We start from the raw sequence: 57671 nt of genomic DNA, 5'->3' as shown, positions 1-57671 counted from the left end.
GCGAGGCCCGGCGGGCGGCGGCCTTCGGCCGGTCGATGCGCTTGCCGTCGTGCCAGTCCGGCACCGTGACCTCGTAGTTGGAATCGGCCAGTCCGGCCGACCTGTCGCGGAAGTACGGGTACGCGAGGTAGAGCTTCCGGCCGTCGCGCGAGGCGACCACGTCCGGGACCGTCTTCGCCCGGATGTAGCGCACCGTCTCGACCAGCAGGTCCGCCCTGCCCCGGGCCACGCAGGCCAGGCGCAGCCGCTCCGGCACCTTGATCAGCCGGGCCACGCCGTCGTCCCAGTACGCGGCCATCAGCGGAGCCGCGAGTTCCATCTTGTGCCGACGGACCTCTTCCGAGTCCTTCAGCACGACGGGGCCGAACTGCTGGAGCATTCCGACCGTGAAGGGCCGGACCATCAGGAAATCCCGCTTCGGACCCGCAGGTTCGAGCCGGTGAATGAGCGCCATCATGGCGCGCATCGAGTCGAAGCGCCATTCGTAGCCGCCGCTCTTGGTGACGTGCTTCCCGTCCTCACGGCCCACCAGGTAATAGCAGACGTAATTGGAGATCACCGAGATGCCGGCGCCGCGCAGATACGCCTCCATCGTGAAGAGGGCGTCCTCACCGGTCCTGAGATTCTCGTCGAATCGCAGGGAGAGACGTTCCAGGAGTTCGCGCCGGAAGAGTTTCTGCGCGCTCAGGGTGTAAATGACCTTGGAGTTGTAGACGTCGACGCGCTCCCTGGTGGCCCGCCACATGGACCGCGGCGCCCCCCTGTTCACACCGACCACCTTGCCGAGCACCACGTCGGTGCCGGCCCGGTCCGCCATGGCCACCATCCGTTCCAGGGCCTCGTCACCGAAGTAGTCGTCCGCGTCCAGGAAGAACACGTACCGGCCGCGGGCCAGACCGAGGCCCACATTGCGCGGACCGCTGGGTCCGCCGGAATTCTTCTGCCGGATCACCCTGGTCGGGACCTTCGACCTCGCCGCGAAATCCTCCAGGTACTCCCCCGTGCCGTCGGTGGAACCGTCGTCGACCGCGACAATTTCGATCCGGTCGGCGCCGATGGTCTGCGCCTCCACCGATTCGAGGCAGCGAATGAGATAGGGCATTGCCTCATATGCACCGACAACGACGGTCACGTCAGGAATTTGCGTCTCGTTCACACAAACAGAAGACAGCCGGTCCGGTCCGTTGGTTGTCCCACGCCACACGACCAAATGGTGATACTCATCACAAAGGCCCGGCACAACCCTTTCAGGGGTATGCCGGGCCTTGCTCGATCATGTAATGGAGATGGTTGGCTTTCAGCCACTCACCGGTTCGCTCAGCCTCTTCTTCACTCCGGCGTTCCGCGCCTCGGACTTGGCCGCCAGCGCCCTCACCGCCGTGTTGAACTGCACGATCGAGGTGGGCTCGTCCGGGCCGAGGAGGTACTGCTTCAGCTCCAGGCGGGCATCGGCCAGCGCGTCCGAGGCCGGATCCGTCACCTCGGCGAGCAGCTCGTCCAGCTCGGCCGCCGAGTTGGAGAGGATCACCGCGGCACGCACCGCGGTGTTCTGCCGACGGAACTCCTCCTCGCCCAGCCCGGCCGAGTCCGTGACCGCGTAGGGCTTGCCGCTCGCGATGAAGTCGGACACCACGCTGGAGATGTCCGAAACCATGGCGTCCGACTCGTTGAAGCAGTCGTACAGCCGCATCTGCGCACCGGTGATGACCCGGTGCTCCCACCAGCCCTGTGCGCGCCAGGACGCCGCGTTCCACTCGTCCTTGAGCCTGGCGGTCTCGGCCTCGCGGGCCGGGTCGGCCAGCGAGTCGCGGGACAGCTCCGCCTCGTCCCGCGCGACGCGCGCGCCGCCGGCGGCCAGCTCGGCCAGGCGCGCCTCGATGCGGGCCATCTCGGCCCTCGCCTCGGCCCGCTTGCCCTGCCCGGCGGCCGTCTGATCGGCCCAGCGGGGGTCGGTGGCGCGCGCGGCGGCGGCCTGCTCGATCATCGCGGTGATGCGCTGGTGCACCGCCTTGGCCTTGGCGCTGCGGGTGCCGGTGAAGGGGTGCGGCTTGTACAGCAGCCGGACCGGACGCTCGGCCTCCAGCAGCCGCCGGACGATGTTCTCGCCGGCCAGCAGCAGGGAGGTGTTGCCCGGGTTGTCGTCCCAGCCCTCCCAGGTGGGGGCGTACAGCACGGTCGGGATCGGGTTCCTCTGCGTGCCGGACCACGACTGGATGGTGGCCAGCTGCGGGCGGCCCACCTCCACGATGTCCTCGTCGCGCACGCCGACGTCGGCCAGCGCGTAGCGGTCGCGACCGGCCCGGCCCGCGGTCCACACCTCGTCGTAGACCTTGCTGTACGGGTTGACGCTGGCGATCTTGTCGCTGTCGCCGTGGCCGATGAAGACGTGCTTCATGGTAGGCACCCGAAGCAGGTGGATGTTCTTGCCGACGTTGGCCGCGTAGAGCGCGACCCGCACCGACGAGAGGTCCAGGTTCATCAGGTGCACGCCACCGGGAACGCAGAGCACCGGCACCGAGGTCTCGGCGAGCTGCGGCAGGATGTTGCGCTCACGCAGCAGGATCATCGGCCGGCCCTCGACCTGAGCCATGGTCTCCAGCCACATGTTGACCTGGTAGGCCGACTCCTTGGACCCCGAGAAGTAGAGGACCACGGTCGGCTTGTACTCGCGCAGCCAGGCGCTCACCTCGCCCAGCACCTTGTCCGCGGACCCCACGAGCCGCTTCGGACGGATGTACGGCAGGAGCAGCAGCAGGTAGACGAGGGCCGAGACGAGCGTCAGGGCGAAGCCCGCGTAGGCGATGCCGTGCACACCGGTCTCGACCGCGATCAGCACGCCCGCGATCGCGAAGACGTCCAGGTGGAGCATCTTCTCCGCGGGGCGGTTCATCAGCAGCAGTGACGGGGCGTCGGGAATCCGCACCCGCTCCAGGTCGACGTTGCGGGTGACCACCGGCAGCTTGCGGCGCAGCCTGATCAGCGTGACGATCGCGCTCTGCGGTGCCTGGAGCCCGTAGAACGCCAGCAGGCAGGCGACCGTCACGTAGAAGAGCGTCTGCTCGCCGTATCCCATGCGGGAGAGCAACAGGATGAGCAGCAGCTGACGGACCAGGAAGCGGATGGAAAGCCCGGCCCGGACCGCGGTGAGCCGGTTGATCAGGTAGCTGCCGCAATGGTGCAGATACCGGTCCGCGAGATAGGTGATCGCGGCGGACCCGGCGAAGAACCAGAGATTGGGGAGTATTGCCGCGAGCATTATGCACGGGAACCCCAGAGCCATCAGGAGCGCGGCGACCAGCTCCGAACCGCTGCTCACCCGGGCCAAGCGCATGGCTTTCGAAATCACGAAGTACCGCTCCCGAGGGTGCCGACTTGTTTACCTTACGAGGAGATTGTGAAGACAGAGCTTCACGAATTCGGACCCCTGCGGTCGCGTTTGGCGACTGCAGGGGTCCGAATAGTCGATTGTCAAGCAGTATTACACATCGGCCTGTCGGTCCAGGACAGCGGCAAGGGCCTGCTCGAAACCGGACGCCTCGGAAGCACCACGGGTCGGGTCCTGCTGGCGCACGTCGATGACGTGACCGGTCATTTCGGAGAGCAGGACGTCGAGCGAGGTCCTGGCGACCGCCTCGGAGGAGAGCAGCGTGCCCGCGGGCTCCTCGCCGAAGGCCTTGGTGCGCATCGGGGTGGCGGTGCGCTCGGGGTTGACGCAGTTCACCCGCACCCCGTCGGCCGCCCACTCGTCCGCGAGCGCCTGGGTGAGGTTGACCATGGCGGCCTTGGTCGACGAGTAGAGGCTGTACTCCGCGCGGCCCCGGGTGTAGCTGCTGGAGGTGTAGAGCAGCAACTGGCCCTTGGTCTCGGCGAGGTACTTGTACGCGGCGCGGGCGATCTGGACGGGCGCCAGGTAGTTGACGTTGAGCGCTTCCTGGATGGTCGTGTTGTCCGTCTCGGCGAGCTTGCCGATGCGGAGCACGCCCGCGGTGTTGATCACGTAGTCGACGCGGCCGGTGTCCGCGTACGCCTTGGAGAGCGCGTCGTCGATGTGCTCCGGATTCTCCACGTGCGTACCCGTGGTGGAGCGGCCCAGGGCGTAGACGGTGGCGCCGTAGGACTCGGCGAGCGACGCGATGTCCGCGCCGATGCCGTACGAACCGCCGAAGACCACAAGGGTCTTGCCGGTGAGCAGCTCGCGGTAGGCGGCGTCGTCGGTCGGCTGCGGGACGGCCGTGGAGGCCAGCTGGAACAGCTTGTCCGCGATGAAGACGTCGACCGGCTGAGTGACCTTCATGTTGTACTCGTCGCCCGCCACGACGTAGATCGGCACGTCGGGCAGGTACTTCAGCACGACCGAGCAGTCGTCGGTGGCCTGGAAGTTCGGGTCGCCGGCGGCGACCTCGTAGGCCCGGCGGATCGTGGAGAGCTTGAAGGCCTGCGGCGTCTGGCCGCGGCGCAGCCGGGAGCGGTCGGGCACGTCGGTGATGAACTCGCCGTCGCCGCCGTGGGTGCGGGTCACGATGATCGTGTCCGCGGACGGGATGGCGACGTCGACCGCCTCGTAGCGGTCGAGGGCGTCGACGCAGTCCTTGATGACGCGCTGCGAGAGCAGGGGGCGCACGGCGTCGTGGAAGAGGACGTTGCGGTCCTCGCCCTCGGCCAGTCCCTCGCCGAGGGCCGCGATGGCGCGCTCGGTGGTCTCGTTGCGCGTGGCTCCGCCCTCGATCACCTTGGTGACCTTGGTCAGTCCGGCCTTCGCGACGATCTTCTCCACGTCGGGCACGTAGCCCGGCGCCATCAGCACGATGACGTCGTCGATGGAGTCGGCCTGCTGGAAGATCGACAGCGTGTGCTCGATGACGGCCTTGCCTGCGATCTTCAGCAGCTGCTTGGGGATGGACAGACCCACGCGCTGGCCGGTACCGCCGGCGAGCACGACTGCTGTGGTTCGGGCTTTGGCTATGTGCTGAGCAGACACAGACGACCTACCTTGCGAGGGCTGGGAGATACAGCGATGGTTGCACTCTCCGTTACCGTCTCGCAAGGCGGACGTCAGCCACCGCACGCCCTGACGAAACCTCGTGTCGCCCTGCGATCAGGGCGAATACCGGAACTGGCGCTTCCTGACCAGGTGACCGATGCCACAGGGCTGAGTGGCATGAATCACTTCTGAGCGGGTTCGGTTCCCTCGGTCGTGTGACATGCGGAACGCGCTCCGGTCGGCCGTACGGGTCCGTACGGCCGACCGGAACCGGGTGGCCGGATCGGAACGGGTCGAATCAGAACGGGTTGAAGTCGTCGAACTCGCGCTGCGCCTCGTCGCGTTCCGCCTCGCGGTCGCGGCGGCGCTGCGCCGCCGGGCGCGGGGCCTCGAGCCGGTGGTCCTCGCCCCGGCGGCCGAGCATCTCCGCGCCCGCGGCCATGGTCGGCTCCCAGTCGAAGACGACGGCGTTGTCCTCGGCGCCGATGGCCACGCCGTCACCCGCACGGGCCCCGGCCTTCATCAACTCGTCCTCGACACCGAGGCGGTTGAGCCGGTCCGCGAGGTAGCCGACGGCCTCGTCGTTGTTGAAGTCGGTCTGGCGCACCCAGCGCTCCGGCTTCTCGCCGCGCACCCGGTAGATGCCGTCCTCCTCCAGCGTGACGGTGAAGCCCGCGTCGTCGACGGCCTTCGGGCGGATGACGATCCGGGTCGCCACCTCCACCGGCTTGGCCGCGCGCGCCTCGGCGACGATGCCCGCGAGCGCGAAGGAGAGCTCCTTCAGACCGGTGTGGGCCACGGCGGACACCTCGAAGACGCGGTAGCCGCGCTCCTCCAGGTCCGGGCGGATCATGTCGGCGAGGTCCTGGCCGTCCGGGATGTCGATCTTGTTGAGGACGACGATGCGGGGCCGGTCCTCCAGGCCGCCGTACTGCTTCAGTTCCTCCTCGATCGTGTCGAGGTCGGAGACCGGGTCGCGGTCCGACTCCAGCGTCGCGGTGTCCAGTACGTGCACGAGCACCGAGCAGCGCTCCACGTGCCGCAGGAACTCCAGGCCGAGGCCGCGTCCCTGGCTGGCGCCCGGGATCAGGCCGGGCACGTCGGCGACGGTGTAGACGGTGCTGCCCGCGGTGACCACGCCGAGGTTCGGAACGAGGGTCGTGAAGGGGTAGTCGGCGATCTTCGGCTTGGCCGCGGACAGGACGGAGATGAGCGAGGACTTCCCGGCGCTCGGGTAGCCGACCAGCGCGACGTCGGCGACGGTCTTGAGCTCCAGGACGATGTCCCGGGCCTCGCCGGGCTCGCCGAGCAGCGCGAAGCCGGGGGCCTTGCGCCGGGCGGAGGCCAGCGCGGCGTTGCCCAGGCCGCCGCGACCGCCCTGGCCCGCGACGAAGGTGGTGCCCTGGCCGACCAGGTCGGCGAGCACCTCGCCGTTCCGGTCGAGCACGACCGTGCCGTCGGGCACCGGCAGGACGAGGTCCTGGCCGTCCTTGCCGGAGCGGTGGTCACCGGCGCCGGGCTGGCCGTTGGTGGCCTTGCGGTGGGGGTGGTGGTGGTAGTCGAGGAGCGTGGTGACGGCCTGGTCGACGACCAGGGTCACATCGCCGCCGCGTCCGCCGTTGCCGCCGTCCGGACCGCCGAGCGGCTTGAACTTCTCACGGTGTACGGAGGCGCAGCCGTGGCCTCCGTTACCCGCGGCGACATGCAGCTCGACGCGGTCCACGAAGGTGGTCATGGTGGGAACCTCCAGTTACATGCATGCAGAAATGTCTCACTCGCGCTGCCCGCCAGCCCGTGCCGTACTGCTGGGAGGAAGCCGTTCCTCATGGGAGAAACACGCGAAAGGCGGACCCGCTTCCCGTACGGGAAGTGAGGTCCGCCTCCGCAGAAAACCGCTCGACGAGCGCCGAATCAGCCGGCGATCGGAACGATGTTCACGACCTTGCGACCACGGTGCGTGCCGAACTCGACCGCACCGGCGGCGAGCGCGAACAGCGTGTCGTCGCCGCCACGGCCGACGCCCGTGCCCGGGTGGAAGTGGGTGCCGCGCTGGCGGACCAGGATCTCACCGGCGTTGACGGCCTGACCGCCGAAGCGCTTCACGCCGAGCCGCTGAGCGTTGGAATCGCGCCCGTTCCGGGTGGACGATGCGCCCTTCTTGTGTGCCATGTCTCCTCAGTCCCTTACTTCGCAGCCGCGGGGATGCCGGTGACCTTGATCGCCGTGTACTGCTGGCGGTGACCCTGGCGACGGCGGTAGCCGGTCTTGTTCTTGTAGCGAAGGATGTCGATCTTCGCGCCCTTGTGGTGGTCCACGACCTCGGCCTGGACCTTGATGCCGGCCAGAACCCACGGGTCGCTGGTCACGGCGTCGCCGTCGACCACGAGCAGGGTCGAGAGCTCGACCGTGTCGCCAACCTTGGCAGTGGAAATCTTGTCAACCTCAACGATGTCACCGACAGCAACCTTGTGCTGGCGGCCACCGCTGCGCACGATGGCGTACACGCGGATCTCTCTCTCGCTCGGAACGGAGCCCCTGATGCCAGCCGCCCGCGCAGGCCGGGGCCCGCGACGATCCGGAAGGACGAGCGGCCTCTCCCGACGGACGGATCCATCGGAAGGAATGTGCTCAGGGGAAGGCGCGCATGGGAAACACGCCGATGGACAAGATTACGGGGCCGCCCCCGGGTGGTCAAACCGGGCCTCCGTGAACCGATCCACCACCTCCGGGCGGCCGGACCGGGCCCCGTGAACCGGTCCCTCGCCCCCCCTCGCCGTCACTCTCCGTACATCACGAGGAGGGGTCGGCGTCCCGTCCGACACCCCGTCCCGCCCGATGCCCGGCGCCCCGTCCCGCACGGCATCCGGCGTCCCCTCCCGCCCGGTGTCCGGCGCCCGGATCCCGGCCCCGCCGTCCGGGCCGGGAGACCGGCCCGCGGGGGCGCCCGCGCGGGTGGTGACCCTGCGAAGTCCCTTGACCACAAAAGTCGTTCGGACTTTCCCCCCGCCCCCGTTTGACCGTACGGTCCGAGGTCTGCCGAGACAGTGGAGCCGAACCGTGCCGAAACCGCAGATCCCCGATGAACTCCTGGCCCAGGTCGCCCGCCGCGCGGTCGCCCGGCTGGCCCGCACCGACCGGCCCTTCGTCGCCGAGCGGGTCCTGGGGGTCTGCGCGCAGCGCGTCCGGGACCGTCGACTCAAGGCGGATCTGCTGAGCGAGGCGGCAGCCGCCCAGCTCGGCCGGGGTCTCGTCCCCCGCCACCTCGTCCAGGCGTACGGCGCCGAGCTGGCCTGCGCGGACGCCCAGCTGAAGGCGGGCCGCAGGAAGGAGGCCGCGGCGGCCCTCACCCGGGCGCTGCTGCTGGCCTTCCACCGGGTCCCGCACATCGACCGGCTCCACTCCCCCCTCTCCGACGACCCGGCCGGCTTCACCGCCCGGCTGCGGTCCAGCACCACCGCCCGCGCGGTGGCCGCGCCCCGTGGCCGGAAGACGCCCCCCGCCGCGCCCCCGGCCGACCGGCCCCTGCGGCTGCTGGTGGTGAACCGGGCCAACGCCAACTTCCTGGGCCTGCTCACCGAGCGCTACGCGAACCACCCCGGTGTCGAGCTGCGCACCCTGGACCTGGCGGCCGACCCCGCGCTCGCGCCGCTGGCCAAGGGGCTCCAGCGGATGACCGAGCTGCCGCTCGGCGGCCAGGCCTCGTACGGGGCCGCGGTGGAGGCGGCGCTCCGCCCCCATCTGGACTGGGCGGACACGGTCTTCGTCGAGTGGTGTTCCACGGCCGCCGCGTTCATGACCCTGGTCGACCCCGGCAGCACCCGGATCGTGGTCCGGCTCCACAAGTACGAGTCGTTCACCTACTGGCCGCACATCATGGACTTCTCCCGGGTCGACGACATCGTCTTCATCGCAGAGCACATGCGGGAGATGACCACCGCCGCCGTGCCCCGGCTGCTCGCCGACGACGCGCCGCGCCTGCGCTTCCTGCACAACGCGCTGGACCTGCGCCGGTTCGACCGGCCCAAGAACGGCGACGACGCGCGGTTCACCGTGGGTCTGGTGGGAATCGGCCAGATCGCCAAGGACCCGCGCTGGGCGCTGGAGGTGCTCCGGCTGCTGCGGGCCCGGGACGAGCGCTACCGCCTGCTGATGGTCGGCGACGGCATCGACCCGGCGCCGAGCGCCGCGGCGGGCGCCTACCACGCGGCCCTGGAGAAGGAACTCGCCGAGCTGGAGCCCTCGGGCGCGGTGCGCAGGCTCGGGCCGAGCGACGACGTGGCCGGGGTGCTCACCGGGGTGGGCGTGATCCTCAGCAGCTCCGTCCGAGAGGGCTGCCACGTCGGCCTGATGGAGGGGGCGGCGTCCGGCGCCGTCCCGGTCGTCCGGGACTGGCCGTTCGTGGCCGGGCGCCCGCACAGCACGCGCACCCTCTTCCCCGAGGACTGGGTCGTCACCACGCCGCAGCAGGCCGCCGACCGCATCCTCGCCCTCACCGCGTCCGAGGAGATCCGGGCCGCCGCCGGGCGCGAGGCGTCCCGCCACGCCCTTTCCACCTGGGACTGGGAGACCGTGCGGGACGACTACGACCGCCTGCTGCTGGGCCCGGACCACGCCGTGACGGCCCCGCCCACGGCCGCCGGGGTCGCCGCCGGGGGCCCCGGGGACCAGGACGCCGCCGACCACTCTCGGCCGAGGTCGTAAGCTCGCCGGTCGAGACCCATTCCGAAAGGCAGATGCGCAGTGAACTACAGAGTCCAGCCCACCGCCCAGGTCGACGAGAGCGCCGTGATCGGCGCCGGCAGCAGCGTCTGGGAGCTCGCCCAGATCCGCGAGCAGGCCCGGCTCGGCGAGGGTTGTGTGGTCGGACGCGGCGCCTACGTCGGCACGGGTGTCCGGATCGGCGACAACGTCAAGATCCAGAACTACGCGCTCGTGTACGAGCCCGCCGAGCTCGCCGACGGGGTCTTCATCGGCCCGTCGGTGGTGCTCACCAACGACCACAACCCGCGCTCCGTCGACCCCGACGGCAAGCAGAAGCGCGGCGGCGACTGGGAGGCCGTGGGCGTGAAGATCGCCGAGGGCGCGTCCCTGGGCGCCCGTTCGGTCGCCGTCGCCCCGGTGCGGATCGGCCGCTGGGCGATGGTCGCGGCCGGTGCCGTGGTCACCAAGGACGTCCCCGACTTCGCGCTGGTCGTCGGGGTCCCGGCCCGGCAGGTCGGCTGGGTCGGCCACGCCGGGGTGAAGCTGGTGGAGAGCGCGGACGAGCCGGGCGTGTGGGAGTGCCCGCAGACCGGTGCGCGCTACCGCGAGGCCGACGGGTCCACGCTCGTCGAGGCCGGGCCCGCGGCGTCGTAGGCAGAACGCGCGAGGGGCCCCGGCCCGGCCACCGAGGTGGACCGGGCCGGGGCCCCTTTCCGCGTACGGGAGCCGGGTCCCTTTTCGCGTACGGGATCAGCCGCCGATGACGACGCGGCGGACGCCCTCCCAGCGGGCCGGGTCCGTCGTGCGGCGGCCGTCGACCAGGACGCGGACGTCCGGGAGGTCGGTGGCGGCCAGCTCGCGGTACTCGGCGTGGTCGGCCTGGAGGATCGCGGCGGTGACGGTCTGGCCCTCGTGCGGGACGAGACCGTGCGCGGCCAGCTCCTCGGCCGTGTACATCGGGTCGGAGACGAACGGCACCGCGCCGCGCGCCTTCAGCGCCTCGACGGTCGGGAAGACGCCGGAGAAGGCCGTCTCCTTCACGCCGCCGCGGTAGGCCGCGCCCAGCACCAGCACGCCCACGCCCTCCAGGTCGCCGTAGGCGGCGGCGAGCAGGTCGACCGCGTACTCGGGCATGGCGGCGTTGGCCTCGCGCGCCGAGCGCACCACGGTCGCCGACGGGTCGTTCCAGAGGTACATCCGCGGGTAGATCGGGATGCAGTGGCCGCCGACGGCGATGCCCGGCTGGTGAATGTGGCTGTAGGGCTGCGAGTTGCACGCCTCGATGACCTTGAGGACGTCGATGTTCTGCTGGTCGGCGAAGCGGGCGAACTGGTTCGCCAGGCCGATGTTGACGTCGCGGTAGGTGGTCTCGGCGAGCTTGGCCAGCTCGGACGCCTCGGAAGTACCCAGGTCCCAGACGCCGTTGGGGCGCGGCAGGTCCGTGCGGTCGTCGAAGTCCAGCACCGACTCGTAGAACGACACACCGTGCTCGGCCGACGCCTCGTCGATCCCGCCGACCAGCTTCGGGTAGCGGCGCAGGTCCGCGAAGACCCGGCCGGTGAGCACCCGCTCCGGGGAGAACACCAGGTGGAAGTCCTCACCGGCCTTGAGCCCGGAGCCCTCTTCGAGCATCGGCGCCCAGCGGGTACGGGTGGTGCCGACCGGCAGCGTGGTCTCGTAGCTGACGAGGGTGCCCGGCTTCAGACCGGCGGCGATCGCCCTGGTCGCGGAGTCCATCCAGCCGAAGTCCGGCGTGCCCTCCGCGTCCACGAAGAGCGGGACGACGACCACGACGGCCTCGGACTGCGCGACCGCGGCCGCGGTGTCCGTCGTCGCGGTGAGCAGGCCCGCCTCGACGGTCTCCTTGAGCTTGACGTCGAGATCGTGTTCGCCGGGGAACGGCTCGACACCGGCGTTGACCAGCTCGACGACCTTCTCGTTGACGTCGGCGCCGATCACCCGGTGGCCCTTGGCGGCGAACTGCACGGCCAGCGGCAGACCGATCTTGCCGAGGGCTACTACACAGATGTTCATGGGGATTACTTCCTCTTGGAGCGCTTGGCACCGATCAGTCGGGATCGCAGCCGCGAACCCAGCGATTTCTTGGGCGGATGGAGCGGGCCGGTGCTGATCACCATGCGCCCCTTGGTGTTGAGCCGCGCCGCGGCACGGTACGGGTCCGTCTCACCGTGCCACTTGCGGGCCAGCGGCATGGGCCGGCCGTCGCCGCGCACCGGGATCTCGTACGTCTCGCCGGCCACGTCGACGAAGACGCGCACCCCGCGCTTGACCGTGCGGGCCGCGAGCGGGATGTGGGCGCGCAGCAGGGTGGCGTTGCCGTCCTCCGCGGTCTCCCGGGTGAACTCCCCCTGCGCCGGGGGAAGTTCGTGCCCCTCCGGCAGGCGCCGGGCGCGCGCCTTGTCGGCGCTCTTGGGCATGGCTCCCTCGACGAGGCGGACGACCGCGGAGCCGGTGTCGCCGAGGACGCCGATCCGTACCGTCAGCGACAGCGCCAGGTCCTCGCCGGTCTGCACCCACTCCGACTCGACCAGCTCGGTCTTGTTGGCGAGCCGGCCGGGGACGAGCTCCCCGACCAGTTCGAAGCAGCGGTCGGGCAGTTCCAGGCCCGCGTCGCGGAAACCGGGGTAGCGGGCGAAGGCCCGGCCGTCCTCCAGGTGGAAGGGCGGCGCGCCGTGCTCGGCCTCCTCGGTGATCGCGCGGCAGAGTTCGTCGACGGCGCCGCGCTGCGCGAGCCGGAGCCGGGCGCGCAGTTTGACGGGGAGCGAGTCGCTCAGCGGGTCCGTCAGATAGGTGTCGGCGAGGTGGGTGATGCCTGCGCAGATGTCGCGCTTCGTCTCGTCGTCGAGCCCGACGAAGTCGTCCTGGACGAGCTTGGAGAGCTCCCAGGTGAAGTGGCGCTTGAGGACGGCGTCCCGCTTCGGTCCGGCCTCGATCAGCTCCGCCGTCCGGTCCATGATCGCGGCGGTGCAGCGCAGCCGCGCCAGGTGGTCGGCGCGGTAGGTGATGTTGCTGGCGTCCCCGCGCTTCACCGCGTAGTAGCAGGTGTAGTCGGCGACCACGGATATCTTGCGGGCGCGGACGCACGCCTCGATGGTGAACGGCTGGTCGCTGCCGACCGGCATGTCCTCGGGGAAGCGCAGCTTGTACTGCTCCACGAGCTCGCGGCGGAAGAGCTTGGTGTTGGCCAGCGCGAACGGCAGCTCCGGCCCGTAGAGGCTGATGTCGGGGTCGTTGGCCTTGTAGAGCGACTGGCGCACGTACCGCCCGTTGGTGCCGACCATCTTGCCTATGACGACGTCGGAGCCGTGGGTGTCCGCGCAGGACACCATCCGCTCCAGCGCCTCCTCGCCGAGGTAGTCGTCGGAGCCGATGAAGTAGACGTACCGGCCGGTGGCCAGCTCCAGCGCCCGGTTGCTCGGCATCGCGGGGCCGCCGGAGTTGGCCTGGTGGACGACCTTGACCGTGTCCGGGAAGCGTTCGGCGAACCGGTCGAGCTCGGCACCGCTGTCGTCCGTCGAGCCGTCGTCGACCGCGACGACCTCCAGCCGGTCCAGCCCGATGGACTGCCCCACGAGTGAGTTCAGGCACTCGGTGAGGTAGGGCATGGTGTTGTACACGGCCACGACGACCGTGACGTCGGGAACAGCGGGGGCATCGGCTCTGCCGGTCACACGGTCACCTCGGTGGCTCTCTCGACGGATGCGCGCGCACTACCGGGCAGCAGCTTCGTGTACACCTCGTCGAGCACCGCCGCCTGGGCCTCCCAGGTCCACTGGTCGAGCAGTCCGGGCCGGTCGTAGACCTCCCGGTACTTCTTCGGCTCCGCGAGGACCGCCTTCACCGCGCGGACGTAGTCCGCCACGTCCTCGGCCTTGAAGACCTCTCCCTGGCCGGTCTGCGCGACCATCTCCCCCATCGTCTTCACGTCGCTGACCACGAACGGCAGCCGGGCGTGCGAGTACTCGAAGAACTTGGTGATGAGGGCGATCTCGTGGTTCGGCCAGTGGTGGATCGGGATGACGCCGAGGTCCGCCGCCGCCAGGAAGGGCACGACCTGGTAGTGCGGCACGTACGGGAGGATGTGCACCCGGTCGGCGACCCCGAGCTCCTCCGCGCGCTGCGCCAGCCCCGTCATGTACGGCGAGTTCGGCCGCAGCACGATGAACGCCACGTGCATGTCCGGCAGTTGCGGCAGCGACTCGACCATGATGTCCAGGCCGCGCTGCGGGGCCGCCGCGCCGCTGTAGACGGCGAGCGGGACGTCGGGGCCGATGCCGCACAGCTCGCGCAGGTCGGGCACCGGTTCCGCGGCCTGCTCGGGCGAGATCTCCGAGTCGGGGGCGTTCAGCACGACCGCGGGCGTCTCGGTCAGTCCGTGCCGCTCGGCCAGCATGTCCGCGAGGGTCGCCGAGACGGTGGTCACCGCGTCGGCGTACTTGGAGTAGGACAGCTCGTGGAGGCACTGCGCGACGTGCCAGCGGGGGTGCGGGTCCCACGGCTTGATGCCGGGCAGGAACTCGTGCGCGTCCCAGACGAGCTTGACGTCCCGCTTCGCGGCGCGCGCCCGCAGCACGGCCCGCGCGCCGATGCCCAGCATGCGGAAGTCGTTGGCGTGGATCAGGTCGGGCTTCAGCTCGTCGATCACCTTGCCGTAGGCGAGGTCGAGGTCGAGCAGGTAGGGGTCGAGCTTCCGCCAGGCCCGCTTGCCCATCGCGCGCTGCCAGAACGCCGTGGTGAACCGGTCCAGCGGGGCGTCCATCCGCTTGCGCCGCTGCTCCAGGGCGTGGGTGCGCCGCAGGCGCACACCGACCCAGCGGCTGACGACCTTCGCGCCGACCCGCTCCGGCAGGAGCGCGGCCTTGGACAGCGCCGACCCGTTCTCGCCCGCCTCGATGAGACGGATGTTGAGGTCGGCCCGCCACGCCTTCATCTTCTGCTTGCGGTAGGCGGCGAGCGGTCCCGGCCGGTAGGCCAGCGGGGCGCGCAGCGGGGCGCGCCGGTACTCGTGCCGGCGGCGCTGCATCGGTCCGGGCACCTTCAGCAGCCGGACCTGCGCGTCGCCGAGCATCCAGTGCTGCTCGCCCTTGCCGGTGGACTTGCCGAGGAGGATGACGTCCCAGCCCGCGTCGGCCGCGGAGCGGGCCTCCTTCTGGACCCGGGAGTCCCCGTTCACCCCGTTGTCGACGAGCATGACGATCCGGCCACGGCCGCCGGGGCGCGACGTCATGTTGTTCTCAGGCTCCATGTGTGGCCAGCTCTCCCGCAGAGGTCGTGACGGTGCGTCCGGTCCTCGCCGATTCCAGTACCGCCGCGGCCACCTCGACCGTGCGGAGCCCCTCCCGCAGGGTGCAGATGTCCTTCGAGGTGCCGCGCACGGCGTCCCTGAAGAGCTCGTGCTCGACCAGCAGCGGCTCGCGCTTGGGTATGGCGTACCGGATCATGTCCCCCTCGGAGACGCCGCGGAAGGCCTGGAGGGCCTCCCACTCGGTGGTCACCGCGGCGTTCGAGTGGAAGGTGAGGTCGGCGGTGAGGGTGTCGGCGATGAACGTGCCGCGCTCGCCGGTGACGGAGGTGAATCGTTCCTTGAACGGGCTCAGCCAGTTGACCAGGTGGTTGACCATGGTGCCGTCGGAGAGCCGGCCCACGGCGGAGACCATGTCCTCGTGCGGGCGGCCGGACTTCGACACGGTGTGGGCGGCGATCGAGGTGTAGGTCTGCCCCGTCACCCAGCCCGTCAGGTCGATGTCGTGGGTGGCGAGGTCCTTGACCACGCCGACGTCGGCGATGCGGTGCGGGAACGGGCCCTGACGACGGGTGACGACCTGGAACACCTCGCCCAGCTCGCCCGCCTCCAGCCGGGCACGCATCGACCGCAGCGCCGGGTTGCAGCGCTCGATGTGGCCGACGCCCGCGACCAGGCCGCGCGACTCGAAGGCCTCGACCAGACGCCGGGCGCCTTCCACGGTGTCCGCGACCGGCTTCTCGATCAGCGCGCAGACACCGGCCTCGGCCAGGCGGAGGCCGACTTCCTCGTGCAGGGCGGTGGGGCAGGCCACGACCGCGTAGTCGACGCCGAGGGAGATGAGCTCGTCGACCGTGGACAGCACGGGGGCGCCCTGCGCCCAGCCGTTCTTGTCCCCCATCGGGTCGACGACACCGACCAGCTCCACGTCCTCCAGGCCGGCCAGCACACGGGCGTGGTGGCGGCCCATCGAACCGAGGCCGATCAGGCCCGCTCTCAGTCCTGCGGTCACTGCATCTCTCCCAGCGAGTTCACGGCGGCGACGATGCGCTCCAGGTCCTGCGGCGTCAGCGAGGGGTGCACGGGCAGCGAGACGACCTCGGCGGCGGCACGCTCGGTCTGCGGCAGGTCCCAGGTCCGGCCCGCCTTCTGGTCGGGCTCCCAGTACGGCTTCAGCCGGTGGATCGGGGTCGGGTAGTACACGGCGTTGCCGATGCCCGCCTCGCTCAGCCTGGCCATGGCGGCGTCCCGGTCACCCTGCACCCGGATGGTGTACTGGTGGTAAACGTGGCGTGCGTTTTCGGCAACGGGCGGGACCGTGACGTTGGGCGCGTCGATGTGCCGGTCGAGGTACGCGGCGTTGGCGCGGCGCTGCTCGGTCCAGCCCTGCACCTTGCCGAGCTGTACGCGCCCGACGGCGGCGGACACGTCGGTCATGCGCATGTTGGCGCCGACGATCTCGTTGGCGTACCGCTGCTCCATGCCCTGATTGCGCAGCAGCCTGAGGGTGCGCGCGACCTCGGCGTCGGCGGTGGTGACCATGCCGCCTTCGAGGGCGTGCATGTTCTTGGTGGGGTAGAAGCTGAAGGTACCGGAGCCGAAGGCGCCGACCGGCGTCCCGCCCACCGCCGCGGTGTGCGCCTGGCAGGCGTCCTCGACGACCTGGAGCCCGTGCTTCTGCGCGATCGGCATCAGTACGTCCATCGCGGCCGGGTGGCCGTACAGGTGGACGGGCATGATCGCGGCCGTGCGGGGCGTGATGGCGGCCTCGACGGCGGCCGGGTCCAGACAGAAGCTGCCCGGCTCGATGTCGGCGAAGACCACGTCGGCGCCCGCCAGGCGGACCGCGTTCGCGGAGGCCGCGAAGGAGAACGACGGGACGATCACCTCGTCGCCGGGGCCGATGCCCAGGGCGAGCAGCAGGAGGTGGAGGGCGGACGTGCCCGAGTTGACCGCCACGCAGTGGCGTCCGTCCACCAGCTCGGAGAAGCCCTCCTCGAAGGCCGCGACCTCCGGGCCCTGCACGACGCGGCCGCTGCGCAGCACGCGCACGACGGCCTCGATCTCTTCCTCGCCGATCACTGGCCGGGCAGCAGGGATCATTTCCCTGTTGTCGCTCGACATGGACACCCTCCTTGAACACCGCAAGAGCTTTGAGAGGCGATGGCTCCAAGGGCCTGCGAATGTCGGATGAGGCTCCGCCGCCCCGGCGCATGGCCGATTCTGTACCAAAACATTGTGCACAAATCACCCTTTTGCTCCGGGAGCAGCGCACCCAGGGCAAAGAGGCTTTTTGTTCCTGCCTGAAGTGGGCCGACGCGCCGATCAGCCTTCTCGGAATCAGCTTGTCAGGCGGCAGCCGCGTCACATTATCAGGGTTTTCACAGGGGGTTTCGTGGGGGTTGGGGACAAGGTGACGCATCCCTCGTGCCGCCTGTTCGCCCACCGCACGCGAAGGAGGCGCGGGTCCCGGAGGACCCGCACCTCTTCCGTCGTGATCCGGCTGCCGGTCAGCTCTCGGCGTCGGCCGGGACGGCGGCCTTCGCCGCCTTCTTGGCCGTCGTCTTCTTCGCGGCGGTCTTCTTGGCGGCCGTCTTCTTGGCCGCCGTCTTCTTCGTCGCCGCCTTCTTGGCCGTGGCCTTCTTGGCGGTCTTGCGGGCCGTCTTCTTGGCCGGGGCCGCCGCTTCGGCGGTCTCGGTCCCGGCCTGCTCGGCCTCGGCCTTCGGCTCGGCGTCCGGCTTCGGCTCGGCCTTCGGAGCGGTCACCACGACGACCTCCGCCCCGTCCGTACCGGCAGGCGAGCCCGCGGGTGCGGTGACCTTGCGGGTCACCCGGCGACGGGCCCTCGGCGGGGCGGCCTCGGGGGCCACCTCCTCGGGCGCGGCTTCGACCTCGGCCTTCGGAGCCTCGGCGACGGGCGCGGCCTCGGCCTGCGGGACCGGCTCGGCGACCTGCTCCGGGACGGCCTGCTCGGCGGCGACCGGCTCGGCCACGGCCTTCGGGGCACCCGCCGGGGCGGTCGCCTTCCGGGTCGCCCGACGACGGGTACGGCCCTGCGGGGCCTCCGCCGCGGGGGTCTCCTCGGCCGCCGGCTCCACAGCCTGCGGCGTCGCGTCGACCGCCACGACCGGCTCCGGCTCGGCGACGGCCGGTTCCGGCTCGGCCACCGGCTCCGGCTCCGCGACCGGCTCGGCCACGGCCTTCGGGGCGCCGGCCGGGGCCGACACCTTGCGGGTCGCACGGCGACGGCCACGGCCGCGCACGGCGGCCTCGGCCTCGGCCGGGCTGCTGTACAGCTCCTCGTCCGGGGCGAACTCCGGTTCGGGCAGCGCCACCGGGGCGGCGACCTCGGCGGCCACCTCGGCCTCGGTCTCGGCCTCGACGGTGGGCTCGTGGCCCTGCTCGACGGCGTGCTCGTGCTCGTGGCCCGCGCCGCCCCGGCCGCGCTTCTTGGAACGCTTGCCGCCGCCACCGACCGAGGAGGGCTGCTCCATGTGCACGATGACGCCGCGCCCGTTGCAGTGGACGCAGGTCTCGGAGAAGGACTCCAGCAGGCCCTGGCCCACCCGCTTGCGGGTCATCTGGACCAGGCCCAGCGAGGTGACCTCGGCGACCTGGTGCTTCGTACGGTCGCGTCCCAGGCACTCCAGCAGGCGTCGCAGCACCAGGTCCCGGTTGGACTCCAGCACCATGTCGATGAAGTCGACGACGACGATGCCGCCGAGGTCGCGCAGCCGCAGCTGGCGCACGATCTCCTCGGCCGCCTCCAGGTTGTTCTTGGTGACGGTCTCCTCGAGGTTGCCGCCCTGACCGGTGAACTTGCCGGTGTTGACGTCGACGACGACCATCGCCTCGGTCTTGTCGATCACCAGCGAGCCGCCGCTCGGCAGGTAGACCTTCCGGTCCAGCGCCTTCATCAGCTGCTCGTCGATGCGGTACGTCGCGAAGATGTCGACCTCGGAGGTCCACCGCGACAGGCGGTCCGCCAGGTCCGGCGCCACCTGCGAGACGTAGCCGTGGATGGTCTCCCACGCGTCGTCGCCGCTGACGATGACCTTGGAGAAGTCCTCGTTGAAGATGTCGCGGACGACCCGGACGGTCATGTCCGGCTCGCCGTAGAGCAGGGTCGGCGCGCTGGAGCTGCCGGTGCTCTTCGACTTCTTCTGGATGTCCTCCCACTGCTGCTGCAGCCGCTCGACGTCGCGGCGCAGCTCGTCCTCGCTCGCGCCCTCCGCGGCGGTACGGACGATGACGCCCGCGTCCTCGGGGACGATCTTCTTGAGGATGGTCTTCAGCCGGGCCCGCTCGGTGTCGGGCAGCTTGCGGCTGATGCCGGTCATCGAGCCCTCGGGCACGTAGACCAGGTAGCGGCCGGGCAGCGAGACCTGGCTGGTCAGGCGGGCGCCCTTGTGGCCGATCGGGTCCTTGGTCACCTGGACGAGGACGGACTGGCCGGACTTGAGGGCGGTCTCGATACGACGCGGCCCGTGGGCCATGCCGAGCGCCTCGAAGTTCACCTCACCGGCGTAGAGCACGGCGTTGCGGCCTTTGCCGATGTCGACGAAGGCGGCCTCCATGGACGGCAGGACGTTCTGCACCTTGCCCAGGTAGACGTTGCCGACGTAGCTGGTCGCCTGCTCCTTGTTGACGTAGTGCTCGACGAGCACGTTGTCCTCGAGGACGCCGATCTGGGTGCGCTCGCCGTTCTGGCGGACGACCATGACCCGCTCCACGGCCTCGCGGCGGGCCAGGAACTCGGCCTCGGTGATGATCGGGACCCGGCGGCGGCCCTGCTCGCGGCCCTCGCGGCGGCGCTGCTTCTTCGCCTCCATACGGGTCGAGCCCTTGATGGACTGGACCTCGTCGAAGCCGGTGCCGGCCTCGCGCTCGGAGTCCTTCCTGCGGGGCTCCCGGACCTTGACGACCGTGCGCTCCGGGTCGTCCGCACCGCTCTCGGTGTCGGCCGTGACGTCACCGCTGCGACGCCGACGGCGGCGGCGACGACGGCTGCTGCTCGAACCCGCGGCGCCCGCCTCGTGCTCCTCTTCCTCCTCCTCGGACTCCTGAGCGCCCTGCGGCTCGTCCTCGGAGTAGTCGGCGGCGGCCTCCTCGCCGTGCTGCTCCACGGCCTCGTCGTTCTCGCTGGCCTCGCCGCGACGGCGACGACGGCCGCCACGACGGCGACGGCGCGAGGGGCGCTCCCCGTACTCGTCCGTCTCGTCGCCCTCGTGCTCGGCCTCGCCCTCGTGCTCGGCCTCGGCCTCCGGCTCCTCCTCGACCTGCTCCTCCGCGGGAGCCGCGACCTCTGCGGGGGCCGCGACCTGCTCGGGCTCGGCGGCCTCGCCGCGACGGCGGCGCCGGCGGCGCGGCGCCGGCGGCGCGGCCTCGGCGGCCGGGGCCTCGGTGACGGCGGTCGACTCCTCGACCGTGACGTCCTCCTCCTCGACCTCGTCGTGGCGCGACGCGGCAGCGGCGGCTGCAGCCGTCTCCGGGGTCTGGAACATCGGCTCAGTGAAGACCGGCGCCTGGAACACGGCCACGGCGGGACGCGCGGCACGGCGGCTCCTGCGCACCGGCTCCTCGTCCTTCCCGGTGAACTCCGGCTTCCCGGTGAACTCCGGACGGCCCGCGGCGGCGGTGGCCCGGCGGCGCTGACGGCCGCGCGGGGCTGCCTCCTCGGCCTCCGCCGCAGCGGGTTCCTCGACCGCAGGGGTCTCCTCGGCCGCGACGGGCTCGGCGGCCTCCGGCTCCACGGCGCTTTCGGCGGCCTTCGGCGCACCCGCCGGGGCGGTCGCCTTGCGGACCGCACGACGACGCGGACGCGCGGGCGCGGCCTCCACGACCTCTGCCTCGGTCTCCTCCGGGGTCTCGACGGGCGCGGCGGCCTCCGGCTCGACGACCTCGGCGCTCGCGGGCGCGGCGGCGGACTGCGGCGCACCGGCCGGGGCCGAGGCCCTGCGCCGGGTACGGCCGCGCGGGGCGGCGGGCGCGGGTTCCACGACCGGCTCGGGCTCCGGCTCCACGACCGGCTCCTCGGGCTCGACGGCGGCGGGCGCCTCCTCGACGTTCTCCACGGTCTCGGCGGCCTTCGGCGCACCGGCCGGAGCCGTCGCCTTGCGGACCGCACGACGACGCGGACGCGCGGGCGCGGCCTCCACGACCTCGGCCGCCGCCTCGGCGGCGGGCGCCTCCTCGACGACCTCCACGGTCTCGGCGGCCTTCGGCGCACCGGCCGGAGCCGTCGCCTTGCGGACCGCACGACGACGCGGACGCGCGGGCGCGGCCTCCACGACCTCTGCCGCCGGCGTCTCCGCCACGGCTTCCACGGTTCCGGTGCTCGCGGCGGGCTCCACCGCTTCGGCCGCCTCGGCGGCCTTCGGGGCACCGGCCGGAGCGGTCGCCTTGCGGACCGCGCGACGGCGCGGGCGGGCGGGCGGTGCGGCTTCCGCCTGCGGGGCGCTCTCGGCGCCGGTCACGGCGTCGCCGTCGGACGCCGCGGCGTCAGCGGCAGGTATGGCCGGCGTCGCCGTGTCCGTTGCCTCCGCCATCGGCGGTCCGGCCGGGCGGGACGCGGCGCGGCGCCTGCGGCGCGGCGGCAGCTTGTCGCCGGGTGCGTTGTTCTCTTCGGCGTTCCCGGTCGTGCCGGGCTCGTTGGACTGGGGCATGCGGGCGGTTCTCCCGTCAGGCTCCCGGGCGCCGCGTCTGTTTCCGGTCCGGCGCGGTCCGCGCGATGTACGCGGGCCCGCCGTCCGGGGCGCGGGCGCCGCACGGGAGCTCAATGTCTGGCTCGCCGGTTCCGTACGCGCTGGGCGGACGGCCTGGCGAAAGTCTTATGGGTCATCGCGCGGCCCGAACCGGATGGCTCCCGAGTCGCGGGGCCGCGCTGCAACGACCGCCTTACGCGGAACCTGCACCTTCCGGCGCCGTCGCGACGGCGGTCCCGGCGGCCATGGGTGGAGCGGCCGGAGCTGCCTCGCGGTCGGGCGCGAGCGGGTCGGTCACCGTGCCGGACTCCTCGTCGAAGAGCCCCTGCGCCAGCCTGGTCACCGCTGCGGGGACCGGCGGCGCCAGGTCGGCCACAACGCGGAGACCGGACAGGACGTCGTCAGGTCGCACGGCAGGTGTCACGTGCCGAACAACCAGCCGCAGTATCGCACAGGGCCCGTCCCCGGACCTATCAGGTCGGGGATCGAGCGCCTCCAGGTCGACCACGGCGGCACGGGCGTCGAAGGTGCGCACGCCGTTCTTCGCCCGGCGCTGGACCTCGACCGTCTCGGCCCCGTTGAAGGCGGCGACGGCCCTGGCCGCGTCCGCCACGTCCACGCCGTCGAGGCGCAGCTCCCAGACGGAGGCGGTCAGCCGGTCGGCGAGGCCCGAGGTACGGGCCTCCACGGCATCGGTGATGTCGAGACCGTCCGGCAGCGAGGCGTCGAGCTGCTCGCGCAGCACGGCCGGGTCGCGGTGCTCGGTGAGAGCGATCTCCAGGAACTCGGCCTCGCTGCCCGTACCGGTGGGGGCGGCGTTGGCGTACGACACCTTCGGGTGCGGGGTGAAGCCGGCCGAGTAGGCCATGGGCACCTCGGAGCGGCGCAGCGCCCGCTCGAAGGCACGCTGGAAGTCGCGGTGACTGGTGAACCGGAGGCGGCCGCGCTTGGTGTAGCGCAGTCGGATGCGCTGCACCGCCGGTGCGGGCGGCGGGCCTTCGGGCTGTCGCTTGCCCAGTGGTTCTTCTCCTCGGTGCGGGACGGACGCGGTGGCACGCCGCCCTCGAAATGCGGGTGGCCCGGGGTCCCGGTCCGGCTCACCCCCGCTCGGCGTACTTCCCTCCGGGCGGGGAGATCTCTGGTTCGGGCGCCGCGCTGGGCACAGTCGTTGTACTACCCAGAGTACGCGCAAGGACCCTCCCCGGTTCCCGGGGCTCGCCCCCCACCGAAGCGTCGCCCCGCATCGGCCGGGCAGGCCCCGGATTCACACCGGGTCGTTGCTCGGCATTGCCGAGGGAATCGGCTTCTCGGACGACCAGAAGTCGGAGTGAACATCGGGACGGGGAATCGGGTACTCGTATTCGGGCCCGTGCGCTCGGGCAGTGGGATCCGCCACTTCCGACTTCTCGACGCAAGGAGAGTCGGCGGTGAAGGTGAACTGCCCTTCCGCTCCGACACTCACGGAAACCTCGAAGCCGTCCTGCGTCTCCGCGAAGATCGCCGGAACTTTTGGCTCCTGTTGACCGACTTGATTGCGTACCCCTTCTTCTCCCAGGAGCGCTGCACCACTCCGAGGAGGTTGCCGCGCCGTTCCTCGGAGACGATGGTCATCACCACGCGCCGCCGGGTCACTTCGCAGTTTCCTGTCGTGGTCGCACCGCGGGTCCAGTGAATTTCTGGCTTGATCGCGTCCAGCGTCGCGTCGAGCATGCGGTCCTGGTGCTCAGCCGCTTCCTGCACGGTGATCTTCACAGATGCCTTCTGGTGTTCTTTCACGGTCTTTCCCGAAGAATCTCCGTCCGTGATCTCCGTCCGTGCTGCATGCCGAAGCCGCGAGCCAGATGACGACAGCGAGCAGGTGGAGGATGCGGAGCTTCTTCACCGTGGCTGCTCCCGGCTGATTTCATCCGGGTTACCGGACACGATCAATGAAATGTTCCGTTCCGACTCGGACGGCCGTCGGGTACCGCCGCCGTCTCCGACGTCGAAGCAGTCGGAGTGGGCCGGCATGGCGCCCTTGCCTCCGACGACCGGAACCGGCCCGTCGTCGGCCGCGAAGCGCGTTGCTCCGAACCGGTGGTGTGCCGGGTCCGTGCCGAACCACACCTGATCACCGGACAGGTCGGCGAAGTACGAAGGGAGGATTCCTGTCGCCAGGCCTGCGGCCCGAGCCTTCGAAGGCAGTCTGGTCGCCAGGTCGTTGTCCGCTGCACCGACGAACACGTGATTCTTGCCCACGTTCGGATCCCGGGCGTGATCCGCACCCGTACCGGGGCTGCCCACGAGGACGATGTCGTCGGCACCCGGAATTCCGCCGTCGCGCTGCGCCGCCTGGCCGACAGTGAACGACCCGTAGGAATGCCCGACCGCCGTAATGTGCGGATCTGCATGGTCATTCGTAGCGGAGATCCCGGCCATGAACTCGTTGCAGGAAGTCGCTCCGGCGCCGGCTCTCTCGGTCCCCATGACGTCCAAGTTGCGGATGTTCTGCGGCAGGTTGCTGTCAAAGCCTGTCTGCGGGGCGTCGTAGCCGAGCCAGGCGATCGAGGCGCTCGAGCGGTCGAACGACTGGGCATCGATCGCAATGCCACTGGCTCGTTTGAGGTCGCCACCGGCAAAACCGGCATCCAGTGACGTATTCAAACCAGGAATGTAGGCTGACACATTTTTCGCAGTGTCCGGGTTTCCATACGTCACGATCGCCCGGCCGTTTCCTTCCGTACCGATCCCCAGCAAGTACATGGGGCGGCATCTTCGAGTCCTGGTGCGTCAGCTTGTACTGGACCTCCTTGAGGCCCTCCAGCTTGGCCCGGGACTTCGCGTCGTCCTGGCCTTCCAGCTGGGCGAGGAGCAGCTGGATGTTCTCGCGGTTCGCCTCGTCACGTGCCGCGGCCGGGATGCCGTCCAGATTCCCCACCACTTCAGGGAACGCAGCGATGCATTCCTCGCGCTGCTCCTTGCTGAGGTGGTCCCACCATTCCTTGCGGTCCGCGGGCGGCTTGTCGAACGGGATCTGCTTCTCCAGGTACTTCTGAGCGGCCGTGCTCACCGCGTCGGCGTCCGAGGCCACGTCCACCCATGCCCTGGTGTCGACCGTGAGGCCCGGGGCGGCCTTGAGCTTGTGGAGTGCCGAGCTGTACCGCTCGTCGATCTCGCGTGCTTCCCACAGCGCGCGGGCGAGGCGGTCGGCGATGTCCTGGGCCCCGGCGCGGTGCGGGTCGGGGCTCTTCAGTGCCGGTCCGCCCGGTCCCGCAGCGGGGTCGTACATGCCGTTGGCGTCGTAGTGCAGGCCCGGGTTCCCGGCACCGATGAGGCCGTTGTGGCCCATCACGGAACCGCCGGGCAGCGTGTCGCCGGTCAGCTCGTTCCTGCCACCGGCCGGGGAGTCGATGCTGCCGTTGTCGTTGACGGTGCAGCCGAGGGAAGCGGCATCGTCGAGGGCGTCGCGCAACCGGCGCTGCGGGGTGCCGAGTTCACCGGCGAGCGCGTCGAGGGCGCCCCGGACCAGACCGGTCTCGGTGTGGATGTAGCGGTAGTTCTCGCTCAGTCGCCTCAACCGCTTCACGGCTGCCCGGGGCGGACTCGCTGTTCTGGGTCCTGACGAGCCTGCCGCTCATGTCGCCGTCGACGCGTTCGCGGGCCGCGTCGGCGAACGCGGAGGCGGCCCGCCAGCCGTCGGCGGCACCGGTCAGCTCCGACGGTTCGAGGTCGCGGAGCCGCTGCCAGGTCAGCCCGGATGCTGTGGCCATGGTCTACTCGCCCCTCCGCGTCCCCGGCACCGTGACCGCCTTCGCGCTGTCCCCCACCTCGGCGTCCACTTCGGCGAAGTCCACAGCCACCTGCCGCAGTTTCGGCTCCAGGGAACCACACTCCTCACGGACACGGCCGAGGCGTTCGTCCCACGAGGCGAGCACGGACTTGAGCGCTCCGAGGCTGGCCAGCCCGGCCAGACCGCCGGCCGTGTCCTCGTGAGCTCTCCGCAGGTCGACCTTCGCGGTGATCGTGCGGGTCTGGAGGTCGTCCGCCGTGCCGGCCGCCTTCGTCCACGGGCCGCCCCTGTGCCTGAGCGTTCCGGCATCGCCCCCACCACCGCCGGGGCGGACCCGCGTGGCCGCCGTCCCCCGGAAGGCCGTCGATTCTGTAATCGCGCGGTGTACTGCTCGGCAGCCTGCGACTTGAGCCGTTCCCACTCGTCCCACAACCTCGGTGATCGTCCTCCCCCTGTCCCGGGCCGAACTCGGGAGAGCCCCGCTCCACTTCGCTCGTGCGCCGCAAGGTTGCCGCGACAGAAGTCACGGACCGGCCGCGCTGTGTCGCGTGCGCCTCATCGCTCGAACCGGCCCCGAGTATCCGTGCCCGCTCCCGGCGCCGAACAGAGAACACGCCGTTACTCCTCTGCTACGGCTCAGAACGATCGCCGCGCGGCAACCGGACCGCCACCTCGCCGAACGGCACGACCAGGCCCGACCTCGGCAACACAACACGCCACCCTCTCCTGGAGAGGCCGGCCGGCTGAGGAACGAACGCCGCTCCACCGGTCCTCCGAAGGTCCTTGCCAGGGCTTGGCACACCGGCCGCGGCAGAGCCCGGTGCTTGCCGTGCACGACGCGAAGGCCCGGTCCGGGGCTTCCCCGGACCGGGCCTTCGTCACCCAGTCGTCAGCTGCGGGAAAACTCCCGCGGCGGCTACTTCACAACCGAAAGCGGCAGCAGCTTCTTGCCGGTCGGGCCGATCTGGATGCTGGTGTCCATCTGCGGGCAGACGCCGCAGTCGAAGCACGGGGTCCAGCGGCAGTCCTCGACCTCGGTCTCGTCGAGCGCGTCCTGCCAGTCCTCCCAGAGCCAGTCCTTGTCGAGACCGGAGTCCAGGTGGTCCCAGGGCAGGACCTCCTCGTAGGTCCGCTCGCGGGTGGTGTACCAGTCGACGTCCACGCCGTACTCGGGCAGCGTCTTGTCCGCGGCGGTCATCCAGCGGTCGTAGCTGAAGTGCTCGCGCCAGCCGTCGAAACGGCCGCCGGACTCGTAGACGGCACGGATGACGGAGCCGACGCGGCGGTCGCCGCGCGAGAGCAGGCCCTCGACGATGCCGGGCTTGCCGTCGTGGTAGCGGAAGCCGATGGAGCGGCCGTACTTCTTGTCGCCGCGGATCTTGTCGCGGAGCTTGGCCAGGCGCTCGTCGGTCTCCTCGGCGCTCAGCTGCGGGGCCCACTGGAACGGCGTGTGCGGCTTGGGCACGAAGCCGCCGATGGAGACGGTGCAGCGGATGTCGTTCTGGCCGGAGACCTCGCGGCCCTTGGCGATCACGTTGACCGCCATGTCGCCGATCTGGAGGACGTCCTCGTCGGTCTCGGTGGGCAGGCCGCACATGAAGTACAGCTTCACCTGGCGCCAGCCGTTGCCGTACGCGGTGGCGACGGTACGGATGAGGTCCTCCTCCGAGACCATCTTGTTGATGACCTTGCGCATCCGCTCGGAGCCGCCCTCGGGGGCGAAGGTGAGGCCGGAACGGCGGCCGTTGCGGGTCAGCTCGTTGGCCAGGTCCACGTTGAACGCGTCGACGCGGGTGGAGGGCAGCGAGAGGCCGATCTTGTCCTCGGTGTACCGGTCGGCGAGGCCCTTGGCGATCTCGCCGATCTCGGTGTGGTCCGCGGAGGAGAGCGAGAGCAGGCCGACCTCCTCGAAGCCGGTCGCCTTGAGGCCCTTGTCGACCATCTCGCCGATGCCGGTGATGCTTCGCTCCCGGACGGGGCGCGTGATCATGCCGGCCTGGCAGAAACGGCAGCCGCGGGTGCAGCCGCGGAAGATCTCGACGGACATCCGCTCGTGGACGGTCTCGGCGAGGGGGACGAGGGGCTGCTTCGGGTACGGCCACTCGTCGAGGTCCATCACGGTGTGCTTGGACACCCGCCACGGCACGCCCGAGCGGTTGGGCACGACGCGGCCGATGCGCCCGTCGGGGAGGTACTCGACGTCGTAGAAGCCCGGCACGTAGACGTTGCCGGTCTTCGCGAGGCGGAACAGCACCTCCTCGCGTCCGCCGGGGCGGCCCTCGGCCTTCCAGGCGCGGATGATCTCGGTGATCTCCAGGACGGCCTGTTCGCCGTCGCCGATGACCGCACAGTCGATGAACTCGGCGATCGGCTCGGGGTTGAACGCGGCGTGGCCGCCGGCCAGCACGATCGGGTCGTCGAGGGTGCGGTCCGCGGCGTCCAGCGGGATGCCCGCGAGGTCCAGCGCGGCAAGCATGTTGGTGTAGCCGAGCTCGGTGGAGAAGCTCAGCCCGAAGACGTCGAACGCCTTGACCGGGCGGTGGCTGTCCACGGTGAACTGCGGGACCTTGTGCTCGCGCATCAGCTCCTCGAGGTCCGGCCACACGCTGTAGGTGCGCTCGGCGAGGACGCCCCGGCGCTCGTTGAGCACCTCGTACAGGATCATGACGCCCTGGTTGGGGAGCCCGACCTCGTACGCGTCCGGGTACATCAACGCCCAGCGGACGTCGCATTCGTCCCACGGCTTGACGGTGGAGTTCAGCTCACCGCCGACGTACTGGATGGGCTTCTGCACATGCGGGAGCAGAGCTTCGAGCTGTGGGAAGACCGAATCGACTGACATCGCGAACTTTCGAGAGCCGGCAGGGGTGACCATCCAGCGTACCCCGACGCTCAGCCTTCCAGCGCCGACCGGAGTTCCGGCCGCGACGCCCGCGCCCAGACCTCCGGCAGCTCCCGCTCGCGGGCGGCGGCGGCCGCTTCCTCCCGCCCGTACAGCAGTCCCCAGGTGAAGGCCGACTCCCCCGCCGCGTGGGCCTGGGCGGCCAGGATCCGCAGGGCCTCGCGGGCCACCACGCTGTCCTGGTGGTCGCCGAGGAGGCTCTGCACCGCCTTCATCCGTTTGGTGAACCGCTTGGCAGGTTTGCCGAGCGCGGGGCGGGCCGCCTCCGCCGCGTAACGGGCGCGTTTGGCGGCCTTGCGGGCCCCGTGCAGGGCGAGGTCCCGGTCGTGGCCGGGCGGGAGGTCCAGGGCGTGGTCGATGCGTGTCGCGAGCCGCCCGTACTCCTTCAGCAGGGCGCGGGGCAGCTCCCGGCCGGGAGCGCGGGACGCGGCGGGCAGCAGCGGCGGGTCCGCGAGCAGGGCGTCGAGGCTCTCCAGGAGCGCCAGGTACCGCTTCCCGTCGAGCACGGCCACCGTGCGGCGGCGGGAGCCCGCCCGGCAGGCCGTCGACCTGATCCGGAGCCGGCCGCGGACCGGGCCGAGGAGCAGGGTGCGGGGCAGCTCGTCGAGGCGGCCGAGCAGCCGGGCGTCGAGCACCTCCTGGTCGCGGTCGATGCCCAGCTCGGCGGCCAGCCACTTCAGCTCGTCACCGACCGGTCCGGTGACGTCACGGTCGAGGATCCTGCGGTACGTCCGCAGGGCGCTGCGCAGTCTGCGGGTGGCGACCCGCATCTGGTGCACGGAGTCCGGGAGGTCCCGGCGCACGGCGGGGTCGAGGGCGACGATCGCGTCGGCCTGGCGGCGTACGTACGCGAGGACGTGGTCGCCCGCCGTGGGGTGCGCGCTCCTCCTGCGGGCCGCCTTCTCCCGCTCCTTCGCTTCCTTCTTCGCCTTCTTCGTCTTCTCCGTGGAATCGGGGGCGGGCTCGGGCTCCGTCTCGGCGAGGGCCCTGGCCAGCTTGGACGCGGACGTGGACGGACGGATCCCGGCCTCGCGCAGTCGGCTCTCCACGGCGTCCAGGAGCGCCGGGTCGCCGTCGTCGGCGAGTTCGACCTCGATCTCGGTCCAGGTGGCCGTGGAGCCGCCGTCCGTCAGCCGTACGGCCCGCACCGCATCGATGACGACCTCGGCGAGCAGCGCTCCTCGGGCGTCGACCAGGTGGTGGACGTCACGGGCGGAGAACAGCCGGACGACCGGGAGGAGCGGGGCGCCCCGGACCCGGGAGCGGATCAGGCCCGCCAGGGAGCGCGGCAGGGTGGCGGAGAGGGGTTCGCGCAGCTCGTCCCGGATGCCCGGGGCGACCGGGAACTTGAGGTGCCACCCGGCGTCGCTCCCGCCGGTGCGGCGGCGCAGGGTGAGGGAGTCCGCCGCGAGCCGGTGGTCCTCGGTGTCGTGGTAGACGGCGTCCAGCTCGGTGACGCCCCGAGGGACGACGGCCGAGACCCCGGGCACCCGGCTCAGGTCGGGCAGCCGGGTCCCGGCCGGGGCTTCGTACTTCCGCTCGATCTCACGCTTCGAGTCCGCCATGACCCGAATCTAGACGTGTTGTCCGTAAATGTGCAGTGCTCCCGCACCGGCTCAGGCGCTTATCGGCCGCTGCACCCTGATCGACTGGAGCAGTCCGACGGCCACCCAGACGGCGAACATCGAGGATCCCCCGTACGAGACGAAGGGCAGCGGGAGTCCGGCGACCGGCATGATGCCGAGCGTCATCCCGATGTTCTCGAACGACTGGAAGGCGAACCAGGCGATGATCCCGGCGGCGACGATCGTGCCGTACAGCTCGGTCGTCTCGCGGGCGATCCGGCAGGCGCGCCACAGCACGACGCCGAGCAGGACGAGGATCAGCCCGGCGCCGAGGAAGCCCAGTTCCTCGCCCGCGACGGTGAAGACGAAGTCGGTCTGCTGCTCGGGGACGAACTGGCCGGTGGTCTGGGTGCCCTGGAAGAGGCCCGTGCCGTACAGCCCGCCGGAGCCGATCGCGATCCTGGCCTGATTGGTGTTGTAGCCGACGCCCGCCGGGTCGAGCGCGGGGTTGGCGAAGGCGGCGAAGCGGGCGATCTGGTAGTCGTCGAGCAGGCCGAGCTGCCAGATGGCGACGGCGCCGCCCGCGCCCGCGCCGAGGAGCCCGAAGACCCAGCGGTTCGAGGCGCCGGAGGCGAGGAGCACTCCGAGCACGATGACGGCCATGACCATCACGGAGCCGAGGTCCGGCATCCCCATGACGATGGCCATCGGGACGGCCGCCAGACCGAGGGCCTTGGCGACGGTCCGGTGGTCGGGGTGGAGCTGGTCGCCCGCGTCGACGCGCTCGGCGAGCAGCATCGCCATGACCAGAATGATGGTGATCTTGGTGAATTCGGAGGGCTGGAGCGAGAAGCCGCCGCCGATGATGATCCAGGCGTGGGCGCCGTTGACGGTGGCGCCGAGCGGGGTGAGGACCGCCAGCACCAGGACCACCGACAGGCCGTACAGGATCGGGACGGCGCCGCGCAGGGTCCGGTGGCCGAGCCAGATCGTGCCGACCATCAGGGCGAAGCCGATGCCGGTGTTGAGCGCGTGCCGCAGGAGGAAGTAGTACGGGTCGCCGTGGGTGAGCGAGTCGCGGCCCCGGGTCGCCGAGTAGACCAGCAGCGAGCCGATGAAGGAGAGCGCGATCGCGGACCCGAGCAGCGGCCAGTCGAGTTTGCGCACGACGGAGTCGCGGGCGGTGAGCCTGCCCCAGGCGGAGCGTTCGGGGGCGTACCGCTGGACGGAGAAGCCGGCCATCAGTCGCGCCTCCCCAGGACCGCCGCGAGGGTCTGTTCCTCGGTGGTCTTCTGCGAGCCGGGGTCGTAGGGCTTGATCTGCGGGGCGTCGATCGAGCCGTCCGGCTGGATCTTGGGCAGGGACTTCTGCGGGGTGGGCAGCAGCGCCTTCTTCAGGTCCTGCTTGCCGGAGTCGTCGAGTCCGTAGAGGGCGTCGTAGATGTTGCGCACGGCGGGCCCGGAGGCGCCGGAGCCGGTGCCGCCCTGGGAGATCGTCATGACGATCGAGTAGTCCTTGGTGTACGTGGCGAACCAGGAGGTCGTCTGCTTGCCGTAGACCTCGGCCGTACCCGTCTTGGCGTGCATCGGGATCTTGTCCTGCGGCCAGCCGCCGAATCGCCAGGCGGCCGAACCGCGGGTCGCGACTCCCGCGAGGGCCTTGTCCATGTCGTTGCGGGTCTGGCGGGTGAAGGGCAGCTTGCCGTGCGACTTGGGCTCGATCATCTCGACGGTCTTGCCGTCGCCGCTGACGATCGCCTTGCCGACGGTGGGGTCGTAGAGCGTGCCGCCGTTGGAGATCGCGGCGTAGATGGTGGCCATCTGGATCGGGGTGACGAGGGTGTCGCCCTGGCCGATCGAGTAGTTGACGGAGTCACCGGCGCGCATCTTGTCGCCCTCGAGGCAGTTCTCGTAAGCGATCTGCTCGACGTACGTGCCGCCCTTCTTGCCCTGCTTGCACCAGGCGTCCTTGTTCGCGTTGTAGAAGTCCTGCTTCCACTTGCGGTCGGGGACCCGGCCGCCGACCTCGTTGGGGAGGTCGATGCCGGTCTCCTTGCCGAGGCCGAACTGGTGGGCGGTCTTGTAGAACCAGTCCTTGGGGTGCTTCTTGGGCTTGTTGCCGCCGTCCTTGGCCCATTCCTTGTGCGCGAGGGCGTAGTAGACGGTGTCGCAGGAGACCTCCAGAGCCCGGCCGATGGTGATGGAGCCGTGGCCCTGGGACTCGAAGTTCTTGAAGGTCTGGCCGCCGATGCTGTACGAGCTGGGGCAGGGGTAGTTGCCGTTGAAGGGGTAGCCGGCGTTGACCGCGGCGGTCGACGAGATGACCTTGAAGATCGAGCCGGGGGCGGCCTGGCCCTGGATGGCCCGGTTCAGCAGCGGGTAGTTGGAGTTCTTGCCGGTGAGCTTGGCGTAGTCCTTGGCGGAGATGCCGCCGACCCAGGCGTTGGGGTCGTAGTTCGGCAGGGAGGCCATGGCGACGACGCGGCCGGTCTTCGCCTCCATGACGACGACGGCGCCGGAGTCGGCCTTGTAGTTCTCGCCGGTGTTCTTGTCGAACGCCTGGCGGGCCGTCTTCATGGCCTCGTTGAGCTCGTACTCGGCGACGGCCTGGACCCGGGCGTCGATGGAGGTGACGACGCTGGAGCCGGGCTTCGCCTCGTCGTTCTTCGCCTGGCCGATGACCCGGCCGAGGTTGTCGACCTCGTAGCGGGTGACGCCCGCCTTGCCGCGCAGCTCCTTGTCGTAGGTGCGTTCCAGGCCGGAGCGGCCGACCTGGTCGGAGCGCAGGTACGGCGAGTCGGTGTCCTGGGCCTTGGTGATCTCCTCGTCGGTGACGGGCGAGAGGTAGCCGAGGACCTGGGCCGTGTTGGCCTTGCCTGGGGCGGGATAGCGGCGTACGGCGGTGGGTTCGGCGGTGATGCCGGGGAAGTCCTCGGCCCGTTCGCGGATCTGGAGGGCCTGCTGGGTGGTGGCCTCGTCGGTGACCGGGATCGGCTGGTACGGGGAGCCGTTCCAGCAGGGCTGCGGCGTCTTGGAGTCGCAGAGCCGGACCTTGTCGAGGACCTCCTTGGGCTTCATGTCGAGGACGTCGGCGAGCCGGGTCAGCACGCTCTTGCCGTCGTCCTCCATCTTCATCAGCTCGGTGCGGCTCGCGGAGACCACCAGCCGGGTCTCGTTGTCGGCGAGCGGCACACCGCGCGCGTCGAGGATGGAGCCGCGGACGGCGGGCTGGACGACCTGCTGGACGTGGTTGTTCTTCGCCTCGTCGCTGTACTCCTGGCCGTTTCGGATCTGGAGGTACCAGAGGCGTCCGCCGAGGGTGAGCAGCAGGGAGAAGACGAGTACCTGGATGACGGCGAGCCTGATCCGGACCCGCTGGGTCCGTCCGGTCTCGGGGATGTTGCTCACGCGGCGCCCCCGCCAGGTCGTGTCCGACAAATGGCGCCGTCCGCCCGCAGGGCGGGGCGCGCGGCGTCCGGTGCGTGCAGTCGCAAGGCGGAGGATCGTCCTCGCACCGGGCGTACTCGGACGACTCCGACACCGCGGCGAATGCGGGTGCCGGGCGTCGTGCGCCGGGCGGGATCGGTCGGACACGGCCTGGTGGTCGGGCCGTTGGCCCGGGGGGCGGCCCCCCTGTGGTGCGGCCTCACAGTCGCTTGACTCCCTTGATCCGTCCGGCGCGTGCCGCGCGGGTACGGGCGGCCTTGATGCGCAGTCCGCCGCGCTGGCTGCCGATCCGCAGCCCGGTGCCGGAGGCGAGCCAGCCCGCGGCCACGTCCCCGCCGCCGGAGGTGTCGGCGAGCGGATCGTTCACCGTGCGTCTGGCGACGGCCATGATCAGCGGTACGACGAAGGGCGCGAGGAGCAGGTCGTAGACGGCGGCGGTGAACAGCAGGCTGCCGAGGCCGACATGACGGGCCGCCGTGTCCCCGACGAGCGCGCCGACGAGCGCGTACAGCAGGGTCGAGCCGATCGCCGCGACGACGACGCCGGTCATCGGGACCATCGCCGACTTCAGCTGTCCGTTCTCCGGCTTCACCAGCCCGGCCAGATAGCCGATGACGCAGAGGACCAGGGCGTAGCGACCGGCGGCGTGGTCGGCGGGCGGCGCCAGGTCGGCGAGGAGCCCCGCGCCGAAGCCGATGAGGGCGCCGCTGACGTGCCCGTACACGAAGGCGAGGCCGAGGACGACCAGGAGCAGCAGGTCCGGCACGGCGCCGGGGAGCTGGAGGCGGGCGAGCACGGAGACCTGGACGACGAGGGCGACCACGACCAGGACCGTGGAGAGCAGGATCCGGTTCAGACGCATGGAGATCAGCTCTACCTCTGCTCGGTTGCCGCGGTGCCGGCGTTCGGGGTGGCGTCCGGGCTGCCGCTGGGGTCCGGGCTCTCGTGAATGTTGCCGACGACGTTCCCCTCCGTGTCGACGATGTCGCCGTTGGGCGAGATCGTGACGGTGACGGTGGGGGTGGGCTTCGGCTTGGCGGGCTTGGCGGGCTGCTTCGGCAGGACCATGTCCCGGGGGTCCTCGCGCGGTGCCTGGACCACGACGCCGACGATGTCGAGCTTGCTGAACCCGACGTACGGACGGACGTAGACGGTACGGGTCAGGTCACCGCCGGACGGGTCGACGCGGACGACCTCGCCGACCGGGACACCGGGCACGAACGGCTTGTCCTTGCTGGAGCCGAAGGTGACGAGCCGGTCTCCCTTCTTCACCTTGGCCCTGCCGTTGAGGAACTGGACCGACAGCGGCCGGGTGCCCTGGCCGGTGGCGAAGCCGAGCTCGTCGGTCTTCTCCATGCGGGTGCCGACGGTGAAGTCGGGGTCGTTGGCCAGGAGCACCGTGGCGGTGTCCGGGCCGACGGTGGTGACCCGGCCGACCAGCCCGTCGCCGTTGATGACGGTCATGTCGCGCTTGATCCCGTCGCGGGAGCCCGCGTCGATGGTGACCGTCCAGGAGAAGCCCTGGGCCGCTCCTATGGCGATGACCTCGGCGGCCTTGATGCCGTACTGTCCGGCGGCCGACTTCTTCAGCATCCGGTCGAGCTCGCGGGCCCGGCTGCGGTTGCGGTCGTCGCTGCCGAGCTTCGCCTTGAGCTCGGCGTTCTGCTGCTCCAGCTGGGCGATCCGGTTGTGCCGCTCACCGGAGTCGCGCACCGCCCCTATGGCGTTGCCCACCGGGTCGACGGCTGCCGCGACGCCGTTCTCGACCGGCCCGAGGGCCGCTGCGGCGGCCCGCCGGGCGCCGTCCACCGGTGACTCCTCGCCCCCGCGGATGTCCACCGTGATCAATGCGAACGCGATGGCGATCAGCAGCACCAGGAGCAGCCGGCTCTCTCGTGTGTCCCTCACGTGCGGCGGCCGTGCCTTCCTCGTCGGAATGTTCGTGCCTGTATATCAACGATCGGCCGCACGGATCGGCAGTGTTCCGTACAGCGGACCGATGTGTTGTCCACCGTGTTGTCCACCTGGTGGGCGGTGGTCTACCTGCGGGGCTGGGCGTCCAGCACCTGCTGGAGCGCCTCGAACTCCTCGACGCACTTGCCCGAGCCGAGGGCCACCGAGTCCAGCGGGTCCTCCGCGATGTGGATCGGCATGCCGGTCTCGCGGCGCAGCCGCTCGTCCAGCCCGCGCAGCAGCGCGCCACCGCCGGTGAGGACGATGCCGCGGTCCATGACGTCGCCGGAGAGCTCCGGCGGGCACTTGTCGAGCGTGGTCTTCACGGCGTCGACGATCGCGTTGACCGGCTCCTCGATGGCCTTGCGGACCTCCGCGGCCGAGATGACCACGGTCTTGGGGAGCCCGGAGACCAGGTCGCGACCGCGGATCTCGGTGTGCTCGTCCTTCTCCAGGTCGTACGCCGAACCGATCGTGATCTTGATCTGTTCGGCGGTGCGCTCGCCGAGGAGGAGCGAGTACTCCTTCTTGATGTGCTGGATGATCGCGTTGTCCAGCTCGTCGCCCGCGACCCGGATCGACTGTGCGGTGACGATTCCGCCGAGCGAGATGACCGCGACCTCGGTGGTGCCGCCGCCGATGTCGACGACCATGTTGCCGGTGGCCTCGTGGACCGGCAGCCCGGAGCCGATGGCTGCCGCCATGGGCTCCTCGATGATGTGCACCTGACGCGCCCCGGCCTGCGTCGACGCCTCGATCACGGCACGGCGCTCGACCCCTGTGATACCGGAGGGCACGCAGACGACCACCCGCGGGCGGGCCAGGTAGCGGCGCTTGTGGATCTTCAGGATGAAGTAGCGGAGCATCCGCTCGGTGATCTCGAAGTCGGCGATCACGCCGTCCTTCAGGGGGCGCACGGCAACGATGTTGCCCGGTGTGCGCCCGATCATCTTCTTGGCCTCGGAGCCGACCGCCAGGATGCCGCCGGTGTTGGTGTTGATGGCCACGACGGACGGCTCGTTCAGGACGATGCCGCGCCCCCTGACGTACACCAGCGTGTTGGCAGTCCCGAGGTCGATAGCCATGTCACGGCCGATGAACGACATTGAGTTCCCCTTGTTCCCCATGAGGATGCGTCGGGCCTTCCGAGAAAGCACTGTGGCTTGTTCTGGACGGCGAGGTGAGCGCTGTGGGCGTGGAAGATTCCATCGTAGTGCCGCGTGCGCGGACACGGTGCGAGGGTCCTTCGCCATTGTGGGCGGAACGGGTGGCCGCTCCGCTCATGGTGACGTTACGTCGGAGGCATGCGTTCCCGCGATCCGGAACCCTATGCCGAAGGGCGACCGAATTAATTCGGTCGCCCCGGGTCATGAGCGCTGTTCGGCTGATCAGGGGTCAGGAAAGTCCGGGGAAGAAAAGCTTCATCTCCCGCTCCGCGGACTCCTCGGAATCCGAGGCGTGGATCAGGTTCTCCCGGGTGATCGTGCCGAAATCACCACGAATGGAACCGGGCGCTGCGGCGATCGGGTCGGTGGGACCGGCCAGCGCACGGACGCCCTCGATGACCCGCTCGCCCTCGGCGACCAGCGCCACGACCGGGCCGGACTGCATGAACTCGACGAGCGGCTCGTAGAACGGGCGGCCGACGTGCTCCGCGTAGTGCTGCTCCAGCGTGGCCCGGTCCAGGGTACGCAGCTCCAGCGCGGTGATCCGCCAGCCGGCCTTGCGCTCGATCCGCCCGACGATCTCGCCGACCAGTCCGCGCCGGACCGCGTCGGGCTTGAGGAGAACGAGGGTGCGCTGAGTCATGGTGTGCTGCTCCTTGCAGGCATGCGGGTGCGGTGAACCGAGGCTACAGGTGTACGGGTGCGGACCGGTGGCCGGGCCCGGTCGGCGGGTGGGCCTTCAGCCACCCGCCGGTGCCTCGGCCGCCTCCTGCGCGGCCGCCCAGCGGGCCTTCGCCTCGTCGACCTTGCGGCCGTAGTGCACCGACGCCCACCACAGCCCGCCGAAGACCGCGCCGAGGAAGAACATCGTCGGGACGACGAAGCCGCTCAGCACCAGGGCGATCTGCAGCGCCCAGCCGAGCTGTATTCCGCCGGGGCGGGTGATCATGCCGCAGAGCAGCACGGACAGCAGCATGCCGATGCCGCAGACCGTCCAGACCGTGGCGTCCGTCAGGCCGTCGGACTTCATCGCAACGAGTCCCGCGAAGCCGATCACGAAGAACTCACCGATCAACGTCGATGCACAGAGCGTACGCACGGGTCAACGCCTTCCCAGAAGCAGCCGGGCCTCACCGACCGTGATCACGGAGCCGGTCACCAGGACGCCGGCGCCCGCGTATTCGTCCTCCTCCTCGGCGAGGGTGATCGCCGCCTCCAGCGCGTCGTCCAGGCGCGGTTCCACCTGGACCCGCTCGTCGCCGAAGACCTCGACCGCGACGGCGGCCAGTTCGTCGACGTCCATCGCGCGACCGCTGGAGTTCTGGGTGACGACGACCTCGGCGAAGATCGGCTCGAAGGCTTCGAGAAGCCCCTTGACGTCCTTGTCGCCGCTGGTGCCGACCACTCCGATCAGCCGGGAGAAGCCGAACGCCTCGGAGAGTCCCTCGGCGGTGGCGGTGGCACCCGCCGGGTTGTGCGCCGCGTCCAGGACGACGGTGGGGCTGGAGCGGACGACTTCGAGGCGGCCCGGCGAGATCACCGAGGCGAACGCCTGGCGGACCGTCTCCATGTCGAGCGAACCGGGCCGCTCGGCACCGATCCCGAAGAACGCCTCCACCGCGGCGAGCGCGACCGCGGCGTTGTGCGCCTGGTGGGCGCCGTACAGCGGGAGGAAGATCTCCTCGTACTCGCCGCCGAGGCCGCGCAGCGTCAGCAGCTGCCCGCCGACGGCGATCTCGCGCGAGACGACGCCGAACTCCATGCCCTCGCGGGCGACCGTGGCGTCGACCTCGACGGCCTTCTTCAGCATGACCTGCGCGGCGTCCACGGGCTGCTGCGCCAGGATGACCGTGGCGCCCTGCTTGATGATCCCGGCCTTCTCGGCGGCGATCTCGGCGGGCGTGGAGCCGAGCCGGTCGGTGTGGTCCAGCGAGATGGGGGTGACGACGGCGACCGAGGCGTCGATCACGTTCGTCGCGTCCCAGCTGCCGCCCATGCCGACCTCGACGACGGCGACGTCGACCGGCGCGTCGGCGAAGGCCGCGTAGGCCATGCCCGTCAGCACCTCGAAGAAGGAGAGCCGGTAGGGCTGGTCGTTGTCGACCATCTCCACGTACGGCTTGATCTCCTGGTACGCCTCGACGAAGCGCTCGGGGTCGATCGGGGCGCCGTCCAGGCTGATCCGCTCGGTGATCGACTGGACGTGCGGCGAGGTGTAGCGGCCGGTGCGCAGGTCGAAGGCGCCGAGCAGCGCCTCGATCATGCGGGCCGTGCTCGTCTTGCCGTTGGTCCCGGTGATGTGGATCGAGGGGTAGGCGCGCTGCGGCTCGCCGAGCACGTCCATCAGCGCGGCGATGCGCGTGACGGAGGGCTCCAGCTTGGTCTCGCCCCAGCGCCCGGCGAGCTCCTGCTCCACGGCGCGCAGCGCCTTGTCCACCTCGGGGTCGGCGGGGCGGGCGGGGACCGCCTCGCCCTGCGGCGGCCCGGAGCGGGTGCGCAGCGTGCGGCTCCCGGCCTCGATCACCGCCAGGTCGGGGTCGCGCTGGGTCTCTTCGTCGACGATCTCCGCGAAGGTCTCGTCGGGATCGGAGTCGTCGTGCCGGTCGGAAGGGCGGGGCTCACTCACGGGGCCAGTCTACGGATGGGCGCCGACAACGCGCGCAGCGCCCGGTGGCCGGGCCCGCGAACCGTGCCCGGAACGGGCGAAGCCCCCGTGGCCCCCTGTCCAGGGGTCCACGGGGGCTTCGTACCGGCTCAGCCCTGCGGCAGCTTCGCCAGCTGGCCGGAGATGCGCTCGATGTCCGCCTCGGCCTTGGCGAGCCGGCCGCGGATCTTGTCGACCACGTTGTCCGGGGCCTTGCCGAGGAACGCCTCGTTGGAGAGCTTGCCGAGCGCCTGGGCCTTCTCCTTCTCGGCGGCGCCCAGGTCCTTCGTCAGGCGCTTGCGCTCGGCCTCGACGTCGATGGTGCCGGAGAGGTCGAGGGCGACGGTGGTGCCCGCCACCGGCAGCGTCGCGGTGGCCTGGAAGCCCTCCCCGGCGGGCTGCAGGCGCAGCAGCTGGCGGATGGCCGCCTCGTGCCGGGCGAGCGGCGTACCGGTCAGGGCCAGCTCGGCCGGGACCTTCTGGCCGGGCTGCAGGCCCTGGTCGGAGCGGAACCGGCGGACCTCGGTGACGACCTGCTGGACGAGTGCGATCTCCTGCTCGGCCGCGTCGTCGCGGAAGCCGGAGTCCTTCGGCCAGTCGGCGACGACGACGGACTCCCGGCCGGTGAGCGCGGTCCAGAGCGTCTCCGTGACGAACGGGACGACCGGGTGCAGCAGGCGCAGCATCACGTCGAGGACCTCGCCCAGGACCCGGCCCGAGACCTCGGCGGGCCGGCCGCCCGCGAAGAACGTCGTCTTGGACAGCTCGACGTACCAGTCGAAGACCTCGTCCCAGGCGAAGTGCCGGAGCGACTCGCTGAGCTTGGAGAACTGGAAGTCGTCGTAATACGCGTCTACTTCGGCGACGGTCTTGCCCAGCCGGGAGAGGATCCAGCGGTCGGTCACCGACATCTCGTCGGCGGCCGGCAGCTCGCCCTCGATCGTCGCGCCGTTCATCAGCGCGAAGCGAGTGGCGTTCCAGATCTTGTTGGCGAACTTGGCGGAGCCCTGGACCCACTCCTCGCCGATCGGGACGTCGACGCCGGGGTTGGCGCCGCGCGCCAGCGTGAAGCGCAGCGCGTCGGAGCCGTACTTGTCCATCCAGTCCAGCGGGTTGACGACATTGCCGAAGGACTTCGACATCTTCTTGCCGTACTCGTCGCGGACCATGCCGTGCAGGACGATGGTCTCGAAGGGCGGGACGCCCTCGTTGACGTACAGGCCGAACATCATCATCCGGGCGACCCAGAAGAAGAGGATGTCGTAGCCGGTGACCAGGACGGAGTTCGGGTAGAACTTCGCGAGGCTGTCGGTCTTCTCCGGCCAGCCGAGCGTGGAGAACGGCCACAGGCCGGAGGAGAACCAGGTGTCCAGGACGTCGTTGTCCTGCGTCCAGCCCTCGCCGGTCGGCACCTCGTCGTCCGGTCCGACGCAGACGACCTCGCCGTTCGGGCCGTACCAGACGGGGATGCGGTGGCCCCACCAGAGCTGGCGCGAGATGCACCAGTCGTGGAGGTTGTCGACCCAGTCGAAGTACCGCTTCTCCATCTCCTGCGGGTGGATCTTGACCTTGCCGTCGCGGACGGCGTCACCGGCCGCCTGGGCGAGCGGGGCGACCTTGACCCACCACTGCATGGACAGCCGCGGCTCGACGGTGGTCTTGCAGCGCGAGCAGTGGCCGACGGAGTGGAGGTACGGACGCTTCTCGGCGACGATCCGGCCCTCGGCGCGCAGCGCGCCGACGATGGCGGAGCGGGCCTCCATGCGGTCGAGTCCCTCGAAGGGGCCGGGGACCGTGATGACGGCGCGCTCGTCCATGACCGTGAGGAACGGCAGGTCGTGGCGCTTGCCGATCTCGAAGTCGTTCGGGTCGTGCGCGGGCGTGACCTTCACGGCACCGGTGCCGAACTCCGGGTCGACGTGGTGGTCGGCGACGACGGGGATCGTGCGGTCGGTCAGCGGCAGCTTGATCCGCTTGCCGACGAGGTGCTTGTAGCGCTCGTCGTCGGGGTGGACGGCGACGGCGGTGTCGCCGAGCATCGTCTCGGCGCGGGTGGTGGCGACGACGATGGTGTCGTCCCCCTCGCCGTACGTCATCGAGACGAGCTCGCCGTCGTCGTCCTGGTACTCGACCTCGATGTCCGAGATCGCGGTCAGACAGCGCGGGCACCAGTTGATGATGCGCTCGGCGCGGTAGATCAGCTCGTCGTCGTACATCTTCTTGAAGATGGTCTGGACGGCGACGGACAGGCCCTCGTCCATGGTGAAGCGCTCGCGGGACCAGGCGACGCCCTCGCCGAGGCGGCGCATCTGGCCGGAGATCTGGCCGCCGGACTCGTTCTTCCACTTCCAGACGCGCTCGACGAAGGCCTCGCGGCCCAGGTCGTGGCGGGACTTGCCCTCCTTGCCGAGCTCCCGCTCGACGACGTTCTGGGTGGCGATGCCGGCGTGGTCCATGCCGGGCTGGTACAGCGCCTCGTAGCCCTGCATGCGCTTGCGGCGGACCAGGGCGTCGATCAGCGTGTGCTCGAAGGCGTGCCCGAGGTGCAGGCTGCCCGTGACGTTCGGCGGCGGGATGACGATGGAGTACGGCGGCTTCTCGCTGTGCTCGTCGGCCTCGAAGTAACCCCGTTCTACCCAGCGCTCGTACAGCTTCCCCTCTACCTCGGCCGGTGCGTACTGGGTCGGCAGTTCGGGGTTGCTGGCTGGCGTCTGCTGAGTGTTCTCGGTCACGGGGGACAGTTTAGGGCCGTCACAGTCATGCACTGAAACGGGATTGTTCGGTAACGGTGTTCCTCCCGGTGCTCCACTGGGAGGAACCTTCCGTCAGGATGTTCGGAACGCACAGGCATCACGAACAGGGGACACCGCAGATGAGCTACAACCAGCCGGGCCCGTACGGTGGCCAGCAGCCCCAGGGCCAGCCCGGCCCCTACGGTGGCCAGCCGGGCCCGTACGGCCAGCAGCCCCCCACTCCCCCGTACGGCGGTCAGCCGGCCTACGGCGGCCAGCCCCCGCAGGGCCAGCCCGGTTACGGCTACCCCCCGCCCCAGCAGCCCGGCCCGTACGGCCAGCAGCCCCCCACCCCTCCGTACGGCGGCCAGCCGGCCTACGGCGGCCAGCCCCCGTTCCCCCCGGCGGAGCCGAAGAAGAAGACCGGCCTGATCGTCGGCGGCGTGATCGTGGCGCTGGCGGTCATCGGCGGCGGCATCTACTTCCTGACGGGCGGCGGTGGCGCGAGCAACAGCGATGTCGCGGACTCCACCAAGGGGTACAAGCTGACGCCGGCTGCGTCCGTGGACGAGTACACGAAGAAGGGCGATGGCGACGGCAAGACCGGGCCCATGACGGGCAAGGACAAGACCGAGGCCGAGGCCATGGGCATCAAGTCGCCGAACGAGGCGGGCGGCGAGTACGCGAGTGGTGACGTGGATAAGAACCCGCTCACCGCGAAGATGCTCATGCTGAAGGGCGTGTGGGGCGAGGTCGACGACCCCGCGAAGACGCTCGACGCCGCCTTCGCGGGCGCCAAGATGGAGATGGAGAAGGAGAAGGACGACAACAACGTCACCCTCCTCGGATCTCCCGAGACCGTCGAACCCGCCGGGTTCAAGGGCGCCCTGATGAAGTGCCAGACCCTGAAGACGGTCAACAAGGGTGCCGACGGGACCGTGCAGAACGGGCCCAAGGAGATCCTCACCCCGGTCTGCATCTGGGCCGACTACAGCACGGTCGGCATCGTCTTCGGCATCGACATCGGTGCGGCCATGACCAACAAGGCCATGCCGACGGAGGACGTCGCCGCCCTTGCCGCCAAGCTCTACAACACGTCCCGCACCAAGGCCTGATCACCTCGCGGTACGCGGAAGAGGGGCGCCCGGCCGGGCGCCCCTCTTCCGTATGCGTACGTACCGCTACGCGGACTTCTCGTGCCGGCCGCCGTCGCCGTTGCCGATCGTGCGCGGCTCGCGCGGGACCAGGGTCGGGTTGACGTTGTCGCGGACGACGTCCGCCGTGATGACCACGCGGGCGACGTCCTTGCGGGACGGCACCTCGTACATCACGGACTGGAGGACCTCCTCCATGATGGCCCGCAGGCCGCGCGCGCCGGTGCCGCGCAGGATCGCCTGGTCGGCGATGGCCTCCAGGGCCGGGCGGTCGAAGTCCAGCTCCACGCCGTCGAGTTCGAACAGCCGCTGGTACTGCTTCACGAGGGCGTTGCGCGGCTCGACGAGGATCTGCAGCAGCGCCTCGCGGTCCAGGTTGTGGACCGAGGTGAGGACGGGCAGGCGGCCGATGAACTCCGGGATCATCCCGAACTTCACCAGGTCCTCCGGCATGACCTCCTGGAACTGGTCGCTCGCCTCGATCTCCCGCTTGGAACGGATGGTCGCGCCGAAGCCGATGCCCTTGGCACCCGCCCGCGCCTCGATGATCCGCTCCAGACCGGAGAAGGCGCCGCCCACGATGAACAGCACGTTCGTCGTGTCGATCTGGATGAACTCCTGGTGCGGGTGCTTCCGGCCGCCCTGCGGCGGTACGGAGGCGGTGGTGCCCTCCAGGATCTTCAGCAGGGCCTGCTGGACGCCCTCGCCGGAGACGTCACGGGTGATCGACGGGTTCTCGCTCTTGCGGGCGACCTTGTCGATCTCGTCGATGTAGATGATCCCGGTCTCGGCCTTCTTGACGTCGTAGTCCGCGGCCTGGATCAGCTTCAGCAGGATGTTCTCGACGTCCTCGCCGACGTAGCCGGCCTCCGTCAGCGCCGTCGCGTCGGCGATGGCGAACGGGACGTTGAGCATGCGGGCCAGCGTCTGCGCGAGCAGCGTCTTGCCGGAGCCCGTGGGGCCCAGCAGCAGGATGTTGGACTTGGCCAGTTCGATGGCGTCGTCCCGGCCCTGCGCGCCGCCGTTCTCGCCTGCCTGGACCCGCTTGTAATGGTTGTACACAGCGACCGAGAGGGCCTTCTTCGCAGGCTCCTGCCCGACGACGTACCCCTCGAGGAACTCGTAGATCTCGCGCGGCTTCGGGAGTTCCTCCCACCGCACCTCGGAGGTCTCGGCGAGCTCCTCCTCGATGATCTCGTTGCAGAGATCGATGCACTCGTCGCAGATGTACACACCGGGACCCGCGATGAGCTTCTTCACCTGCTTCTGGCTCTTTCCACAGAACGAGCACTTGAGCAGGTCGCCGCCATCACCGATGCGTGCCACGAGGTGCTTCCCCTTCGCCTGGGAGCAGCTTGGTTCAGCGGCTCCTGGTGCCTCTATCCGACGGTACCTTGCCTTGCCCCCCGTTCGGGGCCCCCTTGGCACGGTTCACACGGTAAAGACCGGGCGAACGTGGCGCGCCAAGGGGCGAAGGCCGACGTCAGACGGCCGCGGCCGCCTGCTTGCGGGTCGACACGATCTGGTCGATGAGACCGTAGGCGAGGGCGTCCTCGGCGGTCAGGATCTTGTCGCGTTCGATGTCGTCGCGGATCTTCTCCAGCGGGGTGGTGGAGTGCTTGGCCAGCAGCTCCTCCAACTGGGTGCGCATCCGCAGGATCTCGTTGGCCGCGATCTCCAGGTCGGAGAGCTGCTCGCGGCCGGTCTGCGAGGACGGCTGGTGGATCAGCACACGGGCGTTGGGCAGTGCCATGCGCTTGCCGGGCGTGCCCGCGGCGAGCAGCACGGCCGCGGCGGAGGCCGCCTGGCCCATGCAGACCGTCTGGATGTCCGGCTTCACGAACTGCATCGTGTCGTAGATCGCGGTGAGCGCGGTGAACGAGCCGCCGGGGCTGTTGATGTAGATGGAGATGTCCCGGTCCGGGTCCATCGACTCCAGGCACAGCAGCTGCGCCATGACGTCGTTGGCGGAGGCGTCGTCGATCTGCACGCCGAGGAAGATCACGCGCTCCTCGAAGAGCTTCGCGTACGGGTCGTACTCGCGCACGCCCTGCGAGGTGCGCTCCACGAAGCGCGGCACGATGTAGCGGTTGTCCACCTGCGGGCCGGTGTAGAGGCCGCTCGCGGAGGCGCCGGGGAAGTTGTTCATGTGGGTGTTCACCATCCTGGTGGCGTTCTGTGGCTGGGTGTCTCGGCGTACGAGAGGTGCGCGGGGCGGTGGTGCCGGACCCGGTGGGTGCCGGCTCAGGCGCCGGTGCCGCCGCCGCCCGGAACGCCCGATGCGGCCGTGATGATCTCGTCGATGAGGCCGTACTCCTTGGCCTCCTCCGCGGTGTACCAGCGGTCGCGGTCGCCGTCACGGATGATCGTCTCGACGGTCTGGCCGGAGTGACGGGCGGTGATCTCCGCCATGCGCTGCTTGGTGCGCAGCAGGTACTGGGCCTGGATCTTGATGTCCGAGGCCGTACCGCCGATGCCGGCCGAGCCCTGGTGCATGAGGATGTCGGTGTTCGGGAGCGCGAAGCGCTTGCCCGCGGTACCGCCGGTGAGCAGGAACTGACCCATCGAGGCCGCCATGCCCATGCCGATGGTGACCACGTCGTTCGGGATGTACTGCATGGTGTCGTAGACCGCCATGCCGGCCGTCACCGAACCACCGGGGCTGTTGATGTAGAGGTAGATGTCCTTCTCGGGCTCCGCGGCGAGAAGAAGCAGCTGCGCGGTGATCTTGTTGGCGATCTCGTCGTCGACCTGCTGGCCGAGGAAGATGATGCGCTCGCCGAGCAGCCGGCTGTAGACCTGGTCACCGAGGCCTCCACCGAGGGACGGCTCTCCGGCGGCGTAGGGCATCAGATTCGTCACGTATCCACCTGCTCGTCTCTGACGGCTCCGGCCGTCTCAGCGTCTTCGTACCGGGTGGGCAAGGACTCCCCTGCCCTTCCTATTCATGGACCCTAACGCGCAGGTGGGACAACGCCATCCCGCTTCCGCAACTGTTCGCTCGGAGCGCAAGGTCCGCAGTCCGCACAAGGGGTGTGAGGCACCGCGCGCCATATGGCGACGGGCTCCGGACGCGACTGCGTCCGGAGCCCGTCGGAGGGGTTCAGCGCGAGGCTCAGGCCTCGTTCTTCTCCTCGGCGGCCTCGGCAACGGCCTCGGTGGTGCCCTCGGCGGCCTCGACGGCCTCGATGGCCTCCTCCTCGTCGTCCTCCAGGTCGATGACCTCGCCGTTGGTGTCGACGACCTTGGCGGCCTCGACGACCACGGCCAGCGCCTTGCCGCGGGCGACCTCGCCGACGAGCATCGGCACCTGGCCGCCCTCGACGACGGCCTGGGCGAACTGGTCGGGGCTCATGCCGGAGGAAGCGGCACGCCGCATGAGGTGCTCGGTGAGCTCCTCCTGGTTGACGTTCAGCTTCTCCTTGTTGACGATCTCGTCCAGGATGAACTGGGTCTTGATGCCCTTGATCGCCTGCTCGGAGGTCTCGGCGTCGAACTCCTCGACCGTCTTGCCCTGGATCTCCAGGTACTTCTCGAGGGTCAGACCCATCTGCCCGAGCTGGTGGTGCTCCAGGTTGTGCTTGCGGGTCTGCACCTCGTCCGCGAGCAGCTTCTCCGGGATCGGGACCTCGGCGAGCTTGAGCAGCTCGTCCAGGACGCGCTCCTGGGCCTGGGTGGCCTGGTCGTACTGCTTGGTGTTCTCCAGGCGCTTGCGGCTGTCGGCCTTCAGCTCGTCGAGGGTGTCGAACTCGCTGGCCATCTGGGCGAACTCGTCGTCCAGCTCGGGGAGCTCACGGGCGGCGACCGCGGAGACCTTGACGGTGACCTCGGCCTCCTTGCCCTCGGCCGAACCGCCCTTCAACTCGGAGGTGAAGGTGGCCTCGCCACCCGCCTCCAGGCCGGTGACCGCGGCGTCGATGCCGTCGAGGAGCTCGCCGGAACCGATGGTGTACGAGACACCCTCGGCCACGCCGTCCTCCAGGACCTCGCCGTCGACCTTGGCCTCCAGGTCGATCGTCACGACGTCGCCCTCGGCGGCGGCGCGCTCGACCGGGTTGGTGGAGGCGAAGCGTCCGCGGAGCTGCTCCACGGCCTTCTCGACGTCCTCGTCGGTGACCTCGATGGCGTCGACGGTGACCTCGATGCCGGAGTAGTCCGGGATCTCGATCTCGGGGCGTACGTCAACCTCGGCGGTGAAGGCCAGCAGTTCGCCGTCCTTCAGCTCGGTGATGTCGACCTCGGGCTGACCGAGGACGTTGAGCTCACCCTCGTTGACGGCCTCGGTGTAGAACTTCGGGAGCGCGTCGTTGACGGCCTCCTCCAGCACCGCACCGCGACCGAACCGCTGGTCGATGACCCGGGCAGGGATCTTGCCCTTGCGGAAGCCCTTCACCGTGACCTGCTGGTTGATCTTCTTGTACGCCGCGTCGAGGCTGTCCTTGAGCTCCTCGAAGGGCACCTCGACAGTGAGCCGAACCCGGGTCGGGTTCAGGGTCTCCACGGCGCTCTTCACGGTTCGGTCTCCTTGGTGGCTGACTTCTTGGGGTTCTGCTCCGCCGCACGGGAGGCGGCTTCGCGGACCGAGCCCGGTACATCAGACACACGGGCACGCAATTTGCATAGTAACGGCAAGGAGACTGACTCCCACAATGCGATCCCGCCCGTGCTCCGCGATCTTCCGGGTGGCCCCGGAACGCCGCCTGCGAGGGTCCCTGATCGTGCCGGTGGTCGGGGTGGCCGGATTCGAACCGACGACCTTCCGCTCCCAAAGCGGACGCGCTACCAAGCTGCGCCACACCCCGTCGGTGCGACACGTAGGGTACATGCAGTCGGACAGTGCGTCGGCCCCTTCCGGCGGGCGTCGCCGAACGCCGCGCCGGGCAGCCCCGGGCAACGGGTGTGCGGGCAACGCCCGCGACCCGCTACGATGCTTCACGTGCCGCCGGTCCCCGGACCCGCGGTGCGGCTTTGCGGGCGTAGCTCAATGGTAGAGCCCTAGTCTTCCAAACTAGCTACGCGGGTTCGATTCCCGTCGCCCGCTCCATGCTCGGGCCCGGTCCGGCGAATCACTCGCCGACCGGGCCCTTTGCGTTCTTCGTGTTCTTCGTGTTTCACGGCCGCGCCGTTCCCCGGGCCGGTCCCCTTCGCACGGCCGCGCTCCTCACGACGTGCCGCGCGGGTGCCCGGCGCCGGGCCGGAAGGGGTCTCCCCGCCGGGCCGCGTACGGCCCCCGGACCGCGTGCGACATCTGTCGCCGGGTCAGGAGGAGATCAGAAGGAGATCTGGTTGATGGTCTCGGCTATCGAGTTCATGAACCGGTTGATCGACGGCGCCATGCCGGTCGACGCCAGGAAGAAGCCGAAGAGCGCCGCGACGATCGCCGGTCCGGGCTTGATGGAACCGCCCCGGATCATGACCACCAGGATGATCGCAAACATGAGCACCACGGACAGTGAAATGGCCACGACTGATCACACCCTTGGTCGGTACACCTTGCCGGCCCGGAGATGTGCGGCCGAGCACCCTCCGTCGCACTCCATCGTGCCACCAACTCCCCTGTGGTCGCTGCCGGGTGACGGGTCGGACTGACGAGATCGCGCCATCCTTGCGCCCCGCGCGCGCCAGGGGCGCACGGCTGCACAGCGGGTCGCACAGAGGTCACCGCAGACCCCGTCCACCTGTGGGCGGGCTGTGAACAATCCGGCCCGACAAGCCCTGCAATGTGATGGTTTCCATATCCCCACACTTTATTCACATGCAATTCCAAGGTTCGAGTGCGATGAAATTAACGACTCTCAACAGCCTGGCGATATGCCCCATTTAAGGTGGATGAATCGGCGCATAGCGGGCGGTTGACGGTGGTTTCACTTTCGATTGGGCGGGAACGCGAGATATCCACGAGCGGTTTTACGAATTGCAATCGAGGCGTCTAAGGTGCATGAGATGTTCCACGCTCCGAACGCATTTCAGAGGGCCCCGCTCCCATCGGCGACCCGGGAGTCGGAGCCCAGAAACCGAGGGACGACGACGGCCACCGCGGCGCCCTCACCGGTGGCGAACAAGCCGTCGGCGCCCCCGTCGGCGAAGAAGCGCGACGCCTACTTCGACAACGTCAAATACCTGGCCATCGTGCTCGTCGCGGTGGCGCACTCGTGGGAACCGGTGATGGAGGGCAGCCGGACCGCCCGCGCGCTGTACATGGTGGCGTACGCCTTCCACATGCCGGCGTTCATCATCGTCTCCGGCTACTTCTCCCGCTCCTTCGACATGTCCGCCGCCAAGGTGAGGCGCCTGATCACCGGCGTCGCCGTGCCCTACGTGGTGTTCGAGACCGCGTACTCGCTGTTCAAGCGGTACGCGGACGACTCGCCGGACCAGCCGATCAGTCTGATCGACCCCTGGTACCTCACCTGGTTCCTGATCGCGCTGTTCGTCTGGCGGATCACCACGCCCCTGTGGCAGGCGCTGCGCCACCCGCTGCCGGTCGCGCTCGGCATCGCGGTGCTCGCCTCCTTCTCCCCGACGATCGGCAACGACCTCGACCTCCAGCGCGTCCTGCAGTTCCTTCCGTTCTTCGTGCTGGGGCTGCGGCTGCGGCCCGAGCACTTCCACGCGGTGCGCCGGCGCGAGGTGCGGATGTTCGCGGTCCCGCTGTTCGCCACGGCCCTGCTGGTCGCGTACTGGGCTGCGCCGCGGATGCAGCTGGGCTGGTTCTACCGCAGCAACAGCGCGCAGGAGATGGGCGCCCCGTGGTGGTCCGGTGCCGTGATGACGCTGGTGATGTTCGGCTGCGCGCTGCTGCTCACCATCGGGTTCCTGTCCTGGGTGCCGCGCCGCCACACGTGGTTCACGGTGCTCGGCGCCGGCACGATCTGCGGCTACCTGCTGCACGGCTTCCTGATCAAGGGCGCCGACTACGCCGGGGTGTTCGACGTCTACGGGTGGCTCGCGGCGCCCGGTGGCCTGATCCTCGTCTCCGTGGTCGCGGCCGGGGCGGTGACGGTGATGTGCACGCCGCCGGTGCGGCGGGCGCTGCGCGTCGTGACGGAACCGGACATGAACTGGGCGTTCCGCAGGGATTCGGCCAGGCTCTGACAGCGAGCCCTCGGCCCCGGGGCCGGCGCCCCGACCTCGGGGCTCCGGCGCCGGGGTCAGTCTCGCGCCGTGTTGGCTTGAACCGATTGCTCGCCGGGCCGTTCGGCCGGGGTGAGCCCGAGCAGCTTCCGTACCCGCGCATATTTCTCGGTCAGCCGGGTACGGGTGGCCGGTTCCAGGACGGCGAGGCGGACCGGGTCGGCGTTGTGCGCCAGGTCGGACTCCTTGACCAGCAGGGCGCCCGGGGTGTCGAGGATGCGCCGGGTGTACGCGGCGAGGTCCTCGCCGCCCCTTTTGGTGACGGCGAGGACCATGTCCTTGACCGACTGCGGCAGTGCGGCGGCGGCCAGCCATTGCGCCGACAGCGCGTCGTCCTCGACCGCGTCGTGCAGCCAGGCCGCGGCGATCTGTTCGTCGCTGCCGCCCCTGGTCCGTACGCCCTCGGCGACGGCCGCGAGGTGTTCGGTGTACGGGCGCCCCGCCTTGTCCCGTTGCCCGGCGTGGGCCTCGCGGGCGATCGCCTCGACTTCGGCCAGGGTCAGCTCGCTGCGTGGGGTGGTCATGGACCGACTCTACGGACGGGCGGCCGTCCTGCGCAGGGCCGCCCTGGCCGGGACCGTGGTGGCGACGAGGCCGAGTCCGACGATCGCGGCGACGAAGGACCCGTAGAGCAGCGGCGGGATGTACGGGGACTCGCCGGTCAGGCCCTTCATCATCGGGACGAGGGTGGCCAGGGCGATTCCGGTGCCGAGCGCGGCTCCGGCGACCGTGACCAGCAGCGCCTCCCAGCGGATCATGCCCATGACCTGGCGGCGGGTGGAGCCGACCAGCCGGAGCACGGTCAGTTCGCGGCGGCGGTCGAGGACGGTCATCACGAGGGTGTTGACGGCGGCGATCCCGGCGAACCCGCCGAGGACCGAGGCCATGGTGGTGTTGGCCCAGGCGTTGAGTTCGCGGTTCTCGTCCTGGGCCGCGGCGTAGCCGGAGCGGTCGGAGACGGTGCCGAGCGCGGTGAGCTTCCGCGCGGCGGCGGGGGTGGCGCGCACCAGCAGGTCGGAGGCGTACGGCGAGGTCACATGGGCCTTCAGGTCGGCCGCGGGCAGGGTGACGAGGCTGGTGCCGAGGCCCCGGCCGTAGACCGCGACGACCTTCGAGGAGGCCTTGGTGCCGTCCGGCATCCGCAGGGCGAGCCGGTCGCCGGGGTTCAGGTCGAGCGATTGGGCGAGCGTGGTGTCGACGGCGACGGTTCCGGGCCGCAGGGCGGCGAGGGACCCGCTCCTGACGTCGAGGTCCTGCACCTCGGAGAGTTCCCTGCCGGTGCCGATGACGCCCTGCGCGGAGGCGCTCTGGAGCATCGGGTCGCTCGATCCGCCGGGCACCAGGACGGAGCTGCGGAGCAGTCCGACGGCGGTGGAGACGCCGGGGGTGGCGGCGGCCCGTTCGGTCGCGTCGGAGGCGAGTCCCGCCGGGGCGGAGACGACGTGGTCGGCGACGACCGCGTCGCGCTGCTGGTGCGCGGTGACCCGTTCCTCGCTGGTGTGCATGAAGACGAGCGTCGACGAGAAGGCCATCGCGAGCACGATCGGGGTGATCGCGGAGGCCAGTCGGCGGGAGTTGGTGAGGGAGTTGGCGGCGGCCAGCGAGCCGGACGCCCCGGCGGCGCGCAGCGGCAGTCCGATGACGGCGGCGCAGATCCGGGCGATGACCGGGCCGAGCAGTCCGACGGCGACCATGAAGAGCATGACGACGCCCAGGGCCGCGTTCGCCGAGTCCGTTCCGGAGGTGGCGGCGGCGACTGCGGCGAGGGCCACGCCGCCGATGAGGGCCACGATGCCGAGCGGGGTGCGGATCACGCCGAACGGGGCGCGTTCCACGGCCGTCTGGGCGAGGGCGAGGCCCGGCTTCATCTTCGCGGGGCGGCGCGCGGCGAGGTAGCCGGCGCCCAGTGCGGTGGCCATGGTGACGAGGACGGCGACGGCCAGGGGCAGCGGGGAGACGTGCAGGACGACGGCGTCGGGAATGGCTCCCCGCTCCTGGAGCCGGCCGAACCACCAGGTGGCCAGGGCGGTTCCGGGCAGGCAGCCGAGCGCTCCGGCGAGCGGGGCGACGAGCAGGGATTCCGCGGCGATGCTGCGGCGCAGCTGGCGCGGGGTGGCGCCGATGGCGCGCAGCAGGGCGAACTCGCGGCCGCGCTGGCCGACGGAGAGGGCGACCGTACCGGCGGCGGTGAAGACGGCGACCATGGTGGCGACGCCGCCGAAGGAGCCGCCGAGGCCGACGAGGAGGTCCTTGGCGCCCGCGAGGGCCGGGGTCTCGGCGGCGCCCCGGTCGTCGCCGGTGTGGACCTGGGCGGTGGCGGTGTGGCCGACGGCCTTGCGCACCTGGTCGGCGAGGGTGTCGGCGGAGGTGCCCCGTTCGGCGAGCACGGCGACGGCGTCGACCCGGCCGGGGTGTCCGGAGAGCTGTACGGCCTGCCGGTCGGCGAACCAGACGGTGGTGCCGGGGGCGGTGGTGCCCGAGACCTGGAACGTGCGCAGGCCTGCGGGGGTATCGAGGGCGATCCTGTCGCCGACCTCGGCCCCGGTGCCGGCGGGGACGACGACCTCGCCGGTCCGGGGGGCCTCGCCGGTGACCGGCCGGGTGCCGGTGAGGACGGCGGAGCCCCAGCCGTGGGCGGTGAGCGGGGTGCCGTCCCGGCGCACGGAGTAGGTGACGTCGCCGATCGCGGTGGCCGCGCCGGGGGCCGTCGCGGCCCGGTCGACCAGGGACAGGGGCAGCCGGGCGGTGTCCGGGACGGTCACGGGCGTGTCCGGATCGTCGGCGCCGAACTTCAGGTGGATCTGCTGGTCGGCGGCCACCACCACGGGGGCCTTCGCGTAGCGCTCGGCGGGCACACTGGCGCGCAGGCCGGTCTCCAGCAGGATGCCGCAGGCGGAGACGATGGCCGCGGCCAGCAGGAGCGCGACGAACGTCCCGACGAACGACGAGGGTTTGAAGCGGACGGCCGCGCGGGCGAGGCCGTTGGGGACGAGGGACATCAGGCTGCTGCTCCTGCGTGAACGGGGGTGGTGCGGGTGGTGCGGGCGGTCAGCGCGGTCATCCGGGCGGCGATCCGGGCTGCGTCGGCGCGCGGCAGGCGGTCCGCGATCGCGCCGTCGGCGAGGAAGAGCACCTGGTCGGCGTAGGCGGCTGCGGCCGGGTCGTGGGTGACCATGACGACGGTGGCGCCGAGGCCGTCCACCGCGTCGCGGAGCAGGGCGAGGATCTCGGCGGCCGTGGTGGTGTCGAGGGCGCCGGTCGGTTCGTCGGCGAAGACCACGTCGGGGCGGGTGACCAGGGCGCGGGCGACGGCGACGCGCTGCTGCTGGCCGCCGGAGAGCTGGCCGGGGCGGCGCCGGCCCTTGTCGCCGAGGCCGACCCGGGCGAGCATCTCGGCCGCGTCGCGGCGGCCCCGGGCGGAACGGGGGCGCTGTCCGGCCAGGCGCATGGGGAGGACGACGTTCTGCTCGACCGTCAGGGACGGGAGCAGGTTGAAGGACTGGAAGACGAAGCCGAGGCGGGTGCGGCGCAGTTCGGTGAGCCGGTTCTCGCTCATGCCGGTGATCTCGGTGCCGCCGAGGCGTACGGAGCCCTCGGTGGGGCGGTCGAGCCCGGCCGCGCACTGGAGGAAGGTCGACTTCCCGGAGCCGGAGGGACCCATGACGGCGGTGAAGGAGGCGCGCGGGAGGGCCAGGTCGATGCCCCGCAGCGCGTGGACGGCTGAGCCGCCCCGGCCGTACTGCCTGCGGACACCGCGCAGTTCGACCGCGAGGTCCGAAGGCCCGGACTCCTGGTGGATGCCCGTCGTGTACTGCCTGTCCTGCGCCCGCTGCCCGGTGCCTCGCAGCCCCATGATGTCCGCCTCTCCATGCTCGCCGGCCGCTTCTTCGGCCGTGCTTCGAACCTATGGATCGGGGGTGGTCCCGGAACATGGCGGCTGCTGGCGGATCGGGGGTGGGGAAAACCCCAGGTGGTGCGTGGGGTGAGCGGTCCCGGGGCAGTGGGAGCGGGCGGCCCGGCTCTACGAGGGGGCATAGTTTCGACGTCAATCGTTCGGTAAACTAATTACTGACGACTTCTTGACGTTCTCTTGACCAAACGAAGGATCAGGCTCATCGGACACGCAGACACGCTCCTCGCCATGGGCGGCGCCTTCCTCGCCGCCGCCGTCCTCGCCCGCTTCGGCAGCCGCATCGGGCTGCCGACCATCCCCCTGTTCATCCTGGCCGGAATCCTGCTCGGCCCGCACACGCCCGGCATCGTGCTCGTCGCCGACCCGCACGACCTGGAGATGCTCTCCGCGCTCGGCCTGGTGCTGCTGCTCTTCTACCTCGGTCTCGAGTTCCACCTCGACGACCTCAAGGCCGGCGGGCGCAAGATGCTCATCGCGGGCTCCGTCTATCTGGCGCTGAACGTCGGCGCCGGGCTCGCCTTCGGCTTCGCCCTGGGCTGGGGCACCTCGGAGGCCCTCGTCCTGGCCGGGGTCATCGGCATCTCCTCCTCGGCCATCGTGACCAAGATCCTGGTCGACACGAAGCGCCTGGCCAGCCCGGAGACCAGGACGATCCTCGGCATCATCGTCGTCGACGACGTCTTCCTCGCCCTCTACCTCGCCGCCCTGCAGCCGATCCTGTCGCGCTCGGACAGCCTCGGCGCCGCGGTGCTCGACGGGGGCAAGGCGTTCGGCTTCCTGCTGCTGCTCGCGCTCACCGCACGGTTCGGCACGAAGCTCATCAGCAGGCTGATCCACACCTCGGACGACGAACTGCTCGTCATCTCCTTCCTCGGCGCCGCCGTGTTCGTGGCGGGGGTCTCCGAGTGGTTCGGGGTCGCGGACGCGATCGGCGCCTTCATGGTGGGCCTGATGCTCGGCAGCACGACGTCGGGCGAGCGCATCCTCAAGCTGGTCCATCCGCTGCGCGACGCCTTCGGGGCGATCTTCTTCTTCGCCTTCGGCCTCTCCATCAATCCCGGCGACCTGCCGGGCGTGATGTGGCCGGTACTGGCCGCCGTCGTGCTGACCGCGGCGATGAACATCGCCTCCGGCATGGTCTCCGCACGGGTCTACGGCTTCGGCCCGCAGGCCGCGGCGAACATCTCCACCACCCTGACGGCGCGCGGCGAGTTCGCGCTGATCCTCGCCACGATGGCCGCCGGCGCGGGACTGGACGAGCGGCTGCCGCCGTTCATCGCCGGCTACGTGCTCGTCCTCGCGGTCCTCTCCCCGCTGGCGGCCGGACGGTCGCACTGGCTGGCCCGCGTCCTGCCGGGCGGACGGGGCGGGGGCGAGAACGACGGAGACGGTGACGGCGCCGAGACCGGAAAACTCACGGTCCCGGCCTGAACCGGCCCGACCCGACCGGGCCCGGCCCGAACAGACCTGGCCCGAGCGGTCTCGGCCTGGACAGTTCCGGCCCGGGACGACGAGGGCGGGGCGTGGGCAGCGGTGGCGGCACCCCGGCAGCCCCGCCCTCGCCCCCGTCGCCCGTTCCCGCTCCCGTACGCCGCTGCTCCGCTCCCGTCGCCCCACACGATCCGGTGAGGGGCCGATTCGCGTTGACGCGCGCCGGGTTCGGCCCGTTTGCGTACGGTTCGGGCTCAGGCCCTGCGGGAGAGCAGCAGCAGCGCCCGGTCGTCGTTGACGTCCTTGGCGCACGCCTCGATCAGATGCCAGGCGGCGCCCTCGAACCCCGTGGTGACGTAGCGGTCGGCCTCGCCGGTCAGCCGGTCGATGCCCTCCGCGATGTCGCGGTCGGACGCCTCCACCAGACCGTCCGTGAACAGCATCAGCACGTCGCCGGGGGCCAACGAGCCCTTCACGGCGTCGAACTGGGCTCCGTCGTACACCCCGAGCAGCGGCCCCTCGGCCGCCTTCTCCTCCCACTGGCCGCTGCCCGAGTGGAGTTGCAGGGCGGGCGGGTGTCCGGCCGAGAAGAGTTCGTAGTCGCCCGATTCGAGGTCCAGGACCAGATGGATCGAGGTGGCGAAGCCCTCGTCCCAGTCCTGGCGCAGCAGATAGCCGTTGGCCGCGGGCAGGAAGCCGTGCGGGGGCAGCGATCCGAGGAGCCCGCCGAAGGCCCCGGACAGCAGGAGGGCGCGGGAGCCCGCATCCATCCCCTTGCCGGAGACGTCGGTGAGCACGGCCTCCAGGGTCCGGCCGCCGTTGGTGCAGGCGGCCACGACGAAGTCGCCGGAGAAGGACTGCCCGCCCGCCGGGCGCAGCGCCATCTCGCGGTGCCAGCCCTGCGGCAGCCGGGGCAGGGCGCTCTGCACCCGGATGCGTTCGCGCAGGTCGAAGAGCATGGTGCCGCCGCGCCGCCACGGCACCCCGACCCGGGCCCGGAACTGGGCGACGACCAGCCCGAAGAGACCGCAGGCGGCGACCACCAGGACGATGCCGGGGGTCACCCGGCCCGGCCCGTCGTCGTACGGGCCCAGCCCGACCGACTCCACGATCAGGGCCGTGGCGGCGGTCGCGTACAGGCCCAGCAGGCTCGCGGGCCGCAGCAGCAGTCCGCCCGCGACGATCGGCAGGGCGAGGGCGGCCGGTGAGCACCACAGCGGGTAGAGCAGGGTGGCGCAGGTGATGACCGGAACGGTCAGCAGCAGTCCGGCCAGCGCGATCCAGTCCGCCCCGTCGCCGCGGAAGTAGTCGACCCCGGACCTGCGCAGCGCGATGCGTGCCCGGTGCGCCGATTTCCGCAATCGGGCCGGGTACGAGTCTGTTCCTGCGCGTCGTGCCATTGCGGGGACCCTATCTACCCGACGGCCCCCGGTGCAGGGGGCCCCTGTGACAATGCGTTCGAAATTGGGTCGCCCAGCGGCTGCACCCCTGGTACCCATGGCCGCATGACTACAGAGCTTCGCGTGTTGCGTCCGTCCGAATGGAACCAGTGGTTCGAGTGCCTGGAGCTCGCATTCGGCGGTGTCGCGGAGCCGCCCGAGCAGCGCGAGCTGGAGGAGCAGCTGACCGAGCACGAGCGGTCGCTCGGCATCTGGGACGGCGACGACGTCGTGGGCACGGCGGGGGCGTTCAGCTTCCGGCTGGCCGTGCCGGGCGGGGCCCTGGTGCCCGCCGCCGGGGTCACGATGGTGAGCGTCGCCTCCACCCACCGCAGGCGCGGCCTGCTGACCTCGATGATGCGCAGGCAGTTGGACGACGTCCGGGCCCTGGGCGAGCCGATCGCCGTGCTGACGGCGTCCGAGCCGGTGATCTACGGCCGGTTCGGGTACGGCGCGGCCTCGCGGCAGATGTCCCTGACCATCGACACGGACCGGGTGCGGCTGACGGTGCCGGAGGGCACCGACGAGGTCCGGCTGCGCCACGCGAAGCCGGACGAGGCGCTGGCCGCGTGCGCGAGCGTGTACGAGCGGCTGGTGGCCGCACGCCCCGGCACGCCCGCGCACAATGCCGCCTGGGAGCGGAAGGCCGTGGTCGACCCGGCGCACGAGCGGCAGGGCGGTTCGGCCCGGCAGTACGTGCTGGCGGAGCGGGACGGCGAGCTCGTCGGCTGTGTGACGTATCGCATCCATCCCGAATGGGAACTGTCCGGGCCC

The 57671-nt window shown here is 70.5% G+C and carries 42 protein-coding genes and 2 tRNA genes (2 of these 44 cut by a window edge); 7 read left to right on the top strand and 37 right to left on the bottom strand.

What is annotated here, in order from left to right:
* The 6 genes from ACWCXX_RS00660 to rplU all read right to left on the bottom strand — a co-directional run.
* Positions 1-1102, bottom strand: the 5' portion of a protein-coding gene (locus ACWCXX_RS00660; RefSeq protein ID WP_451122828.1) for a glycosyltransferase family 2 protein. It extends 71 nt beyond the left edge of the window; the window shows 1102 of its 1173 coding nt (coding positions 1-1102); it begins with the start codon at positions 1100-1102; its stop codon lies beyond the left edge, outside the window.
* Positions 1103-1297: 195 nt separating this feature from the next.
* Entirely contained in the window at positions 1298-3346 is a 2049-nt protein-coding gene (locus ACWCXX_RS00655) for a hypothetical protein (protein WP_451122826.1), read from the bottom strand.
* A 132-nt stretch (positions 3347-3478) separates the two neighbouring features.
* On the bottom strand, positions 3479-4978 hold the full coding sequence (locus tag ACWCXX_RS00650) for a D-ribitol-5-phosphate cytidylyltransferase (protein ID WP_392255862.1): 1500 nt from the start codon (positions 4976-4978) through the stop codon (positions 3479-3481).
* Positions 4979-5279: 301 nt separating this feature from the next.
* On the bottom strand, positions 5280-6716 hold the full coding sequence (gene obgE / locus ACWCXX_RS00645) for a GTPase ObgE (RefSeq protein WP_451122824.1): 1437 nt from the start codon (positions 6714-6716) through the stop codon (positions 5280-5282).
* Positions 6717-6892: 176 nt separating this feature from the next.
* Positions 6893-7150, bottom strand: a complete 258-nt coding sequence (gene rpmA / locus ACWCXX_RS00640) for a 50S ribosomal protein L27 (protein WP_018103204.1) — start codon at positions 7148-7150, stop codon at positions 6893-6895.
* A gap of 14 nt (positions 7151-7164) precedes the next feature.
* Positions 7165-7485 (bottom strand): 50S ribosomal protein L21, encoded by a 321-nt coding sequence (gene rplU, locus ACWCXX_RS00635; RefSeq protein ID WP_042812502.1) that lies wholly within the window; start codon positions 7483-7485, stop codon positions 7165-7167.
* A 553-nt stretch (positions 7486-8038) separates the two neighbouring features.
* On the opposite strand from rplU, the gene ACWCXX_RS00630 reads away from it, so the two are divergent.
* Together ACWCXX_RS00630 and ACWCXX_RS00625 are read left to right on the top strand one after the other, a co-directional pair.
* On the top strand, positions 8039-9682 hold the full coding sequence (locus tag ACWCXX_RS00630; RefSeq protein WP_451122822.1) for a glycosyltransferase: 1644 nt from the start codon (positions 8039-8041) through the stop codon (positions 9680-9682).
* A gap of 39 nt (positions 9683-9721) precedes the next feature.
* Positions 9722-10336 carry an acyltransferase gene (locus ACWCXX_RS00625; protein ID WP_451122820.1) on the top strand — a complete coding sequence of 205 codons (615 nt, stop codon included), beginning with the start codon at positions 9722-9724 and terminating at the stop codon, positions 10334-10336.
* 96 nt (positions 10337-10432) lie between these two features.
* Here ACWCXX_RS00625 and ACWCXX_RS00620 read toward each other — a convergent pair whose 3' ends face one another.
* The 21 genes from ACWCXX_RS00620 to ACWCXX_RS00520 form a co-directional block, all read right to left on the bottom strand.
* Positions 10433-11716, bottom strand: a complete 1284-nt coding sequence (locus ACWCXX_RS00620) for a nucleotide sugar dehydrogenase (RefSeq protein WP_451122818.1) — start codon at positions 11714-11716, stop codon at positions 10433-10435.
* A gap of 5 nt (positions 11717-11721) precedes the next feature.
* Positions 11722-13374 (bottom strand): glycosyltransferase family 2 protein, encoded by a 1653-nt coding sequence (locus ACWCXX_RS00615; RefSeq protein WP_451122816.1) that lies wholly within the window; start codon positions 13372-13374, stop codon positions 11722-11724.
* Positions 13371-14930, bottom strand: a complete 1560-nt coding sequence (locus ACWCXX_RS00610; RefSeq protein ID WP_451122814.1) for a glycosyltransferase family 4 protein — start codon at positions 14928-14930, stop codon at positions 13371-13373. The genes ACWCXX_RS00615 and ACWCXX_RS00610 overlap by 4 nt, the downstream gene beginning before the upstream one ends.
* A gap of 7 nt (positions 14931-14937) precedes the next feature.
* A complete protein-coding gene (locus tag ACWCXX_RS00605; RefSeq protein WP_451122812.1) occupies positions 14938-15957 on the bottom strand; it encodes a Gfo/Idh/MocA family protein in 1020 nt (339 codons plus the stop codon).
* A complete protein-coding gene (locus ACWCXX_RS00600) occupies positions 15954-17069 on the bottom strand; it encodes a DegT/DnrJ/EryC1/StrS family aminotransferase (RefSeq protein ID WP_451122810.1) in 1116 nt (371 codons plus the stop codon). The genes ACWCXX_RS00605 and ACWCXX_RS00600 overlap by 4 nt, the downstream gene beginning before the upstream one ends.
* A gap of 386 nt (positions 17070-17455) precedes the next feature.
* Positions 17456-21610: an Rne/Rng family ribonuclease gene (locus tag ACWCXX_RS00595; RefSeq protein ID WP_451122808.1), complete on the bottom strand. Its 4155-nt coding sequence runs from the start codon at positions 21608-21610 to the stop codon at positions 17456-17458.
* Positions 21611-21842: 232 nt separating this feature from the next.
* The gene (locus tag ACWCXX_RS00590) at positions 21843-22625 is read right to left on the bottom strand and encodes a TIGR03936 family radical SAM-associated protein (protein ID WP_451122806.1); all 783 of its coding nucleotides are present in this window, start codon (positions 22623-22625) and stop codon (positions 21843-21845) included.
* Positions 22626-23107: 482 nt separating this feature from the next.
* Positions 23108-23401, bottom strand: a complete 294-nt coding sequence (locus ACWCXX_RS00585; protein ID WP_451122804.1) for a hypothetical protein — start codon at positions 23399-23401, stop codon at positions 23108-23110.
* 126 nt (positions 23402-23527) lie between these two features.
* Positions 23528-24391, bottom strand: a complete 864-nt coding sequence (locus tag ACWCXX_RS00580) for an alpha/beta hydrolase (protein ID WP_451122802.1) — start codon at positions 24389-24391, stop codon at positions 23528-23530.
* Between the two features lie 1010 nt (positions 24392-25401).
* Positions 25402-25839, bottom strand: coding sequence for a hypothetical protein (locus ACWCXX_RS00575; RefSeq protein WP_451122800.1), 438 nt, complete (start codon positions 25837-25839; stop codon positions 25402-25404).
* Between the two features lie 495 nt (positions 25840-26334).
* Positions 26335-28260 carry a TIGR03960 family B12-binding radical SAM protein gene (locus tag ACWCXX_RS00570; protein ID WP_451122798.1) on the bottom strand — a complete coding sequence of 642 codons (1926 nt, stop codon included), beginning with the start codon at positions 28258-28260 and terminating at the stop codon, positions 26335-26337.
* 50 nt (positions 28261-28310) lie between these two features.
* Positions 28311-29885 (bottom strand): CYTH and CHAD domain-containing protein, encoded by a 1575-nt coding sequence (locus ACWCXX_RS00565; RefSeq protein WP_451122796.1) that lies wholly within the window; start codon positions 29883-29885, stop codon positions 28311-28313.
* A 51-nt stretch (positions 29886-29936) separates the two neighbouring features.
* Positions 29937-31127 (bottom strand): rod shape-determining protein RodA, encoded by a 1191-nt coding sequence (gene rodA / locus ACWCXX_RS00560; protein WP_451122794.1) that lies wholly within the window; start codon positions 31125-31127, stop codon positions 29937-29939.
* Entirely contained in the window at positions 31127-33292 is a 2166-nt protein-coding gene (gene mrdA / locus ACWCXX_RS00555; protein ID WP_451122792.1) for a penicillin-binding protein 2, read from the bottom strand. Before mrdA ends, rodA begins: the two co-directional genes overlap by 1 nt.
* A gap of 238 nt (positions 33293-33530) precedes the next feature.
* Positions 33531-34193 carry a rod shape-determining protein MreD gene (gene mreD / locus ACWCXX_RS00550; RefSeq protein ID WP_451122790.1) on the bottom strand — a complete coding sequence of 221 codons (663 nt, stop codon included), beginning with the start codon at positions 34191-34193 and terminating at the stop codon, positions 33531-33533.
* An 11-nt stretch (positions 34194-34204) separates the two neighbouring features.
* Positions 34205-35239, bottom strand: coding sequence for a rod shape-determining protein MreC (mreC, locus tag ACWCXX_RS00545; RefSeq protein WP_451122788.1), 1035 nt, complete (start codon positions 35237-35239; stop codon positions 34205-34207).
* Positions 35240-35370: 131 nt separating this feature from the next.
* Positions 35371-36390: a rod shape-determining protein gene (locus tag ACWCXX_RS00540; RefSeq protein ID WP_392080979.1), complete on the bottom strand. Its 1020-nt coding sequence runs from the start codon at positions 36388-36390 to the stop codon at positions 35371-35373.
* 289 nt (positions 36391-36679) lie between these two features.
* Positions 36680-37093, bottom strand: coding sequence for a nucleoside-diphosphate kinase (gene ndk / locus ACWCXX_RS00535; RefSeq protein ID WP_451122786.1), 414 nt, complete (start codon positions 37091-37093; stop codon positions 36680-36682).
* A gap of 96 nt (positions 37094-37189) precedes the next feature.
* Entirely contained in the window at positions 37190-37549 is a 360-nt protein-coding gene (locus ACWCXX_RS00530) for a DUF4233 domain-containing protein (RefSeq protein ID WP_451122784.1), read from the bottom strand.
* Between the two features lie 3 nt (positions 37550-37552).
* Positions 37553-39076, bottom strand: a complete 1524-nt coding sequence (gene folC, locus ACWCXX_RS00525) for a bifunctional tetrahydrofolate synthase/dihydrofolate synthase (protein ID WP_451122782.1) — start codon at positions 39074-39076, stop codon at positions 37553-37555.
* A 128-nt stretch (positions 39077-39204) separates the two neighbouring features.
* Positions 39205-41826, bottom strand: a complete 2622-nt coding sequence (locus ACWCXX_RS00520) for a valine--tRNA ligase (protein WP_451122780.1) — start codon at positions 41824-41826, stop codon at positions 39205-39207.
* 140 nt (positions 41827-41966) lie between these two features.
* Between ACWCXX_RS00520 and ACWCXX_RS00515 the strand changes: the two genes are divergently transcribed.
* Positions 41967-42941, top strand: coding sequence for a hypothetical protein (locus ACWCXX_RS00515; RefSeq protein ID WP_451122778.1), 975 nt, complete (start codon positions 41967-41969; stop codon positions 42939-42941).
* A gap of 66 nt (positions 42942-43007) precedes the next feature.
* Here the strand turns inward: ACWCXX_RS00515 and clpX are convergent, their stop codons facing one another.
* The 5 genes from clpX to ACWCXX_RS00490 all read right to left on the bottom strand — a co-directional run bounded on the left by clpX (position 43008) and on the right by ACWCXX_RS00490 (position 47782).
* Positions 43008-44306 carry an ATP-dependent Clp protease ATP-binding subunit ClpX gene (clpX, locus tag ACWCXX_RS00510; RefSeq protein ID WP_450312217.1) on the bottom strand — a complete coding sequence of 433 codons (1299 nt, stop codon included), beginning with the start codon at positions 44304-44306 and terminating at the stop codon, positions 43008-43010.
* A 157-nt stretch (positions 44307-44463) separates the two neighbouring features.
* The gene (locus ACWCXX_RS00505) at positions 44464-45144 is read right to left on the bottom strand and encodes an ATP-dependent Clp protease proteolytic subunit (RefSeq protein WP_283851564.1); all 681 of its coding nucleotides are present in this window, start codon (positions 45142-45144) and stop codon (positions 44464-44466) included.
* Positions 45145-45224: 80 nt separating this feature from the next.
* The gene (locus ACWCXX_RS00500; RefSeq protein ID WP_187438547.1) at positions 45225-45830 is read right to left on the bottom strand and encodes an ATP-dependent Clp protease proteolytic subunit; all 606 of its coding nucleotides are present in this window, start codon (positions 45828-45830) and stop codon (positions 45225-45227) included.
* Between the two features lie 265 nt (positions 45831-46095).
* Positions 46096-47493 carry a trigger factor gene (gene tig, locus ACWCXX_RS00495; protein ID WP_451122776.1) on the bottom strand — a complete coding sequence of 466 codons (1398 nt, stop codon included), beginning with the start codon at positions 47491-47493 and terminating at the stop codon, positions 46096-46098.
* Positions 47494-47705: 212 nt separating this feature from the next.
* A tRNA-Pro gene (locus ACWCXX_RS00490) sits at positions 47706-47782 on the bottom strand.
* Between the two features lie 168 nt (positions 47783-47950).
* Here ACWCXX_RS00490 and ACWCXX_RS00485 point away from each other — a divergent pair.
* Positions 47951-48024, top strand: a tRNA-Gly gene (locus ACWCXX_RS00485).
* Positions 48025-48250: 226 nt separating this feature from the next.
* Here ACWCXX_RS00485 and ACWCXX_RS00480 read toward each other — a convergent pair.
* A complete protein-coding gene (locus tag ACWCXX_RS00480) occupies positions 48251-48445 on the bottom strand; it encodes a hypothetical protein (RefSeq protein ID WP_383710152.1) in 195 nt (64 codons plus the stop codon).
* A 478-nt stretch (positions 48446-48923) separates the two neighbouring features.
* Between ACWCXX_RS00480 and ACWCXX_RS00475 the strand changes: the two genes are divergently transcribed.
* Positions 48924-50075 (top strand): acyltransferase family protein, encoded by a 1152-nt coding sequence (locus tag ACWCXX_RS00475; RefSeq protein WP_451122774.1) that lies wholly within the window; start codon positions 48924-48926, stop codon positions 50073-50075.
* 56 nt (positions 50076-50131) lie between these two features.
* Here the strand turns inward: ACWCXX_RS00475 and ACWCXX_RS00470 are convergent, their stop codons facing one another.
* The 3 genes from ACWCXX_RS00470 to ACWCXX_RS00460 are packed head-to-tail and all read right to left on the bottom strand — an operon-like array spanning position 50132 to position 53967.
* The gene (locus ACWCXX_RS00470) at positions 50132-50638 is read right to left on the bottom strand and encodes an HD domain-containing protein (RefSeq protein ID WP_451122772.1); all 507 of its coding nucleotides are present in this window, start codon (positions 50636-50638) and stop codon (positions 50132-50134) included.
* Positions 50639-50647: 9 nt separating this feature from the next.
* The gene (locus tag ACWCXX_RS00465) at positions 50648-53113 is read right to left on the bottom strand and encodes an ABC transporter permease (protein ID WP_451122770.1); all 2466 of its coding nucleotides are present in this window, start codon (positions 53111-53113) and stop codon (positions 50648-50650) included.
* A complete protein-coding gene (locus ACWCXX_RS00460; protein WP_451122768.1) occupies positions 53113-53967 on the bottom strand; it encodes an ABC transporter ATP-binding protein in 855 nt (284 codons plus the stop codon). The genes ACWCXX_RS00465 and ACWCXX_RS00460 overlap by 1 nt, the downstream gene beginning before the upstream one ends.
* Before the next feature lie 288 nt (positions 53968-54255).
* On the opposite strand from ACWCXX_RS00460, the gene ACWCXX_RS00455 reads away from it, so the two are divergent.
* A complete protein-coding gene (locus ACWCXX_RS00455; protein ID WP_451123520.1) occupies positions 54256-55458 on the top strand; it encodes a cation:proton antiporter in 1203 nt (400 codons plus the stop codon).
* Positions 55459-55712: 254 nt separating this feature from the next.
* Here ACWCXX_RS00455 and ACWCXX_RS00450 read toward each other — a convergent pair whose 3' ends face one another.
* Positions 55713-56858 (bottom strand): PP2C family protein-serine/threonine phosphatase, encoded by a 1146-nt coding sequence (locus ACWCXX_RS00450; RefSeq protein ID WP_451122766.1) that lies wholly within the window; start codon positions 56856-56858, stop codon positions 55713-55715.
* Positions 56859-56963: 105 nt separating this feature from the next.
* On the opposite strand from ACWCXX_RS00450, the gene ACWCXX_RS00445 reads away from it, so the two are divergent.
* On the top strand, positions 56964-57671 hold the 5' portion of the coding sequence (locus ACWCXX_RS00445; RefSeq protein WP_451122764.1) for a GNAT family N-acetyltransferase. 525 nt of this gene lie beyond the right edge of the window; 708 of the gene's 1233 nt are visible here — the first part of the coding sequence; the start codon lies at positions 56964-56966; its stop codon lies off the right edge, out of view.

It is taken from the genome of Streptomyces sp. NPDC001732 (assembly GCF_053596315.1).
This window is presented reverse-complemented; position numbering and strand designations above follow the sequence as displayed.

Coding starts and splice junctions, on each gene's coding strand:
- ACWCXX_RS00470 (WP_451122772.1), bottom strand. CDS start 50,638: ATGACCACCCCACGCAGCGAGCTGACCCTGGCCGAAGTCGAGGCGATC.
- ACWCXX_RS00570 (WP_451122798.1), bottom strand. CDS start 28,260: ATGTCAGTCGATTCGGTCTTCCCACAGCTCGAAGCTCTGCTCCCGCAT.
- ndk (WP_451122786.1), bottom strand. CDS start 37,093: ATGACTCAGCGCACCCTCGTTCTCCTCAAGCCCGACGCGGTCCGGCGC.
- rpmA (WP_018103204.1), bottom strand. CDS start 7,150: ATGGCACACAAGAAGGGCGCATCGTCCACCCGGAACGGGCGCGATTCC.
- ACWCXX_RS00505 (WP_283851564.1), bottom strand. CDS start 45,144: ATGGTGAACACCCACATGAACAACTTCCCCGGCGCCTCCGCGAGCGGC.
- ACWCXX_RS00600 (WP_451122810.1), bottom strand. CDS start 17,069: ATGTCGAGCGACAACAGGGAAATGATCCCTGCTGCCCGGCCAGTGATC.
- ACWCXX_RS00540 (WP_392080979.1), bottom strand. CDS start 36,390: ATGTCGTTCATCGGCCGTGACATGGCTATCGACCTCGGGACTGCCAAC.
- ACWCXX_RS00455 (WP_451123520.1), top strand. CDS start 54,256: ATGGGCGGCGCCTTCCTCGCCGCCGCCGTCCTCGCCCGCTTCGGCAGC.
- rodA (WP_451122794.1), bottom strand. CDS start 31,127: ATGGCCGGCTTCTCCGTCCAGCGGTACGCCCCCGAACGCTCCGCCTGG.
- ACWCXX_RS00515 (WP_451122778.1), top strand. CDS start 41,967: ATGAGCTACAACCAGCCGGGCCCGTACGGTGGCCAGCAGCCCCAGGGC.
- ACWCXX_RS00610 (WP_451122814.1), bottom strand. CDS start 14,930: ATGACGTCGCGCCCCGGCGGCCGTGGCCGGATCGTCATGCTCGTCGAC.
- ACWCXX_RS00565 (WP_451122796.1), bottom strand. CDS start 29,885: ATGGCGGACTCGAAGCGTGAGATCGAGCGGAAGTACGAAGCCCCGGCC.
- ACWCXX_RS00465 (WP_451122770.1), bottom strand. CDS start 53,113: ATGTCCCTCGTCCCCAACGGCCTCGCCCGCGCGGCCGTCCGCTTCAAA.
- ACWCXX_RS00595 (WP_451122808.1), bottom strand. CDS start 21,610: ATGCCCCAGTCCAACGAGCCCGGCACGACCGGGAACGCCGAAGAGAAC.
- ACWCXX_RS00475 (WP_451122774.1), top strand. CDS start 48,924: ATGTTCCACGCTCCGAACGCATTTCAGAGGGCCCCGCTCCCATCGGCG.
- mreD (WP_451122790.1), bottom strand. CDS start 34,193: ATGCGTCTGAACCGGATCCTGCTCTCCACGGTCCTGGTCGTGGTCGCC.
- obgE (WP_451122824.1), bottom strand. CDS start 6,716: ATGACCACCTTCGTGGACCGCGTCGAGCTGCATGTCGCCGCGGGTAAC.
- ACWCXX_RS00580 (WP_451122802.1), bottom strand. CDS start 24,391: ATGTACTTGCTGGGGATCGGTACGGAAGGAAACGGCCGGGCGATCGTG.
- ACWCXX_RS00450 (WP_451122766.1), bottom strand. CDS start 56,858: ATGGCACGACGCGCAGGAACAGACTCGTACCCGGCCCGATTGCGGAAA.
- ACWCXX_RS00460 (WP_451122768.1), bottom strand. CDS start 53,967: ATGGGGCTGCGAGGCACCGGGCAGCGGGCGCAGGACAGGCAGTACACG.
- ACWCXX_RS00620 (WP_451122818.1), bottom strand. CDS start 11,716: ATGAACATCTGTGTAGTAGCCCTCGGCAAGATCGGTCTGCCGCTGGCC.
- ACWCXX_RS00500 (WP_187438547.1), bottom strand. CDS start 45,830: ATGCCCTACGCCGCCGGAGAGCCGTCCCTCGGTGGAGGCCTCGGTGAC.